Origin of the sequence: Actinoplanes cyaneus (genome assembly GCF_016862095.1) — a bacterium.
Classification (GTDB): domain Bacteria; phylum Actinomycetota; class Actinomycetes; order Mycobacteriales; family Micromonosporaceae; genus Actinoplanes; species Actinoplanes cyaneus.
Genome location: NZ_BOMH01000080.1, coordinates 1 through 53,834, shown reverse-complemented (window position 1 = coordinate 53,834; position 53,834 = coordinate 1). Strand labels below are relative to the sequence as shown.

38 protein-coding genes and 3 pseudogenes are annotated in these 53,834 nt (G+C 71.2%); 30 read left to right on the top strand and 11 right to left on the bottom strand.

What is annotated here, in order from left to right; translation table 11 throughout:
- Together Acy02nite_RS47835 and Acy02nite_RS42595 are read left to right on the top strand one after the other, a co-directional pair.
- A partial coding sequence (locus Acy02nite_RS47835; protein ID WP_438820875.1) for a tetratricopeptide repeat protein occupies positions 1-1,543 on the top strand: 1,543 nt, incomplete at its 5' end.
- On the top strand, positions 1,540-2,538 hold the full coding sequence (locus Acy02nite_RS42595; protein WP_203754902.1) for an HAD-IIA family hydrolase: 999 nt from the start codon (positions 1,540-1,542) through the stop codon (positions 2,536-2,538). The genes Acy02nite_RS47835 and Acy02nite_RS42595, both read left to right, overlap by 4 nt.
- Before the next feature lie 415 nt (positions 2,539-2,953).
- On the opposite strand, the gene Acy02nite_RS42590 is transcribed toward Acy02nite_RS42595, so the two are convergent.
- From Acy02nite_RS42590 to Acy02nite_RS42580, 3 genes are all read right to left on the bottom strand, one after another.
- Positions 2,954-3,184: a hypothetical protein gene (locus tag Acy02nite_RS42590; RefSeq protein WP_203754900.1), complete on the bottom strand. Its 231-nt coding sequence runs from the start codon at positions 3,182-3,184 to the stop codon at positions 2,954-2,956.
- A gap of 185 nt (positions 3,185-3,369) precedes the next feature.
- A complete protein-coding gene (locus tag Acy02nite_RS42585; protein WP_203754898.1) occupies positions 3,370-3,903 on the bottom strand; it encodes a GNAT family N-acetyltransferase in 534 nt (177 codons plus the stop codon).
- 121 nt (positions 3,904-4,024) lie between these two features.
- Complete coding sequence (locus Acy02nite_RS42580) at positions 4,025-4,360, bottom strand: alkyl sulfatase C-terminal domain-containing protein (protein WP_203754896.1); 336 nt, start codon at positions 4,358-4,360, stop codon at positions 4,025-4,027.
- Between the two features lie 95 nt (positions 4,361-4,455).
- On the opposite strand from Acy02nite_RS42580, the pseudogene Acy02nite_RS47580 reads away from it, so the two are divergent.
- From Acy02nite_RS47580 to Acy02nite_RS42515, 13 genes and pseudogenes are all read left to right on the top strand, one after another.
- Positions 4,456-4,998: pseudogene (locus Acy02nite_RS47580) on the top strand (phasin family protein); the annotation flags it as partial.
- A 607-nt stretch (positions 4,999-5,605) separates the two neighbouring features.
- Entirely contained in the window at positions 5,606-5,944 is a 339-nt protein-coding gene (locus tag Acy02nite_RS42570) for a hypothetical protein (RefSeq protein WP_239175778.1), read from the top strand.
- Positions 5,945-5,970: 26 nt separating this feature from the next.
- Positions 5,971-6,834: pseudogene (locus Acy02nite_RS42565) on the top strand (TlyA family RNA methyltransferase); the annotation flags it as partial.
- Between the two features lie 224 nt (positions 6,835-7,058).
- Positions 7,059-7,946 carry an NAD kinase gene (locus Acy02nite_RS42560; protein WP_203754892.1) on the top strand — a complete coding sequence of 296 codons (888 nt, stop codon included), beginning with the start codon at positions 7,059-7,061 and terminating at the stop codon, positions 7,944-7,946.
- Between the two features lie 85 nt (positions 7,947-8,031).
- The gene (recN, locus tag Acy02nite_RS42555; RefSeq protein WP_203754890.1) at positions 8,032-9,789 is read left to right on the top strand and encodes a DNA repair protein RecN; all 1,758 of its coding nucleotides are present in this window, start codon (positions 8,032-8,034) and stop codon (positions 9,787-9,789) included.
- Positions 9,790-9,862: 73 nt separating this feature from the next.
- Positions 9,863-11,041: a putative cytokinetic ring protein SteA gene (gene steA, locus Acy02nite_RS42550; RefSeq protein WP_203754888.1), complete on the top strand. Its 1,179-nt coding sequence runs from the start codon at positions 9,863-9,865 to the stop codon at positions 11,039-11,041.
- A gap of 7 nt (positions 11,042-11,048) precedes the next feature.
- Entirely contained in the window at positions 11,049-11,978 is a 930-nt protein-coding gene (locus tag Acy02nite_RS42545; protein WP_203754886.1) for a copper transporter, read from the top strand.
- Positions 11,979-11,994: 16 nt separating this feature from the next.
- Entirely contained in the window at positions 11,995-12,822 is an 828-nt protein-coding gene (locus tag Acy02nite_RS42540) for a hypothetical protein (RefSeq protein WP_203754883.1), read from the top strand.
- A 332-nt stretch (positions 12,823-13,154) separates the two neighbouring features.
- Entirely contained in the window at positions 13,155-14,759 is a 1,605-nt protein-coding gene (murJ, locus tag Acy02nite_RS42535; protein ID WP_203754915.1) for a murein biosynthesis integral membrane protein MurJ, read from the top strand.
- Between the two features lie 110 nt (positions 14,760-14,869).
- Positions 14,870-15,976: a glycosyltransferase family 4 protein gene (locus Acy02nite_RS42530; RefSeq protein WP_203754880.1), complete on the top strand. Its 1,107-nt coding sequence runs from the start codon at positions 14,870-14,872 to the stop codon at positions 15,974-15,976.
- A 64-nt stretch (positions 15,977-16,040) separates the two neighbouring features.
- Complete coding sequence (locus tag Acy02nite_RS42525) at positions 16,041-18,386, top strand: hypothetical protein (protein ID WP_438820874.1); 2,346 nt, start codon at positions 16,041-16,043, stop codon at positions 18,384-18,386.
- 163 nt (positions 18,387-18,549) lie between these two features.
- Entirely contained in the window at positions 18,550-20,238 is a 1,689-nt protein-coding gene (gene pyrG, locus Acy02nite_RS42520) for a CTP synthase (protein ID WP_203754877.1), read from the top strand.
- Positions 20,238-20,786 (top strand): NUDIX domain-containing protein, encoded by a 549-nt coding sequence (locus Acy02nite_RS42515; RefSeq protein WP_203754874.1) that lies wholly within the window; start codon positions 20,238-20,240, stop codon positions 20,784-20,786. The genes pyrG and Acy02nite_RS42515 overlap by 1 nt, the downstream gene beginning before the upstream one ends.
- A 6-nt stretch (positions 20,787-20,792) precedes the next feature.
- On the opposite strand, the gene Acy02nite_RS42510 is transcribed toward Acy02nite_RS42515, so the two are convergent.
- Positions 20,793-22,181: an alpha/beta hydrolase gene (locus Acy02nite_RS42510; RefSeq protein WP_203754871.1), complete on the bottom strand. Its 1,389-nt coding sequence runs from the start codon at positions 22,179-22,181 to the stop codon at positions 20,793-20,795.
- Positions 22,182-22,465: 284 nt separating this feature from the next.
- On the opposite strand from Acy02nite_RS42510, the gene Acy02nite_RS42505 reads away from it, so the two are divergent.
- From Acy02nite_RS42505 to Acy02nite_RS42495, 3 genes are all read left to right on the top strand, one after another.
- Positions 22,466-23,668 carry an MFS transporter gene (locus Acy02nite_RS42505; RefSeq protein WP_203754869.1) on the top strand — a complete coding sequence of 401 codons (1,203 nt, stop codon included), beginning with the start codon at positions 22,466-22,468 and terminating at the stop codon, positions 23,666-23,668.
- A gap of 71 nt (positions 23,669-23,739) precedes the next feature.
- Entirely contained in the window at positions 23,740-24,156 is a 417-nt protein-coding gene (locus tag Acy02nite_RS42500) for a VOC family protein (protein WP_203754867.1), read from the top strand.
- Positions 24,157-24,234: 78 nt separating this feature from the next.
- Entirely contained in the window at positions 24,235-24,870 is a 636-nt protein-coding gene (locus tag Acy02nite_RS42495; RefSeq protein WP_203754865.1) for a maleylpyruvate isomerase family mycothiol-dependent enzyme, read from the top strand.
- Between the two features lie 14 nt (positions 24,871-24,884).
- Here Acy02nite_RS42495 and Acy02nite_RS42490 read toward each other — a convergent pair whose 3' ends face one another.
- Complete coding sequence (locus Acy02nite_RS42490; protein WP_203754863.1) at positions 24,885-26,090, bottom strand: barstar family protein; 1,206 nt, start codon at positions 26,088-26,090, stop codon at positions 24,885-24,887.
- Positions 26,091-26,216: 126 nt separating this feature from the next.
- Here Acy02nite_RS42490 and ald point away from each other — a divergent pair, with 126 nt between their 5' ends.
- The 6 genes from ald (at position 26,217) to Acy02nite_RS42460 (ending at position 32,789) form a co-directional block, all read left to right on the top strand.
- On the top strand, positions 26,217-27,332 hold the full coding sequence (gene ald / locus Acy02nite_RS42485; RefSeq protein WP_203754861.1) for an alanine dehydrogenase: 1,116 nt from the start codon (positions 26,217-26,219) through the stop codon (positions 27,330-27,332).
- The gene (gene xerD / locus Acy02nite_RS42480; protein ID WP_203754913.1) at positions 27,329-28,243 is read left to right on the top strand and encodes a site-specific tyrosine recombinase XerD; all 915 of its coding nucleotides are present in this window, start codon (positions 27,329-27,331) and stop codon (positions 28,241-28,243) included. Before ald ends, xerD begins: the two co-directional genes overlap by 4 nt.
- 100 nt (positions 28,244-28,343) lie before the next feature.
- Entirely contained in the window at positions 28,344-29,276 is a 933-nt protein-coding gene (locus tag Acy02nite_RS42475; protein WP_203754910.1) for a ParA family protein, read from the top strand.
- Between the two features lies 1 nt (position 29,277).
- Positions 29,278-29,952: a hypothetical protein gene (locus tag Acy02nite_RS42470; protein ID WP_203754859.1), complete on the top strand. Its 675-nt coding sequence runs from the start codon at positions 29,278-29,280 to the stop codon at positions 29,950-29,952.
- Positions 29,953-30,860: 908 nt separating this feature from the next.
- The gene (locus Acy02nite_RS42465; protein WP_203754857.1) at positions 30,861-31,811 is read left to right on the top strand and encodes a hypothetical protein; all 951 of its coding nucleotides are present in this window, start codon (positions 30,861-30,863) and stop codon (positions 31,809-31,811) included.
- 24 nt (positions 31,812-31,835) lie between these two features.
- Entirely contained in the window at positions 31,836-32,789 is a 954-nt protein-coding gene (locus tag Acy02nite_RS42460; RefSeq protein WP_203754854.1) for an adhesin, read from the top strand.
- Here Acy02nite_RS42460 and Acy02nite_RS42455 read toward each other — a convergent pair.
- The gene (locus Acy02nite_RS42455) at positions 32,782-33,720 is read right to left on the bottom strand and encodes a hypothetical protein (RefSeq protein WP_203754851.1); all 939 of its coding nucleotides are present in this window, start codon (positions 33,718-33,720) and stop codon (positions 32,782-32,784) included. The two genes, Acy02nite_RS42460 and Acy02nite_RS42455, sit on opposite strands and share 8 nt — an antisense overlap.
- A complete protein-coding gene (locus Acy02nite_RS42450; protein WP_203754848.1) occupies positions 33,713-34,447 on the bottom strand; it encodes a hypothetical protein in 735 nt (244 codons plus the stop codon). Before Acy02nite_RS42450 ends, Acy02nite_RS42455 begins: the two co-directional genes overlap by 8 nt.
- 249 nt (positions 34,448-34,696) lie before the next feature.
- On the opposite strand from Acy02nite_RS42450, the gene Acy02nite_RS42445 reads away from it, so the two are divergent.
- Genes Acy02nite_RS42445 through Acy02nite_RS42435 form a run of 3 tightly spaced genes read left to right on the top strand, consistent with a single transcriptional unit; the run spans position 34,697 to position 37,546 of the window.
- Entirely contained in the window at positions 34,697-35,770 is a 1,074-nt protein-coding gene (locus tag Acy02nite_RS42445; protein ID WP_203754844.1) for a segregation and condensation protein A, read from the top strand.
- Entirely contained in the window at positions 35,767-36,813 is a 1,047-nt protein-coding gene (gene scpB, locus Acy02nite_RS42440) for an SMC-Scp complex subunit ScpB (RefSeq protein ID WP_239175774.1), read from the top strand. The genes Acy02nite_RS42445 and scpB overlap by 4 nt, the downstream gene beginning before the upstream one ends.
- Positions 36,782-37,546 (top strand): pseudouridine synthase, encoded by a 765-nt coding sequence (locus tag Acy02nite_RS42435; protein ID WP_203754842.1) that lies wholly within the window; start codon positions 36,782-36,784, stop codon positions 37,544-37,546. Before scpB ends, Acy02nite_RS42435 begins: the two co-directional genes overlap by 32 nt.
- A 38-nt stretch (positions 37,547-37,584) precedes the next feature.
- Here the strand turns inward: Acy02nite_RS42435 and Acy02nite_RS42430 are convergent, their stop codons facing one another.
- On the bottom strand, positions 37,585-38,283 hold the full coding sequence (locus Acy02nite_RS42430) for a permease-like cell division protein FtsX (RefSeq protein WP_203754841.1): 699 nt from the start codon (positions 38,281-38,283) through the stop codon (positions 37,585-37,587).
- A 382-nt stretch (positions 38,284-38,665) separates the two neighbouring features.
- Between Acy02nite_RS42430 and Acy02nite_RS42425 the strand changes: the two genes are divergently transcribed.
- Complete coding sequence (locus Acy02nite_RS42425; protein ID WP_203754840.1) at positions 38,666-39,598, top strand: aminoglycoside phosphotransferase family protein; 933 nt, start codon at positions 38,666-38,668, stop codon at positions 39,596-39,598.
- Here Acy02nite_RS42425 and Acy02nite_RS42420 read toward each other — a convergent pair.
- Together Acy02nite_RS42420 and Acy02nite_RS42415 are read right to left on the bottom strand one after the other, a co-directional pair.
- Positions 39,564-40,358, bottom strand: a complete 795-nt coding sequence (locus tag Acy02nite_RS42420) for an alpha/beta fold hydrolase (protein ID WP_203754839.1) — start codon at positions 40,356-40,358, stop codon at positions 39,564-39,566. The genes Acy02nite_RS42425 and Acy02nite_RS42420 overlap by 35 nt on opposite strands.
- A gap of 70 nt (positions 40,359-40,428) precedes the next feature.
- Positions 40,429-41,040: a hypothetical protein gene (locus tag Acy02nite_RS42415; protein WP_203754838.1), complete on the bottom strand. Its 612-nt coding sequence runs from the start codon at positions 41,038-41,040 to the stop codon at positions 40,429-40,431.
- A gap of 112 nt (positions 41,041-41,152) precedes the next feature.
- On the opposite strand from Acy02nite_RS42415, the gene Acy02nite_RS42410 reads away from it, so the two are divergent.
- Together Acy02nite_RS42410 and Acy02nite_RS42405 are read left to right on the top strand one after the other, a co-directional pair.
- Positions 41,153-52,744 (top strand): LamG-like jellyroll fold domain-containing protein, encoded by an 11,592-nt coding sequence (locus Acy02nite_RS42410; protein ID WP_203754837.1) that lies wholly within the window; start codon positions 41,153-41,155, stop codon positions 52,742-52,744.
- Between the two features lie 18 nt (positions 52,745-52,762).
- A complete protein-coding gene (locus Acy02nite_RS42405; protein ID WP_203754835.1) occupies positions 52,763-53,287 on the top strand; it encodes a hypothetical protein in 525 nt (174 codons plus the stop codon).
- A 74-nt stretch (positions 53,288-53,361) separates the two neighbouring features.
- Here Acy02nite_RS42405 and Acy02nite_RS42400 read toward each other — a convergent pair.
- Positions 53,362-53,834 (bottom strand): annotated as a pseudogene (locus Acy02nite_RS42400) (phosphoesterase); the annotation flags it as partial.

Sequence of the window (53,834 nt, the reverse complement as noted above, 5' to 3'; positions counted from 1 at the left end):
CCGGGGCGGCTTCCGCGGCGGGGACCGTGACCGTGGCGGTGACCGTCCGGGCTACCAGGGTGGCGGCGACCGGGGCGGCTTCCGCGGCGGCGACCGTGACCGGACCGGTGGCACCCGGGAGAGCTTCCAGGGCGGCGGCGGATACCGCGGCGACCGCCCGCAGGGTGACCGTCCGCAGGGCGGCGGCTTCCGTGGCGGTGACCGTGACCGTCCGGGCTACCAGGGTGGCGGCGACCGGGGCGGGTTCCGTGGCGGTGACCGTCCCCAGGGTGGCGGCTTCCGTGGCGGTGACCGTGACCGCGGCGGCTACCAGGGCGGCGGCGACCGTCCGGGCTACCAGGGTGGTGGCGATCGCGGCGGGTTCCGTGGTGGCGACCGTCCGCAGGGTGGTGGCTTCCGGGGTGACCGGGACGGCGGGGACCGTGGCGGTTACCGGGGTGACCGGGACCGTGGCGGCAACCAGGCTGACCGGCCGGAGAACATCGAGGACGGCCAGGCCGCGTTCCAGGTTCCGGACATCCCCGCGGACATCGTCGCGACCGACCTCGACCAGGAGGTCCGCGCCGAGCTGGTCGCGCTGTCCCGCGACGTCGCCGACACTGTCGCGCGTCACCTCGTGGCGGCCGGCACCATCATCGACGAGGACTCCGAGCTGGCCCTGCAGCACGCGATCGCGGCGCGGCGGCTGGCCTCCCGGATCGCGGTCGTGCGTGAGGCTGTCGGCCTGGCGGCGTACGCGGCCGGTGACTGGACCACGGCGATCGCCGAGCTCCGCACGTACCACCGGATGACCGGCAAGCAGACCCACCTCGCGGAGATCGCCGACTGCGAGCGGGCGCTGGGCCGTCCGGAGCGGGCCATCGACCTCTTCCGTGGCGCCGATGTCGCGAAGCTGGAGAAGTCCGGCGCGATCGAGCTGCTGATCGTGGCGGCGGGCGCCCGCGGGGACCTCGGCCAGCACGAGGCGGCCGTGGCGATGCTCCAGGTCAAGGAGCTGACCGCGGAGGACACCACCGAGTGGGCGGCGCGACTGCGTTACGCGTACGCGGATGCCCTGCTCGCGGCCGGCCGTCGCGACGAGGCCCGGGAGTGGTTCGTGCGGGCCGCCGCGATCGACGAGGACCAGCTCACCGATGCGGCGGAGCGGATCCTCGAGCTCGACGGCGTGACCATCGAGGGTGACGACGACGAGGACGACGAGGACCTGGCCGACGAGGCGCGCGACGCCGCCGGCGACCAGGGTCCGGACGAGGACGGCGAGGAGCTCGACGAGGACGACCAGGACTCGGACGACGAGCCCGCGGCGGACTACGACGAGGACGACCTCGACGACCAGGACGACGACGACCAGGACGACGACGACGAGGAGCCGGTCCGCGCGGCCGACACCGACGTCAACTCCGACCCGGTGAAGGCCGAGAAGCACGAGGTCCCGGCCGCGGTCTTCGAGGCGCCGAAGTCGGACGACGCCGAGAAGGACGAGCAGGGCGAGAAGGACGGCGACGAGCTCACCGGCCGGGGCGAGGACCGCCCGCAGGCATGAGTGATCACCTTGCCGGTGGCTACGACCTGGCCATCTTCGACCTGGACGGCGTCGTCTTCCTGATCGACAAGCCGATCCCGGGTGCGGCCGAGGCGGTCGAACGGCTGCGGGCGGACGGGACGTCGATCGCGTACGCGACGAACAACGCGTCCCGTCGTGCCGCGGACGTGGCCACGCTGCTCACCGGCATGGGCGTCAGTGCTGCTCCGGCCGAGGTCCTCACCTCGGCCGGAGCGGCCGCCGCTCTCGTCGCCGAGCAGGTCGAGGCCGGTTCACCGGTGCTGGTGGTCGGTGCCGAGGCGCTGCGCGCGGAGATCCGTGACGCCGGGCTCACCCCGGTCGAGTCGGCGGAGGACGCGCCGGTCGCGGTGGTGCAGGGCTACGGGCCCGAGGTGGGCTGGAAGATCCTGTCCGAGGCGGCGCTCGCGATTCGTGCGGGCGCCACCTGGTACGCCACCAACACCGACCGGACGCTGCCCAGCCCGCGCGGCCCGCTGCCGGGCAACGGCTCGCTGGTCGCCGTGATCCGGACCGCCCTGGACCGGGAACCGGACGTGGTGGTCGGCAAGCCGCAGCCCGCGCTTTTCACCACAGCCGCCTCGCTCGCCGGAGCGGAGCGGCCCCTGACGATCGGCGACCGGCTGGACACCGACATCCAGGGTGCGGTCACCGCCGGCATGGACAGCCTGCTCGTCCTGACCGGGGTCAGCGGCCCGAAGGATCTGCTGTCCGCCCCCGCCGAGTGCCGCCCCGCGTTCGTGGCGGCGGACCTCTCCGGGCTGTTCCGGCCGGCTGATCGCGCCGTGGTGTCGGCGGCCGCAGTGGAGGGTTGGACGGTCACCCGTGACGGTGACCGTGCGGTCCTCGACGGCTCCGGTGACCCGGTCGATGCTTTGCGCCTGCTGTGTGGCGTGACCTGGGACGGCGTCCCACCGGCCAACGTCACCGGCAACTCCGCCGCGGCCACCGAACTCCTCACCACCTGGGGTCTCTGACCCCCGCGACGCATCACAGCCCCGGCCTTCTCGGCCGGGGCTGTTCTGTTTCCGGCGACCGGTCCGAGTGGCGGCGCGGGTTGCGCTTCCGGCTGGTTCTCATGGTCGTTATCCGGCCCGGATAACGACCATGAGAACCAGCCGGCGACGGTGAGGCGCGCTGGGTGCTGGGGCGGGCCGGGCGTCGCGTGGCGCGCACGGGTTCGCCGGCTTCCGGCGGGCGCGCGCGGGGTTTGCGGTTTCCGGCGGGCGTGCACGGGGTTTGCGGCTTCCGGCGGGCGTGCACGGGTTCGATGGTCTCCGGCGGGGCGTGCGGGTTCGCCGGCTTCGGGGCGGGCGCGTGCGGGTTTGTGGTTTCCGGCGGGGCGCGCTTGACGCCGTACGCAGGAAGGGGGTTTGGGGTGATCTTCAGCGGTCAGAAGGGCTGGACCGGGTCGCGGTGGTACTGCTCGTGGCGCGGGCGGTGGCTGCGGCGGGGCAGCGGTGGGGCCTCGGGGTCGATGCGGAAGATGCCGTCGACCATGGCCACCATCGGGGAACTCATGTAATCGAAATCGGGCACGGCGACCCTCTCGGCGCGGTCGTGCACATTCGTCGCGGTGCACGAGCCGTCGATGCAGGGCACGTCGGGGCGGACGTGGATCATGGATGCCTCCCAGTTTCCCGGGGCGGCCGTCGTCCGAGGCGGTCGCTCGTTCGTCTCCTCATCGTCCCACCGCGCACTGGTGGTCGCCAGGAAATCACTGCTGGTGCGATTAGTGTCAATCGCGCGGGGAGAGCCGACTCGGTCGAGGTGCTGGCCGGCGTCGAGGAGCTGGCGGCCAAGGCTGCCTAGCGCAGGCCCACGCAGCCGAGATCCCAGAAGGTGTGCAGGTAGACCAGGGTGCCGGTCATCCACGGCCGGTACGCGGTCAACGGCATGACCTGGAAGGCGGCGTCCGGGATGCGCAGTGACGGCTTGCGGAAACCGAGGGAGTCGCCGGCGACGAAACCGCGCCTCCCGTAGTACGCCGGGTCGCCCTCGAGGAAGAGCAGGGGGACGTCGCGTTTGTCGAGCTCGGCCACGCCGTACTCGATGAGGGCCTTGCCGACGCCCTGGCGCTGATGTTCCGGCACGACCGCGAGCGGGCTCAGGACCTGGACCGGGAGCAGGCGCTCGGGGGCGTCGACGAGGCTGCGGGTGAACATCACGTGACCGATGAGCTCACCGCCGGGCTCCTCCGCAACATACGCCGAGAAGTGGGGATCGTCCCGGCGCAAGGCGGTGACCAGGTCGGCGACGACGCGGCCCGCGGCGCCGAAAGCGCGCTCGACCAGGAGATCGACGGCAGGATGGTCGGCGGGGGTCTCGGCCCTGATCTGCATCCTGCGACGCTACGCATGCCCGGGCGCGGCGGGCCACTCGATTACCGTCAGCGGGACGGGGTGACCGATCCTGATCTCACGTTGAACGATCCGGGGCCGCGGGTCGTATCAACCGGCGTGATCAGAGGAGCTTGCGGAGCTTGAGCAGGTCGAACGGGTTCGCCTTGACGGAGATCTCCCGGCCGGCGATGGCGCGGGTGATGTCCAGCCGGCCGGCGATCAGCGCCAGCAGGTTGTCGCTGGTGGTGGTCAGGACGATCTTCGCCTTCGGATCGTCGCCGTCGGCGATGTCGGTGAGCAGGCCGCCGGCGATCCGGCCGTGGAAGGCCGTCTCCAGGTCGGTCACCCGGCACGCGAGCGTGCGATCCAGATCGAGCCGGCCGCGCGCCTCGGCGTTCGCCTCGAGCTTCGCAGCTAGGTCGTGCAACGCTTTGCGGCACTCGTCCACCGTGGCCAACGCCGTCCCCCTTCGCGACACCAGCACCGTACCCCAGGAACTTGTCGGGGGCTGCCGGTAGCGTGGCACCCGACGCGACGAGAGGAGGAGGGATCATGCCGGATGCATGGCGCGCATATCTGGACCTGGCGCTCGGGCTGACCGAGGCGCCCCGGAAGAGGGCGCAGAAGGTCGCCGGTGAGTTGCTCGAGCGGGGCGGTGCCACCGCGGCACAGGTGCAGGGGCTGGTCGATGACCTGCTCTCGGCGGGCATCGCGAACCGCGAGGCGCTGACCAACATCGTTCGGTACGAGGTGGACCGCGCGCTCGGCCGGGTCGGCCTGGCCACCGCCGACGAGGTGTCCGAGCTGACGAGCCGGGTGCACGCCCTGGAGAAGGAGCTGCGGGAGGCGCAGGCGCGCGCGACCGCGGTGGAGAGTGGTGTGCGGCCCGCAGGGCCCGCCGCTGATCCTGCTCCCTCGGTGGCGCCGGTGAAGAAGGCCGTGGCCAAGAAGGCGGTCGCCAAGAAGGCGGTGAAGGCCACGCCCAACGCGATGCCGTCCGCCGGGACGGCGCGGGGTGGGGCGCCGGCCAACGCGGCCTCGCCCGGTGCGCCGGCTGAGGGGGCTCCGGCGGGTGAGGTCGCCCCTGGTGGGCCGGTCAAGAAGGCTCCGGCTGCCAAGCGGGTGGCGCGGAGATCCACATCGGGCAGTGCGGCTCCGGTCGAGGCAGCCGCGGCGACCGTGCGGGAGCAGCCGAAGAAGGCGTCGCTCGGCCGGGCCGCGAAGAAGGTCGCCGGCGCGCCCGTGAAGAAGGCCGCTGAGGCGCCTGCGAAGAAGGCCGCGGTGAATCGGGCGCCGGCCAAGCGTTCGCCTCGGAAGAGTGCGACTGAGCCGGCCTCGTCGAGCTTGACGCCGCCGGGCACTGCGGTGTCTCCGGTCAGCGCGGTGAAGGAGGCGGCGGCCGCGACCGCGTTGCCGTTCATCGCGCCGAGTGAGAGCGCGGCCGCAGGGCCGGTGAGCGACGCGCCACGCAAAGCTGCCGGGCCCGCCAAGGGGGAGACGCCCGCCAAGGCCGGCGCGCCCGGGAAGGCGGCGCCTCGGAAGGGCGCGCCGGCCAAGCGTGCGGCTGCGGGCTCCGAGCCGGGTCGCACCACACCGGCCGGGCGGTCCCCGCGGAAGGCGGCGCAGGTGCCCGCACAGGGCAGGAAGTCGCAGACGGTGGCGGAGAGCACCGCGCGGACCGAGAAGCCGGAGGCGTGATCCCGTGACGTTCCCGAATGCCGTGCCGGGCGGGCCGCGTCCCGGTCCGCCGCAGGGTGGCTTCCGGCCCGGTCCGCCTCCGGGTGGGCCACGCCCCGGGCCGCCGGCCGGCGGGTTCCGGCCCGGCCCGCCCGCGAGCGGATCTCCGGCCGCGGAGTTCACTCCGGCGGAGCATTACCGCACCGGCGAGGACGGGATGGTGGAGGAGACCGGTCACCCGGCCGTGGACGCGGTGCTAAGTTCGCTCGCCAACGCCGCACGGCTGGCGCCGGGCGAGCAGATCGCCGGGTACGAAGCCGCGCACCAGGTGCTCCAGGAGACTCTGGCCAGCATCGATCGCTGAAACGACGTACCGGAAAAAGGAATTCGATGGCCCGCCGTGCGCGTCTCGACGCCGAGCTCGTCCGCCGCAAACTCGCTCGTTCCCGGGAACAGGCCGCCCAGCTCGTGGCGGCCGGCCGGGTCCAGGTCCGGGGGACCGTGGCCCACAAGGTGGCGGCCATGGTCGACCCTGCCGACCCGGTGCTGGTCACCGGTGAGGACCCGCAGACGGAGTATGTGTCGCGGGGTGGCCACAAGCTGGCCGGCGCGCTGGCCGCGTTCGGCGCGAAGGGGCTGACCGTCGCGGGGCGGCGCTGCCTGGACGCGGGCGCGTCCACGGGCGGGTTCACCGACGTGCTGCTGCGCGCGGGCGCCGGCCGGGTGGTCGCCGTGGATGTCGGGTATGGGCAGCTGGCCTGGCCGATCCGCACGAACGAGCGGGTCGACGTGCACGAGCGCACCAACGTGCGCACGCTGACGCCCGAGACGATCGGTGGCCCGGTCGATCTGGTGGTGGCGGATCTGTCGTTCATCTCGCTGCGTCTGGTGCTGCCCGCGCTGACCGCCTGCACCGCGCCCGAGGGTGATCTGGCGCTGATGGTCAAGCCGCAGTTCGAGGTGGGCAAGGAGCGGGTCGGCACGGGTGGCGTGGTCCGCGACTGGCGGCTGCGCGCGGAGGCGGTGCTGGACGTGGCGGCGGCCGCTGCCGAGCTGGGGCTGGGCGTGGTCGACGTGACCGCGAGCCCGCTGCCCGGCCCGAGCGGCAACGTGGAGTTCTTCGTCTGGTTCCGGCGGGGCGCGCCGGCCGCGGATCGGGCGCGGGTGGAGTCGGTGGTCGAGGCCGGCCCGGCCGGTGCGGGGCTGCCCGCCGAGCTTCTGGCGGCGGCCGCGGCGGCGGCCGAGCCCGCCGGCGAGGAGCAGTACGACGGCCCCGAACCCGCGGCGGCGGCCGAGCGCGCCGCTGAGCGGAAGCGCGACGATCCGGGGGCCGCGGCGGCGGCTGAGCGCGCCGGTGAGCGGAAGCACGACGGCCCGGGGACCGCGGCGGCGGCCGGGTCCGCGGGTGAGCACGAGCACGAACGTCCGGAGCCCGCGGCGGTGCGGGCAGACCAGCCGACGGCCCTTCAGGAGGACACATGACTCGCTCGGCTCTGCTGGTGACGCACACCGGGCGCAGGCAGAGTGCGCAGCACGCCCGCACTGTCGCGCATGATCTGCTCGCCGCCGGCTTCGAGGTCCGGATCATCGCCGACGAGGTGGCCGACCTGGACCTGCCCGACGGGGTGCGCCCGGTCGACGACCAGGAGGCGGCCGAGGACATCGAGATCGTGCTGGCGCTCGGCGGTGACGGCACGTTCCTGCGCGCGGCGGAGCTGGCCCGGCCGGTGAAGGCGCCGCTGCTCGGGATCAACCTGGGCAAGGTCGGCTTCCTCGCCGAGGCCGAGATCGACCACATCGACGAGGCGGTCCGGGAGATCGTCTCCGGTGACTACACCGTGGACGAGCGGCTCACCCTGGACGTCCGCGCGGAGTATGACGGCCGCCTGATCGCCGAGTCGTGGGCGCTCAACGAGGTGACCGTGGAGAAGGGCCAGCGGGCCCAGATGCTCGAGCTGATGGTCGACGTGGACGGCCGGCCGCTGTCCCGCTACGGCTGCGACGGTGTGGTGTGCGCCACACCGACAGGGTCGACGGCGTACGCGTTCTCGGCCGGTGGCCCGGTGGTCTGGCCCGAGGTGGAGGCGCTGCTGCTGGTGCCGATCAGCGCGCACGCGTTGTTCAGCAAGCCGCTGGTGACCGCGCCGACGTCCACGTTCAAACTGACCGTCGACCCGTACACGTCGTTCGCCGTGCTCTGCTGTGACGGTCGCCGCACCTGGGACCTGCCGCCGGGCTCGATGGTGACCGTGGAGCGGGGTCAACTGCCGGTCCGGCTGGTCCGGCTGGCCCCGCGGCCGTTCACCGACACCCTGGTGGCGAAGTTCGAGCTGCCGGTGGTCGGCTGGCGGGGGAACAGGCGCTGACCGGTGCCCTCCGCGGGGGCGATTGACGCTGATCAGAAACCCCCGCGGTAGGCATTTGTCGGAGGGGCCAACTACCCTCTGCCGTGTGCTGGAGGAACTGCGCATCACCGGGCTCGGCGTCATCGACGACACGACCTTGCGGCTGTCCGCGGGGATGAACGTGATCACCGGTGAGACCGGCGCCGGCAAGACGATGGTCGTGACCGGTCTCGGACTGCTGTTCGGCGGCCGGGCCGACGCCGGCCGGGTCCGTGCCGACCCGGGTCGTGCGGTGGTCGAGGGCCGGCTGAAACTGGCGGGCACGCTCGGCGACGCGGTCCGCACCCGGATCACCGACGCCGGCGGCGAGACCGACGACGACGGCTCGCTGCTGCTGAGCCGCACGGTGACCGCCGAGGGCCGGTCCCGGGCGCACGTCGGCGGCCGCAGCATGCCGGTCTCCACCCTGAGCGAGCTGGGCGAGCAGGTGCTGGCCGTGCACGGTCAGTCCGACCAGCTGCGCCTGCTGCGCCCGAGCGAGCAGCGTTCCGCGCTGGACCGGTTCGCCGGTCCCGAGCACGAGAAGCTGCTGGACAGCTATCGCGAGGCGTTCGCCCGCTGGCGCCGGGTCGTCGAGGACCTGGCCGACCGGCGGCGCAACGCCCGCCAGCGCTCGCAGGAGGCGGACCTGCTCAAGCTCGGCCTCGACGAGATCACCCGGGTCGACCCGCAGCCGAACGAGGACGACGACCTGCGCAACGAGGTGCAGCGGCTGGAGCACGCCGAGGGCCTGCGGGTCGCCGCGGCTCTGGCGGCCCAGGCGCTGGCCGCCGGGGTGGAGGTCGCCGACGACGCGCCGGACGCGACGACGCTGCTCGGCACCGCCCGCCGCACGCTGGAGGGCCAGTCCGGCGTCGACAGCAAGCTGGGCGACCTGGCGCTGCGCCTGGAGGAGGCGGCGACCCTGGTCAGCGACGTCGCCTCGGAGTTGTCCAGCTATCTCGGCGAGCTGGACGCGGATCCGGCCCGGCTGGAGGCTATCTACGAGCGGCGGGCCGCGCTGCGCGCGCTGACCCGGAAGTATGCCGACGACATCGACGGCGTGATCGCCTGGGCGGAGAACGCGAAGACCCGCCTGACCGAGCTGGACTCGTCCGACGAGCTGCTGGACGAGCTGGACAAGGAGCGTCAGCGCCTGGCCGCCACGGTCGGCGAGCTGGCGGGCCGGCTGACCGCGGCGCGGCGCGAGGCGGCGGTCCGGTTCTCCGAGGCGGTCAGCGTCGAGCTGGCCGGGCTGGCGATGCCGCACGCGCGGGTCGAGGTGGCGGTGCTGACCCATGCCCCGTCGCGGGACGAGCCGGCCGTGACCGTCGACGGCGAGGAGTTGGGCGCCGGGCCGGACGGGGCGGACGAGGTGGAGCTGCGCCTGCTGGCCCACCCGGGCGCGCCGTCGCTGCCGCTGCAGAAGGGCGCTTCCGGTGGTGAGCTGTCCCGGGTGATGCTCGCCATCGAGGTGGTGTTCGCCGGGGCCGGCGGCCCGCCGACGCTCGTCTTCGACGAGGTGGACTCCGGTGTGGGTGGCACCGCGGCGGTCGAGATCGGGCGGCGGCTGGCGCGTCTCGCCCGTACGCATCAGGTGCTTGTCGTGACGCACCTGCCGCAGGTCGCGGCTTTCGCCGATCGTCACCTGGTGGTGGCGAAGGACACCGGCGGGGCGATCACGACGAGCGGGGTGCGGATCGTGGAGGAGACCGAGCGCGCGCGGGAGCTGTCCCGGATGCTCGCGGGCCTGCCCGATTCGGACCTGGGTATCGCCCATGCGGAGGAATTGCTGGCCGTGGCGGGGCGGGAGAAACGTGGATGATAAGTCCGGTTTGTTCATGAGTTAGAGCATGTCTAACGGGGGCCGCGTGAAGCGGCGTGTCAGGATGGCCGGGATGCGACTTCCCACCTTGCGCCGTGTGCGCACCACCGAAGCGGGCCCGGTCTCCGGCGTGGCCCGGCTCGACCGGCGCACCAAACGGCTGACCGGCCGTCTGCGGCCGGGTGAGATCGCCGTGATCGATCACGTCGACCTGGACCGGGTCGCCGCCGATTCGCTGGTGGCCTCCGGCGTGATCGCGGTGCTCAACGCCAAGCCGTCGATCTCGGGGCGCTATCCGAACCTCGGCCCGGAGGTGCTCATCCAGGGCGGCGTGGTGCTCGTCGACAACCTCGGCGAGGAGCTCTTCGGCGGCCTGCGCGAGGGCCAGGTCGTCAGCATCGAGGGCGACAAGGTGCTGCTCGACGGCACGCCGGTCGCCACCGGGGTCCGGCAGGACGCGGAGACTGTCGCGAAGGCCATGGCCGACGCGCGCGACGGCCTGTCCGTCCAGCTCGAGGCGTTCGCCGCGAACACCATGGACTATCTGAAGCAGGAGCGTGACCTGCTCCTGGACGGCGTCGGTGTGCCGGAGGTGCAGACCCGCATCGGCGGGCGGCACGTGCTCATCGTGGTCCGGGGTTACGACTACAAGGAGGATCTGGATGTCCTCCGGCCGTACATCCGGGAGTACAAACCGGTCCTGATCGGGGTCGACGGCGGCGCGGACGCGCTGGTGGAGAACGGCTACACCCCCGACATGATCATCGGGGACATGGACTCGGTCACCGACGACGTGCTGCGCTGCGGCGCCGAGGTGGTCGTGCACGCCTATCCGGACGGGCGCGCCCCCGGCCTCGAGCGGGTCAGCAACCTGGGCGTCGACGCGCTCACCTTCCCGGCCGCGGCCACCAGCGAGGATCTCGCGATGCTGCTCGCCGACGAGAAGGGCGCGTCCCTGATCGTCGCGGTCGGCACCCACGCGAACCTCGTCGAGTTCCTGGACAAGGGGCGCGGTGGCATGGCCTCCACGTTCCTGACCCGGCTCAAGGTCGGTGGCAAGCTGGTCGACGCGAAGGGCGTCAGCCGGCTCTACCGGCAGAACATCTCCGGCTCGGCGCTGCTGCTGCTGGTCCTCTCGGCGGTGGCCGCCATGGCGGCGGCCGTGGCAGTCTCCACGGTGGGGAAGGCGTATCTCACCGTGGTGTCCGAGTGGTGGGACAATCTCGTCTTTACGCTGGGCAATCTTTTCTGAGGGCGTCGTGATCAACTTCCGGTACCACGTGGTGTCGCTCACCGCGGTCTTCCTCGCGCTCGCGATCGGCCTGGTGGTCGGCACCGCGGCGCTCAACGGCCCGGTCTCGGAGAACCTCCGCGCCCAGCTCACCGCGCTGAACAAGGACAACAACGCCAAGCGCGACCAGGTCAACCAGTACAAGGACGAGCTCAACCGCAACCAGGACTTCGCCAACGAGACCGCTCCGTACGTGCTGACCGGCAAGCTCGCCACCCGCAAGATCGCGGTGGTGGCGCTGCCCGGCGGGGCCGACTCGGCGGAGGGCGTGGCGAAGATGCTCACCGTGGCCGGCGCGACGATCACCGCCCGGATCACGATGGAGGACAAGTTCGTCGACCCGAACAACGCGAACGAGCTGCTCGACCTCGCCGATCAGTCCTCGCAGCCGACGATCCCGGCGGCCCTGCTGCCGTCCAACAGCGACGGGGTGGAGACCGCGAGCGCCCTGCTCGGGCTCACCCTGCTGCAGGGTTCGGCCGTGATCAACCCGGACGACGTGACCGCTGTGCTGGCCACGCTCTCCAAGCCGGGCTACATCTCGGTGGCCGACAAGTCGGTCGGTGGCGCCGAGATGATCGTGCTGGTCGCCGGCCCGCCGCCGACCGACAAGGACGCCACGAAGAAGACGCAGAACGCGGTCACCGTGGCCAACCAGCTGCACCGCAACCGCCCGCTGGTGGTGGCCGGCACCAGCGTCGGCGACAACAACCTGGTCGCCGAGATCCGCAGCGATCCGACCCTGGTCAAGGAGATCTCCACGGTGGACAACGCGAGCACCGTGCAGGGCCAGGTGGCGACCGCGATGGCAACCCACGAGCGGCTGCTGCAGAACAAGATCGGGCAGTACGGACTGGCCGCCGGCGCCACCTCGCTGGTGCCGTCCGCGGCGCCGTAAGGCAGACTCTGCTGCCATGGCATTTCTGCGTTCGCTCGGGACCGGCGCCCTGGTCGCGCGTGCTGTGCTCGGCTGGGTGAGCCGCGATCCGAACGCGGCGGCCCTGCGCCGGACCAACTTCCACGGGCGGGCCGTCACGCTCGCCGGTGGTCCCGCGCTCGCCGCCGGTGCCACGATCGGCGCGGCCACGGGCGCGGCGACCGGCCGGCTCGCGGCCGCCGCGGTGACGGCCGGCGCGGTCAGCGGCGCGGTCGGCCTCTACGACGACATCGTCGGCAACCGTCCCGATCAGAAGACCGCGAAGGGGTTCGCCGGTCACCTCGGCGCGCTCCGCGAGGGCCGGGTGACCAGCGGCCTCGTCAAGATCGGCGGGGTGGGCGCGGCCGGGCTGGTGGCTTCGGCGCTGATCGGCAGCCGCCGCACCGGCGTCGTCGGCCGCGGCGTCGACGTGCTCCTCGGCGCGGGCGTCGTGGCCGGTGCCGCGAACCTGCTCAACCTGCTCGACCTGCGTCCCGGCCGCGCGCTGAAGGCCGGTCTCGTCCTCGGGGCGCCGCTGCTGGCGGGCCGGAACGCGTCGATGACCGCGGGCACGCTCGGTGCGAGCGCCGCGCTGCTCCCGGCCGACCTCGGCGAGGAGATCATGCTCGGTGACTCCGGGGCGAATGCGCTCGGGGCGCTGCTCGGGGTGGCGTACACCGCGCGGACCGGCACTTCCGGCCGGCTGACCGCGCTGGCCGTGATCGCCGGGCTCACCGCGGTGAGCGAGAAGATCAGTTTCACCAAGGTCATCCAGGACACGCCGTGGCTGCGCCGGCTCGACGAGATCGGCCGCCGTCCGGCGTGAGCTCCGCGAAGGACTCCGGCGCCGCTTCCGCGTCGCCGTCCGGCCCGGAGGTGCCCCCGACGGCCGGGGCGGGTGTCGTTTCCGGTCAGAGCACGGGCCCGAAGACCGAAAGTGATCAAAATCGGGCTGTGGGCGGTGCCGGTGGGCGGTCGGCCGCCGGGTCCGCTTCCGGTGCGGTTTCCGACATTTGCCGTACGGAGAAATCGGGCGATTCCGCGTCGCCGGGCCGGTCGGAAACGGGCAGCGTGGCCGCGGGAGTGCCGACCAGTGGCGCCGCGAACGCGGGCAGCGTGGCCGCGGGCGAGCAGGAGTCGGGCAGCGCCGCGGGAGTGGTGGAGGCGCGCGGGGTCGGCGGTGGTGCGGGCGGGGCGGCGGCCAGGATCGCGGGCGCGGCGGCGCTGATCACGGTTCTGACGATCGTCGCCCGGATCGCCGGCTTCGGCCGCACCGTGGTCTTCTACTACACCGTCGGCGAGGGCGGCCACGGCAACCTCCCCGACCTGTACTTCGCCGCCAACACCGTCCCGAACATCATCTTCGAGCTGGTCGCCGGTGGAGCCCTGGCCAGCCTGGTGGTCCCGCTGCTGGCGGGCGCGGTGGCCGACGGCGACCGGCAGCGGGTCAGCCGGATCACCTCGTCGCTGATCACCTGGATGCTCGCGCTCACCGTCCCGCTGGCAGTGGCCATCGCCCTGGCCGCGGGCCCGATCACCGGGCTGCTGGACGGCGTGACGCCCGAGCATCAGCAGATCGCCGCCCGGATGTTGCGGGTCTTCGCGCCGCAGCTGCCGCTCTACGGCGTCGGCATCGTGCTGACCGGCGTGCTGCAGGCCCACCACCGGTTCGCCTGGCCGGTGATCGCGCCGCTGCTGTCCAGCCTGACGGTGATGACGGCGTACCTCACCTACGCCGGGATCGACGGCGCGCGCACCGACTTCGCCGGCCTCACCGGCGCCGGGGAGCTGACGCTGAGCGCCGGCACCACGCTCGGCGTCGTCGTGCTGACCCTCTGCCTGCTGATTCCGCTGCGCCCGCTGCGGTTGCGGCTGCGGCCGGGGTTCCGGTTCCCGGGTGACGAGGGCCGCCAGGCGGTCCGGCTCGGCTGGGCGGGCGCGGTCACGGTCGGCGCGCAGCAGGTGGTGGCGGCGCTGGTGGTCACGCTCGGCGCGCAGCAGCTGGCCCGGTACACCGGGGCGCAGACCGTCTTCCTGCTGCCCTGGGCGGTGCTCGCGGTGCCGCTGGCGACGGCGGTCTACCCACGGCTCGCGGACGCGGTGGTCCGGCGGGACGAGCGGGCGTACGCCGGGGCCCTGTCCGGCACGGCCCGCTCGATCGTGCTGCTCGCCGGGCTGGGCATGGCCGCGCTCGGTGGGCTGGCCGTCCCCGCGACCTACCTGATGAACGCCGGGGGAGCGGCGCCGGCCGTCGTCGGTTTCGCGCCCGGCCTGCTCGGCTATGCGCTGTTCGCGCTGCTCTCCCGGGCGCTCTACGCCCGTGGCGGGACGGTCGCGGCCGCGGTCGCCGCGGGGGTGGGCTGGTTGTGCGCCGGGATCGCGGTCGTGATCGTCACGGCGGTCAGCGACGGTGGCACGCAGCTGGCCGGGCTCGGCCTGGCGAATGCGCTGGGCATGACGGTGACCGGGGTGCTGCTGGTGCTGGCGGTGCGCCGGCACGCGGGCCCGGAGTCGCTGGCCGGTCTGGGCCGGGCGAGTCTCGCCGCGACCGTCGCGGCCGGGGTCGCGGGCCTGGCCGGCTGGGCCGTGGTGACCGGGCTGAGGTCGGCGTTCTGGCCGGAGCCGGGAATCCTGGGCAGCCTGGTGGAGGGGGTGCTCGGCGGGATCGTGGTCGCGGCGGTCTTCGCCGCTGTCGCGTTCGTGCTGGACCGGCGCGATCTGTTCCCGCTGGTCACCACGCTGACCCGGCGGCTGCGCCGGTGAGACGGCCGGGCCGCGGTCGCCCCCGTTGTCTGCCGGGCCGGGGGACGTGTGAGGGTTAACCGGGAGGCGACGGGGACGCGAACACCCGTCCGGGAAGGGGTACGACGGTCGTGAGCAGCGACGACGGGTGGCGCGGTTCGGTCGTGCTGGTGCTCGGCTCCGCCACCGGCGGCACCGGCGGGCACGTCCTCTCGCTGGCCCGCGGCCTGGTCGCGGCCGGCTGCAAGGTCGTGGTCTGTGGCCCGGCCGCCAACGACGAGCACTACGGCTTCAGCACGGCCGGGGTGGAGTATGCGCCGGTCGAGATTCCGGCCGACCCCGGCCCGCAGGACTCGGGGGCGGTCCGGGCGTTGCGCCGGGCGATCGCCGGGCGGGACGCCGACGTGATCCACGCGCACGGGCTGCGGGCGGCGTTCGTGGCGGCACTGGCCCGCACGGGCGTGCCGCTCGTGGTGACCTGGCACAACGCCGTACTGGCGAAGGGTCTTCGTGGTCAGGCGGGCGCGCTGGTCGAGCGGATCGTCGTGCGCAACGCCGCGCTCACCCTCGGCGCCTCGGAGGATCTCGTGGAGCGCGCGATCGCGGTCGGCGCGCGCAACGCCCGGCTCGGCCCGGTCGCCGCGCCCACGATGCGGCCGCCGAAACGGACCCGGCAGGCGGTGCGCGCCGAGTTCCGGGTGAAGCCGACCACGCCGCTGATCCTGTCGGTCGGGCGGCTGCACCCACAGAAGAACTACGACATGCTGGTCGACGCCGCCGCCCGCTGGCGTGAGCTGGACCCGGCCCCGGTGATCGTGGTCGCCGGTGCCGGCCCGAGCTACATGTCGCTGGCACAGCGGGCGTCACGCACGCACGCTCCCTTCCACCTGCTCGGGCACCGCGGCGACGTGCCGGATCTGCTGCTCGGCGCGGACCTGGCGGTGGTCACCAGCGACTGGGAGGCGCGGCAGCTGTTCGCGCAGGAGGCGCTGCGGGCCGGGGTGCCGCTGGTCACGACGGCGGTCGGCGGGCTGCCGGGGCTGGTGGGGGACGCGGCTGTGCTGATTCCGCCGCGGGACCTGGATGCGCTGGATCATGCCGTACGGGAAATCCTGTCTGATTCTGATCTCCGAGCGGACCTTGCCGCCCGCGGCCCCGCGCAAGCCGCCGGCTGGCCGGGGGAGACCGACGTGGTGAACGCCGTCCGTGCCGCCTATGCCGAGGTCAGCGCCTCATGAGCGAGAGATCGTCCGGCTCGGTGACCTACTCGTGGCGATGCCGGAGCGCAGCGGAGGTGGCGGCGTGAGCGGCCGGCTCGACCGCATCCGGCGGGTCCGCCCACCGGGCACGCCACGCGGGCGCCGCGCCGCTGTCTGGGTGCCGTCCGTGCTCGTCGTCCTGATCGCGATCGCCAGCCTGATCGGGCTCACGATCCGCCCGGAGGGGCAGGACCGGCGCGGCGCCGCCGACTACGTGGTGGTCGCCGCGGCGGCCGGGCTGCGCTGGGACGATCTCGACGCGCGGCGCACGCCGGCGTTGTGGCAGGAGGCGACGAAGGGCTCGACCGGCTGGCTGTCGGTGCGCTCGGCGCACGAGGTGACCTGCCCGGCGGACGGCTGGCTGACGCTCGGCGCCGGCAACTACGCGGCGTGGGACACCCGGGCGGTGACCGGGAAGTGCCCGGTGGTCTCGCCGGCGGTGACCCGGCCGGACGCGATCGGCGCGAGCGTGACCGACCAGAACACGGTGGTGCGCACGAACCAGGAACGGCTGCCCTACGGCACCACTCCGGGCGCGCTGGCCGAGTCGGTCCGCTGCACGGTGGCGGTCGGCCCGAACGCCGCGGTCGCCGCCGCCCGCCCGTTCGGCCGCGTCGACCAGTACGCCGAGACGCTCCCCGCCGACCCGGGGGAACTTCTCTCCGAGTGCGTGCTGAGCATCGTCGACCTGGGCACGATCACCGGCACGGGCGCCGAGCGCGAGGCCGCTGTCGCCGCCGCCGACGCGGTCCTGGCCCGCGTGCTGGCGGCCCGCCCGGAGCGGTCGACGATGCTGATCGCCGGGGTCGCGGACACCGACACCACCTCCCGCCTGCACGTGGCGATCGCCGAGGGCGAGGGCTGGGACGGCGGCTGGCTGACCTCGGCCGGCACCGGCCGCGAAGGCTATCTGCAACTGGTCGACCTGGCGCCGACGGTGCTGGCGGTGCTCGGCAAGGCGGCGCCGGAGAAGCTTTTCGCCGGGTACGCCGCGACCGTCTCGACCGGCCGCACAGCCGACCCGGCCGCGGCCATGCAGGGGCGCAACGACGCCGACCGGCGCGCGATCGCCCAGCACGGGGTCGCGTCGATCTTCTTCACGGTCCTCGCCGGCGTGCAGGTGCTGCTCTTCGCCGCGCTCGTGCCGGTGCTGATGCGCGCCCGCCGGCACGCCGGCCCGGTCGCTCCGCCGCTGCCCCCGCGCCGGCTCGTGGCGGTGCTGGAGGCGGCCCTGATCGCGGCGGCCCTGGCGATCCCGGCGGCGCTGGTCGCCGACGTGGCGCCGTGGTGGAGCGCCGACCATCCGGCCTGGATGTTCGGCGCCGCGACGTTCGTGCTGATGCTGCTCGGCACCGCCGCCGTGCGCCTCGGCCCGCGCTACCGGATGACGCTCTGGCCGATGGGCGCGACCGCGACCCTGAGCGGCATCGTGATCGGCGTGGACCTGCTGACCGGCGCGCGGCTGCAGCTCAACGGTGTGGCGGGTTACTCGGCCACGCACGGGGTGCGGTACGCCGGCCTGGGCAGCGTCGGCCTGGGCGTCTTCGTCGCCGCGCTGCTGCTCGGCGCGGGCTGCCTCGCCCAGTGGGTCGGCAAGACGTGGCGGCCCGTGGTGATGGTGCTCTTCGGCGGTCTCGGCGTGGTCATGGTCGGCAGCCCCTACCTGGGGGCGGACCCGGTCGGCGCGATAGCGGTGACCGCCGGGGTGTGCGTGGCCGCGGCGATGAGCTCCGGCGGCTGGCTCACCTTCGCGCGGGTCGCCTGGGCGGCGGTCGGCGCGATCGCGGTGACCGTCAGCTTCGCCGCGTTCGACCTGCACCGGTCCGCCCTCGAGCAGGGCACGCTGGGCCGGTTCCTGACCGCGCTGGCCAGCGGTACGGCGGGCCCGGCGATGCAGCGGGCCGTCGCGGCGAACGGGCAGGCGCTGGTGGACAGCCCGCTCAGCCTGCTGGCCCTGGCCGGGGCGCTGATGCTGGCGTTCGGCCAGTTCTCCCCGTGGGGTGGCCTGAGCCGGGTGTACGGCCTGCATCCGGCGCTGCGCGCGGCGGTCGCCGGCACGGTGGTGGCGTCGCTCACCGCCGGGATCTTCGGCGGGACCGCGCTCGGGGTGGCCGGCGCGGCCGCCGCGACCGCCGTTCCGGTCGCCGTGCTGACCGCGCTGCGGGTGCTGCTGCACGCCGCGGACCGCACCCTGCCGCCGGGGGAGACCGAGGGCCCGGGCGGCCCGTTGCTGCGCAAGGACGACGGCGGCCCGTTGCCGGGCGAGACCGATGGTGGCTCGGCGCCGAGTGAGGCCGATGGCGGCTTGTCGGCGGGTGAGGGCCGCGGCGATTCCTTGTCCCGTGACGTCGGTGAGGATCAACGGACAGTGACCGAGTCGCCCGGCTGAGTCGGCACGCGGCGCAAAACCGATGCCAAATCGTAGGAACACGCACGCCGAGCAGCCCGAACGTGGCGGGCCTGGGAATCAGTGTTACGGTGAACTCCCGTGGATGGGGCGATGAAGCCCCGGTCTGCACTCTTCACCTGACAGGCGACCACGGGAGCGGGCTTTGGCCTCAACAGTGCGTGACACTCGGCACATCTTCGTCACCGGGGGCGTCGCCTCCTCGCTGGGCAAGGGCCTCACCGCCTCCAGTCTCGGCAACCTGCTCACCGCCCGCGGTCTCCGCGTCGTGATGCAGAAGCTCGACCCCTACCTGAACGTCGATCCCGGAACGATGAACCCGTTCCAGCACGGTGAGGTCTTCGTCACCGAGGACGGCGCCGAGACCGACCTGGACGTCGGGCATTACGAGCGCTTCCTGGACCGTGACCTCTCCGGCAAGGCGAACGTCACGACCGGCCAGGTCTACTCGGCCGTCATCGCCCGCGAGCGGCGCGGGGAGTACCTGGGCGACACCGTTCAGGTGATCCCGCACATCACGAACGAGATCAAGAGCCGGATCTTCGCGATGGCCGACCCGGACGAGAACGGCCTGGTCCCCGACGTGGTGATCACCGAGGTCGGCGGCACGGTCGGCGACATGGAGTCGCTGCCGTTCCTGGAGGCGATCCGTCAGGTCCGGCACGAGGTCGGCCGGGACCGGGTCTTCTACCTGCACGTGTCGCTGGTGCCCTACCTCGCCCCGTCCGGTGAGCTCAAGACCAAGCCGACCCAGCACTCGGTGGCCGCGCTGCGCAACATCGGCATCCAGCCGGATGCGCTGATCTGCCGCAGCGACCGGGAGATCCCCGAGAAGATGAAGGAGAAGCTGGCGCTCTACTGCGACGTCGACGTCGAGGCGGTCATCGGCTGCCCGGACGCGCCGAGCATCTACGACATCCCGAAGGTGCTGCACGACGGGGGCCTGGACGCGTACGTCGTACGCAGGCTGGGTCTGTCCTTCCGGGACGTGAACTGGAAGACCTGGAACGACCTGCTGGAGCGCGTGCACCACCCGAAGCGCACGATCACCATCGCGCTCGTCGGCAAGTACGTGGATCTGCCCGACGCCTACCTGTCGGTGACCGAGGCGATCCGCGCGGCCGGTTTCGGCAACACCGTGAAGATCAAGATCCGGTGGGTGCCGAGCGACAGCTGCGAGACCCCGGCCGGCGCGGCGACCGCGCTCAAGGGCGTCGACGGCATCGTGATCCCGGGCGGCTTCGGCGTGCGCGGCATCGAGGGCAAGGTCAACACCTCGCGGTTCGCGCGGGAGAACGGCATCCCGATCCTCGGCCTTTGCCTCGGCCTGCAGTGCATGACCATCGACGCGGCCCGCAACCTCGCCGGTCTCGCGGGCGCCAACTCGCTGGAGTTCGACGAGACCGCGGCGTACCCGGTGATCTCCACGATGGCCGACCAGGAGGACATCGTGGCCGGCAAGGGCGACATGGGCGGCACCATGCGGCTCGGCGCCTACCCGGCCACGCTCAAGGAGGGCTCGATCGTCGCCGAGGTCTACGGCGCGACCGAGATCTCCGAGCGGCACCGGCACCGCTACGAGGTGAACAACGACTACCGCGACAAGCTGTCGCAGTCCGGCCTGGTCTTCTCCGGCACCTCGCCGGACGGGCGGCTCGTCGAGTTCATCGAGCTGGACCGCGCGACGCACCCGTACTTCGTGGCCACCCAGGCGCACCCGGAGCTGAAGAGCCGGCCGACGCGGCCGCACCCGCTCTTCGACGGGCTGATCAAGGCCGCCGTGGTCTACAACGCCGCGGACGAGCTGCCGGTCGAGCCGGTCGAGGCCTCTTGATGGGCTTCGAGCACGAGGTCGTCGGGACCACCGAGCGTTACCGCGGGGCGATCTTCGACGTGGTCACCGACGAGGTGACCATGTCCGACGGCGGGACCGCCAAGCGCGACGTCGTCCGCAACAAGGGCGCGGTCGTCGTGGTCGCGCTCGACGACGACGACCGGGTGGTGCTGATCAAGCAGTACCGGCACGCGCTCGGCAAGCGGATCTGGGAGCTGCCCGCCGGGCTGCGCGACGTCGACGGCGAGGACCCGGCGGTGGCCGCGGCCCGTGAGCTCGCCGAGGAGGTCGACCTCACCGCCGGCCGGATGGAGAGGCTCGTCGAGCTGCACACGTCGCCCGGGTTCAGCACCGAGCACGTGCTGGTCTATCTGGCACGTGAGCTGGCGCCGGTGCCGGACGCGGAGCGCTTCGACCGGCACGACGAGGAGGCCGACCTGGAGGTCGTCCGGGTCAGCCTCGACGACGCGATCGCGATGATCTTCCGCGGGGAGATCACCAATGCGGCAGCGGTGGCCGGGCTGCTCGCTGCGGCGCGGGCTCGCTGATCGTTTTCAGTCCGCCGCCGGGCAGGACGCGCCCGGCGGCGGCACCGTCAGATCGATCAGATAGCGGTCGATCACGGCCTCCGTGCAGTCGCTCGCCTGATACTTCCCGTGGCCCGAGCCCAGGTAGGTGACCAGCCGTCCGCTGCTCCCCAGCTCGGCCGCCACGTGCCGGGCCCAGGCGTAGGGCGTCCGCGGGTCGTGCACCGCGTTGAACACCAGCAGCGGCGTCGAGGTGTGCACCCGGAGGCGGTGCGGAGGGTTCGCGACCGGCTGTGACCAGCCCAGACAGGTCCGGACCGCGAGCAGCCCCGCTCCGTAGCGGACATCCGGCGCCGCCTTCCCGGCGATGTCCACCAGCTGCCGGTACGACCGGAAGTCGCGCACGTCCGCCGGGAAGTCCGCGCAGAACACCCCGGCAGCCACGTCCAGCGGCGGAACCTTCGGCGGGATCCCGTCGGCCAGATCCTTGATCGTCCCGGCCAGCGCGGGCCACCGGGGAGTCAGCGCCATCGGCAGCGCGGCGACCTCGAAAGAGGTCAACGGTGCGTATCCGCCCTGGTCCGCGTTTTCCAGGATGGAGCGCCAGGTGGCCCGGACGTCGGTGCCGTGCAGCACGCACTCGGCCGTGGTGACCCGGTCGCACCAGGCCACGAACTCGTCGAACGCGTCCTGCGCGCCGGCCGCCTCCGAGCGAACGAAAGCGGTCAGCGGCAGGTCGTGGTCGAAGACGCTCTCCAGCACGATCGCGCGCACCCGGCCGGGGAACTGCTCCGCGTACATCTGACCCAGCAGCGTCCCGTAGGAGCTGCCGTGGAACGTCAGCCGCCGCTCGCCGAGCGCCTGCCGCAGCGCGTCCAGATCCTTCGCGAGCGTCACCGAGTCGGCGTTCCCGAAGACCTTGCTGGTCGCGGCGCACTGCGCCCAGTAGGCGCGATTCGTGGCCACGGCGTCGTCGAAGTCGGCCTGGTCGCGCAGGACGAAGGACGGGGCATCCGGCCGCGGCGCGCACGTGGGTGCGGCCGTCCGGCGGACGGTACGGGGATCGAAGCTCACGATGTCGAACCGCGCCATTTGCTCGTCGCTGAACCGGTCGCCCTTGCGGACCCGTTCCACTCCCGAGTCGCTCGGCCCGCCCGGCCCGAAGACGAGCGCGCCCACCTTGTGGTCCTGATCCGTGGCGAACCGTTTCGCGACCGCCATCCCGAACGTCGGCCCGTGCGGGTCCGCCCAGTCCACGGGCAGTGTCAGGGTCGCGCAGACCACCACCCGCCGGTCCGGTGGATAGCGCGGGACGTCGTCGGCGCAGTCACCCCAGTCCAGGCCCGGCGGCCGGTGGGCGAGCCCCGCCGGGGTGACGGTCAGGGCAAGCGCGGTGATCAGGGCGGCCAGCTGCACGGCGACTCCTCGGATCCAGTGACGCGGACCGATTCATCGTTCGCCCGGGACGTCCACCGGCCAATCGGGATCGTCCCCTAATGTCCCCCCGGAGATCGCCAGCCGCGCCCGTGGCACCGACCGGCAATACACCATTCCCGGCGAGCGGGTGGTCCCGCTGCTCGTGATCCTCGCCGCTGCGGCATAGTCATTGATCGATCGTCCGATTGATGGTCCGATAGTCCACGATGATCGGTTTGCGGGGAGCCATCGGAAAAGTCCTCCCACCGGCCGGACTGCCCCGCATGCTCGCGGTGCAGAACGCCCTGTGGGGTGTCGGCGTCGGCACCTTCCTGGCCGGCAGCGTCGTGTTCTACAGCGTGTACGTCGGCCTGAGCCCGGTCCGGATCGGCATCGGCCTGTCAGTGGCCGGTGCCGTGGCGGTGGTCGGCTCGATGCCGCTCGGCCACCTGGCCGACGTGCTGGGCGGCCGGCGGGCCTGGGCGCTCGGGTCGGCGGCGCGGGCCGCGGCGTTCGCGGCCTACCCGCTGGCGCACAGCTTCTGGCCGTTCCTGCTGCTGATGGTGATCCAGACCGCGACGGACACGCTCTCCAGCAGCGGCCGGGTGGTCTACACCGCGGCCGCGATCACGCCGGAGAACCGGGTCCGGGTGATGGCGTTCAGCCGGGCCTACCTCAACGTGGGCTGGACGGTCGGGGCCGGGCTCGGCGCCGGCGCGCTGGCCCTCGACTCCCGGCTCGGGCTGCTGCTCCTGGTCTTCACCGCAAGCGGGGTGTCGGCGGTCAACGCGATCTGCGTGACCCGGATGCCGGCCGTCGCGCCGGCCCTCGCGCCCGACGATCCGCGGCCCAGCCCGTGGACGGTGCTGCGGGACGTGCCGTACGCCGCGGGTTCGGCCGTCTACGGCTTCCTCTGGCTGCACACCATCCTCTGGAACGATGTGCTCCCGCTCTGGGTGATCACCCGTACGGACGTGCCGAAACCGGTGCTCGGCGGGCTGGTCGCGCTGAACACCGTGCTGGCCGTGGCCTTCCAGGTCCGGGCCACCCGGGGTGCCGGCACCATGCCGGGCGTCATCCGGCTGACCCGGGTGGCGGCGCTGTGCGCGGCCGTCGCCTGCCCGATCGCGGCGGCCACCGGGACGACCCACGGCTGGCCGACCGCGGCGCTGCTGTTTCTCGCCGTGCTGCTGTTCACCGCCACCGAGCTGGGGATCTCCGCCGGGCAGTGGCACATCCAGGTGGAGATTCCGCCGGCCGCGCAGCGCGGGGTCTACACCGGGCTGGACCGCTCGATGCAGGGGGTGACCCGGATGGCCGGGCCGGCCGGGCTCACCCTGCTGGTCATCGGCAGCGGCGGATGGGGCTGGTGGGTGATCGGCGCCGCGTTCGTGGTGTGCGCGCTGGCCGTACGCCCGGTGATGGCCTGGATCGAGCGCACCCCGCGCACCGCCGACCGTCTCGCCGGCCGCCTGGGCGGTGTTTGATCCTCCGGCCGGTCGTCTGTTTCCGCCGGACCGGGGTAGTAGGTTCGGCGCGCCTGACGACAGGAGGAGACATGAGCTTTCCGAGACTGCAGTCGATCGTGCTGGACACGCCGGACGCACGCCGGCTGGCCGAGTTCTACCGTCACCTGCTCGGGCTGGAATACCGGCCCGGCGACGAGCCCCCGGCGCCGGGGGAGGACGACGTGAAGGGGCGGGACTGGCTGGTGCTCGTCGGGGCCGGTGGCGTGCGGCTGGCGTTCCAGCAGGAGCCGGGGCTGAAGCCGACCACCTGGCCGGACGGGACGGTCCCGCAGCAGTTGCACCTGGACACCGTCGTCGGCTCGATCGAGGAGCTGAACCGGCAGCACGAGCGGGCGCTGAGCCTCGGCGCGACGCTGCGCTTCGACCGCAGCGACGACCCGGAGGAGCCGCTGCGCGTCTACGCCGACCCGGCCGGCCACACGCTGTGCATCTTCGTCGGGGAGTAGGTGTCGATCGATGGGCGCAGCTCGATTGTGAGAGATCATTTGCGTAGCGGGACGGTTCCACACGGTAACTTGTCCATCGTGGACCTTGTGTCGATGATCGCCGATGAGCGAATCCGTATGGCGGAGCTGATCGAGACGTTGAAGCCGAGCCAGCTCTACACGATGAGCCTGTGCGAGGGCTGGACGGTGCACGAGGTCGCCGCGCACCTGTGCGCGCCGTGGATCTTCGGGGCGCGCCGGATCGTTCCGGCGATCGTCCGGCACGGCTTCCGGGTGCACCGCGCGAATGCCGAGCTGGTCCGTGACCTGGCCGTGGACCTGTCGGCGGAGGAGATCGCCCAGCAGTTGCGGCTGAACGCGGACTTCATCTTCCCTCCGCGCATCGTCGTGCCGCTCGGGCAGCTCACCGATCTGCAGGTGCACGGGCAGGACATCTGCCGCCCGCTGGGGCTGACCCGCGATCTGGTCCCGGAACGGATGCTGCCGTCGCTGGAGTTCCTGCTCAGCCCGAAGGCCCGTGGCTCGTTCGTGCCGCGTGGCCGGCTCGACGGGTTGCGATTCATCGCCGAGGACCTGGACTGGGTGGGCGGCCAGGGGTTGCTCACCGTCCGGGGCCGCGGGGAGGCGCTACTGCTGGCGCTGACCGGCCGGCCCGTCGTGCTGGACGAGCTGACCGGCAGCGGGGTCGCCGCGCTGCGCGCCCGGATCACTTGAACGGCACCCGCCGATCAGCGGAGCTCGACGTCGACCCCGTCCTCGGCGAGCCAGGCGAGCAGGTGGTCCATCGTCACGGCCGGGCAGAAGTCGCGCCGGTCGTAACCGGGCACCAGATGCTTGCGGGCCACCGCCGAGTCGTGCCAGACCAGCCGGAAGCCGGGCGCCGCGCCCCAGTCGCCGAGCAGGCAGTCGTGCAGCGCGCCGGCGTTCCAGCCGAAGTAGCCGCCCGGGCCGTTGATCGCCTCGCCGATCGCGCAGTAGAACCCGTCCTCGTCGGTGACATGTCGCCCGTCCAGGTGATATGTCCGCCCGGAGGGCCGGTCCGGCCCCGGCCGGTGGTGCGCGAGCGCCGCGCCGGCCCACTCGTGCCGCAGCGCCGCCGGGTACGCCGCCCACAGTCCCGTCGCGGTCGGCCGCCCCGCCCGCCAGTGTTCCCAGATCTCCCGGGCGCCGCTCGGACGTCCGCCTTTGATCGCATCCCCGTACGCGCTTTCGAACGTCACGTCGAGCAGGCCGTCCCCGAGCACCGACGGCCGCACCGCGGACACCTCGGCGCCCAGTCCACTGTCCAGCATGTGGGTCGCGGTCCCGTCGTCGGCCACGCTGTAGATCGACGCGATGATCATCCGCCGGTGCCGTGCCGAGCCCCGCTGCAGCGCGTCGATCGCCCGCGACAGCCGCGGCTCGGGCCGGCAGCCGATCAGGGTGGCGGGCCGTGGCAGCCGTTCCGGCCTGGGGCGGAACACCCCGGTCACGTCCTGGCAGGTGCCGAACGTCTCCTCGCCCTCGCCGGTGATCCCGGTCAGCACGTACCCGTCGGCCTCGGGCGCACGGTCCGGCCCGCGCCGGCGTTTGCGGTGCTCGGGGTCGATCCGGAGCCGGCCCTCCAGGGTGACGTCGAAGACGCCGAAGCCGGTCGGGCGCACGTCGACCACGCTCAGGTCGAGGAGTTCCTCGGTGCACTCCCAGCACTCGCGGGGGTGCTTGGAGTCGGGCCGGTGGATCGTCTCCAGACCGATATTGCCCACCCAGGTGGCGCCGAAGCCGTCGCAGGCCGCGCGTAGTGCACCGGCCGGGGCGCAGCCCAGCAGCGTGTACCGCTCGACCGGCAGCTCACCCGGGTCGGCGAAGAGGCCGTCGATGTCGGCGCACGCCGCCACCACCGCGTCGCCGTCGTCGATGTTCTGGTCGACGAGAAGCCAGGGAAAGCCGGTCACCGGGCGACCGTACCGGTTCCCTGCCGTACGACGGACATGGGGATCAGTGCGTATGAACCGGGGTAGTCTGCGGCGGATAAGGACATATCGCGCAACGCAACGTCGCGGTGACGCAGGGAGAGTGCTGTGCAGGTCGGGGTACCCAGCGAGGTCAAGAACAACGAGTTCCGGGTGGCGATCACCCCGGCCGGGGTCTTCGAGTTCGCCCGCGCCGGGCACCAGGTGTTCGTGCAGAGCGCCGCCGGCATGGGCTCGTCGATCACCGACACGGACTTCCGCGACGCCGGCGCGACGATCCTGCCGGACGCCGACGCGGTCTGGGCCGAGGCCGAGCTGATCCTCAAGGTCAAGGAGCCGGTCGCCAGCGAGTACCACCGGATGCGCGAGGGCCAGGTGCTCTTCACCTACCTGCACCTGGCCGCCTCCAAGGAGTGCACCGACGCGCTGATCGACAAGCGGGTCACCGGGATCGCCTACGAGACGGTCGAGCTGCCGGACCGCTCGCTGCCGCTGCTCGCCCCGATGTCCGAGGTGGCCGGACGCCTCGCGCCGCAGGTCGGGGCGTACCACCTGATGCGCCAGGGCGGCGGGCGCGGGGTGCTGATGGGCGGCGTCCCCGGCGTCTACGCGGCGAAGGTCGTCGTCATCGGGGCCGGCGTCTCCGGGATGAACGCGGCCGCGATCGCGCTCGGCATGCAGGGCGAGGTGAAACTGCTCGACCGCAACATCGCCCGGCTGCGTGCCGCCGACGCCGACTACCGCGGCCACCTGCAGACGATCGCCTCCAACGCGTACGAGATCGAGAAGGCCGTGCTCGACGCGGACCTGGTCGTCGGAGCGGTGCTGGTGCCGGGTGCGAAAGCGCCGACCCTGATCTCCAACGACCTCGTCGAGCGGATGAAGCCGGGCAGCGTGCTCGTCGACATCTCGATCGACCAGGGCGGCTGCTTCGAGGCGTCCCGGCCGACCACGCACGACGACCCGACCTACCGGGTGCACGGCTCGATGTTCTACTGCGTCGCGAACATGCCCGGCGCCGTGCCGCACACCAGTACCTACGCGCTCACCAACGTGACTCTCCCGTACGCTCTGGAACTGGCCAACCGGGGCTGGCGTGCCGCGCTGCGCAACGACCCGGCGCTGGCCGCGGGCCTGAACACGCACGCCGGGCACGTGGTCTACGGGCCGGTGGCCGAGGCGCACGGCATGCCGGTGACCCCGCTGACGGAGGTGCTCAGCTGACACTCGATCGGGCGATAACGGCTTACCTCGACCATCTCGGCGTGGAGCGTGGCCTGTCCCGCAACACGCTCGCGTCGTACCGGCGTGATCTCGACCGCTACGCCGGGCAGCTCGCCGCGGCGGGGATCACCGAGCTCGCCGACGTGCGCCCGGCCGACGTCACCCGGCACCTGGCCGCGTTGCGCGAGAGCGGTCTGGCCTCCTCGTCCGCGGCGCGCGCGATCAGCGCGGTGCGCGGCCTGCACCGGTTCGCCGTCCGCGAGCGCCTGGTCGCGCACGACGTCTCCGCCGACGTGCACCCGCCGGCCCCGCCGAAGCGGCTGCCCAAGGCCCTCGACGTGAGTCAGGTCGAGCGGCTGCTCGCGACGCCGGCCACGGACTCGCCGCTGGGCCTGCGCGACCGGGCGCTGCTGGAGTTCCTCTACGGCACCGGGGCGCGGATCTCCGAGGCGGTCGGCGCCGACATCGACGACCTGGACCTCGGTGAGGACAGCGGGGCGGTGCTGCGCGGCAAGGGCGGGCGCACCCGGCTCGTCCCGGTCGGCGGTTACGCCAAAGCCGCGCTGCAGGCCTATCTGGTACGGGCGCGACCGTCACTCTCCGAGAACGGGCGCGGCACCCCGGCGATCTTCCTCAACGCCCGTGGCGGCCGGCTCTCCCGGCAGAGCGCCTGGACCGTCCTGCACCGCTGCGCGATCGCGGCGGGTCTCCCGGTGGACGGTCCGTACGCGGTCAGTCCACACACGCTGCGTCACTCCTACGCCACGCATCTGCTCGACGGCGGCGCCGACGTGCGGGTCGTGCAGGAACTGCTGGGACACGCCTCGGTCACCACGACACAGGTGTATACGCTGGTGACCGTCGAGCGCCTGCGGGAGGTCTACGCGACTTCTCATCCGCGCGCTCGTTAGAAGCTACGCATCCATAGGTGCGACACGCCGAACGGCTGACCCCGGAGGGACGGCACGTGTGGCGTACAGTCGGGCTTCGAGTCGGGAGGGGGCGATGGCGATGGCAGGGAACGGCGACCGTGCGGAAGCCTGGACCACAGCGCTCCGCGATCAGCAGAATTCCCTGGATCTGGGCGCTGACCTCGGTCCCGCCGACCCCACGGCGTACACGATGCGCCGTCCGATCCCCGAGCCCATGCCGACCGATCGGCACGGCCCGGCGCGGATCATCGCTCTGGCGAACCAGAAGGGTGGCGTCGGCAAGACGACCACCACCATCAACCTGGGCGCCGCGCTCGCGGAATACGGTCGGAAGGTTCTGCTCGTCGACTTCGACCCGCAGGGCGCCTGTTCGGTCGGCCTCGGGGTCAACCCGCACAACCTCGACCTGAGCATCTACAACCTGCTCATGCAGGACGACGTCGCCACCGAGGACGTCATCATCAAGACCAATGTGGCAGGGCTGCACTTGCTGCCGGCCAACATCGACCTCTCCGCCGCCGAGATCCAGCTGGTCAACGAGGTCGCGCGGGAGATGGCGCTGGCCCGGGCGCTGCGCTCGGTCCGCAAGGAATACGACTTCATCCTGATCGACTGCCAGCCCTCGCTGGGCCTGCTGGCGATCAACGCGCTGACCATCGCGCACGGCGTGCTCATCCCGCTGGAGTGCGAGTTCTTCTCGCTGCGCGGTGTGGCCCTGCTCCTCGACACCATCGACAAGGTGCGCGAGCGGCTCAACTTCGACCTCGAGCTCGAGGGCATCCTCGCCACCATGTACGACTCCCGCACCACGCACTGCCGCCAGGTGCTGCAGCGCGTCGTGGAGGCGTTCGGCGACAAGGTGTACCAGACGGTGATCACGAAGACGGTGAAGTTCCCGGAGTCGACCGTGGCCGGCGCTCCGATCACTACGCTGGATCCGGCGTCCTCGGGCGCCCGCAACTACCGTCAGCTCGCTCGTGAGGTCATCGCCGCCAAGGCAGAACGAGGATAGGTTGCTCTTCGCGCTCGGGACGCCGGTCGCGTTCGTCGCGCTGGTCGTCTCCTTCCTGTGCGGCGTCATGCTCCGGGCCGTCGCCATCCGGTTCACCGCGCGTACCGTCGGGCTGGCCGACCGCGGCGACCGCCTCGCCCCGAGCTTCCGCCACGACCTCGACCCGTTCGGCGCGGTCGGCGCGGCCCTCGGCGGCATGGGCTGGGGCAAGATGCTCACCGTCGACGACGTCCCCCGCTGGCGCGGCCGTGGCCGGGCCGCCGCAGTCTTCGCCGCCGGCCCGGTCGCCTGCATCCTCGCCGGCGAGCTCCTGGTCGCCGCGTTCGCCCTGACCGAGTCCGACGCCGGCCTCTTCCGGTTCCTGACCGTGGCCGAGATCCTGCACGGCATCGCCGGCCTGCCCTACGGCCAGCAGGCCCTCCTGTCGTTCGGCGTCGGGTTGCTGGCGTTCGGCCTGCTCGCGCTGATCCCGATGCCGCCGCTGGACGGTTTCGGCATCCTCTACAACGCGCTGCGCAAACCCGGCCCGGGCATGCAGTGGACGCGTCTGTGGTTCGAGGACAAGAACATCGGCGTCCTGTTGCTGCTGGTCTTCAGCCTGTTCCCGACCGGTTACCCGCTGATCCTGCACCTGCTCGACATCCTCGGCATGTTCTTCCTGCGCGTCTGGGGATAGCCGCGGGCGCACACCGAAGATCACCATCAAGTTCAAGATCTTCATGTCCCATCTCCGCTGTGGTCCTTCTGCGCTGCTCCCGCGGGGACCCTTCCGGGCTTCGCAAGGCCGTGGCCGGCCAGAACGCGAAACCCTCCAGGGCGGCCTCCATGGGTGGGCACGGTCAGAGCACAAGATCCGCCCAACACCTCACGCCGGCGCGGGCGCCCGCCCGTGACCCGTCCGCGAGGCCGCTGCCGGTCGGGCTCGCCGCGCGGCGCAACGTTCCGGCTGGTGCTCATGGTCGTTATTCGTGCCTCATAACGACCATGAGCACCAGCCGGAGGCCTGCCACCTGGGCTGCTGCTCGAGCCGGGGTGGGGCTGGTGCTCACGGTGGTCGTTCGTCCCGAACAACCACCGTGAGCACCAGCCGGGGGCGCGCCTCGCGTCGCTTCCTGACTCGAGGCGGGCCTGTTCGCGAGCCCTTGCTCGGGGTGGGCGGGATACGAATGGCTGACCGGTGTGGAACCGGCTGACCGATAAGGGCGATTCGGGTAGCGTTCCGGTGACTTGGGGTGACCGGGGGATGCGGCCATGGAGAAGACCCTCTGCTACTGCTGCGGAGGTGACGTGCCGGGCGACCAGCAGTGGTGTGGCTGGTGCGCCGCGCCCGTGGTCGCCGCTCCGGTCCCGGTTGCTTCGGTCTCACCTTTTCGGGCGTCCGCCGCGCACGTCGCCGCGATGCCTGCCGCGCCAGCTGCTGCTGCGCCACTTCCCGCCGCGCCACTTCCCGTCGGGCCATCTCCTGCAGTGTCACCTTCTGCCGGGCCGCTTCCTGCCGAGCCATCTCCTGCCGGGCCCTGGGCGGGGCCGACTCTGACGTTGGGGGCCGGGCCGGGCCGCCGTGGAGGTTCGGCACTGCCGATCGTGGCCGCGGCCGGCGTCGTGCTGGTGATGACCGGGGTGGTCGTCGCGGTCACGGCCGGCCGGGAGGACAGCCCGCGGGCGGCCGCCGAGCACTACTTCGAGGCGCTCGCCGACGGTGACGCCGAGCGGGCCCTGACCTATGTGGCCTCCGCCGAACAGATCGACGTCAGCCAGTACCCGCTGCTCGGCAACCAGGCGCTGAGCGAGGACCGGTACCGGCCGGGCGACGCCGACGTCGGCGAGGACATGGCGGCCGGCGGGCAGTTCGGGACCGAGGCGCGGTCGGTCCGGGTCGTCTACCGGGCCGGTGGCCAGTCCGTCGCGCAGGAGTTCGTGGCGGTGAACGAGAACGGCGCGTGGCGGCTGCGCCTGCCGTTCGTGCTGCTCGGCATCGACGGCGGCCGCGGCCGCGAGGTCACCGTGAACGGGGTCGGTCTGGGCTCGGCGGGCCGGGCCACCGCGGCGTTCCCCGGCGCGTTCGAGGCGGTCGCGACCGGGAACACCCTGCTCGCGGAGAGCAGGGCGAGCGGTGTCGCGCAGCGCCACGGCATCGTCGACTACGTCGCGTCGCTGCAGTTCGGCGTGCCGGAGCTGGCCCCCGGCGCCCGGGAGAGCATCAGGAGCCAGGCGCGCACCGCACTGGACAGGTGCGCCTCGAGCACCGGCGCCCAGCCGGCCGGTTGCCCGTTCGCGCTGAACGTCCCCGGCACCGACATCGGCGTGACCTGGTCGGTGACGACGTATCCGCAGGTCGACGTCCGTACCGACAGCATCGTGTGGTTCAGCGGCGCCGCCCTGCAACTCGTCGACGACGGGACCGGGAAGGTGCACTGGAGCGCCACCTACACCGACGCCGGCGGGACGCGGAAGTCGCAGAGCGGCGACTCCACGTTCCGGATCAACGGCAACGCGCAGGCCACCCCGACCGGCATCCAGGTCTCCCTGGTGTGACGCGCACGAGGAAAGCGAGTAATCATGAGCATGCCCGCACTGGGCCCGGGCAACGGTGACATCGCGTACCGGATGCAGGGTTTGCGGCATCAGCCGGTGGAACTCGGTCTGGACGAGTCGGTGCCGGTCTGGACGCTGGCCCGGCTGGGGCTGTCCGCTGCCGTTCCGGCGCTGGTCGTCTGGGCCGTCTCCGGGTTCCTGGCGCTCTTCGTCCACGCGGTCTCCGAGCCGAGCATGTTCGACCAGAGCACCCCGGGCGACGACGTGTTCGCGATCGGCTCCCTGCTGAGCTTCATCGTCTTCGGGATGGTGCTGCTGTCCGCGCGGGTCGACGAGTCGATCGCCGAGTGGCGGACGCTGATCGAGGAACGCTGGCAGAGCGCCGATTCGGCGTACGCCGCGATCTACGGCACGCTGCGTCGCCGGGGGATCCCGGTGGAGGCCGACGCCGTACGCGTGCGCAGTGATCTGCTGCCTCCGGAGGCGATCAACAACCGTCTGCTGATCAGTGACCGGAACCACCAGATCTTCATTTCCGTCTTCCCGTACGGGAGCAGCCTCTATCTGGGGTGGACCATGTCGCGCGGTCGCCGCGGCGTGACCCTGCTCGGGCAGTTCCTGCGTGACCTGGCCGGCGGCATGTCGGGGCGCACCGGCTCGATCGACCGCATGCTGCGCGCCGAGCGGGTCCGCGCGCTGCGTGAGGCCGTGCACGCCGCGGTCCGTGAGGGCGCGGACGTGGCGGCGCAGGGTGTGCTGGTGCCACCCGGCCAGGTCTTCGGCGCCGAGGTCCCGGTGCGTGACCTGCGCGCCCAGGCGGTGCCCTCCTACGCCGCGCCGCAAGCCCCGGCGCAGCACTTCGTGGCACCCGAGTCCTACGCCCCGCCGCAGCAGCCCGAACCCCCGGCCGAGCAGCACAGGCCTCGCCCGCACCCGCACCCGGCGCCGTCCGAGGGGGCCGATCCGCCGATCAGTTAGGCGCGTCGTTCTCGACCTGGAACTGGACCCGCACCGTGTCATCGATCGGCACCACCAGCGTCGTGTTGCTGGCCGACCACACCTCGGGGATCAGGAACATCCGGTCCTTGCCCGTCACCAGCAGGCGCAACCGGCGGTAGCGGTAGTGGAAGTCCTGGCCCTCGGCGACCGGCAGCCGGGTCTCCTCGACGATGGTGCTGCGCAGGTAGAGCCGCTCCTTGGTGTCCAGGATGACGCGGGGCAGGTGGTCCGGGCGGGCGGCGACGTCCCGGGCCAGGCCCCGGCCGGACCACTGGGCGACCGTCGCGGTCGCCCAGAAGGTGGCGGCCACCAGGACCACCGCCAGCAGGAAGCGGGCGCCCCGGCGCAGTCGCGGCGCGGGGTCGGCCGCCGCTGGTTCGCCGGGGTCGCGTCCCGCGGGCTCCGCTGCCGGCGGCAGCAGGTCGGCCAGGCGCCAGGTGTACCAGATCAGGCCGGCGCCGCAGATCAGCAGCACCGGGACGAGAAGACCGAAGAATTCCCCCAGACCGATCCGCGGGTACGCGAACAGCAGCGCCACGGCGGCGGCCAGTACCACGGCGCCGGCACTCTCGGCGACTCGCAGCAGCCGCCGGACCCGCCGCTCCCGGTTCGCGCGCGACGCCACCGCGATCCGGCGGCGCAGGACCAGGTGCAGCAGCAGGCCGCCGGCCCCGGCCAGGGCGAGGGTGAGCAACGGGACGAGCAGCGGCTGCGGGCTGCGCATGACGTAGTCCTGGGTGCCCAGCCCCACCACGTCGACGTCGACACCGAAGTACTCGTACTGGGCGTGCGCGGAGACGTATCCGAAGTAGAACAGCACGGCGCTGACCAGGCTGACCGGAGCGATCACCTCGGCCCAGGCGACGAGCCGGCGGGGGAGCGGCCCGAGCTCCCCCGCGACATCAGTCATCCGCGCTCGCGTCGGTGCTCGGCGACGGCGACGGCGACAGTGACGGCGAGCGGGACTCCTTCGGACCCGGCTCGGCAGGAAGGTACAGCGTGACGAACTGGTCGTCGGAGTTGCCACCCGCGTCGTCGTACCAGGACTTGCAACTGGCCTCGGCCCCGGCGGCGCAGTACACCTCGCCGCGGAACTTCAGCCGGGTCCCCACGTCACCGGTGGGATCCGACCTGCGCGGAGTCACCGAGACCGAGCAGGTGCCGTTCTCGGGGCTGAACGTGTAGCCGTCACAGGCCGGCCGGCCCTCGCAGGTGCCGCCGTTCACGTCGATCCGGCCGTCGGGGGTGGTCCAGACCTCGACGATCTTGACGCTGACGCCCTCCCGGGGGCTGGTGAGCATGTTGATCCCGACGCAGAACTCCTCGTCCACCTTCTCGGTGTACGTCTGGTCGGCGCCGACCGGAGCGTTGGCGAGCTTCGCCCAGGGGCGGTCGGTCTCGGGCGCGGGTTTCTCCGGGCCCTGACCCTCGGACTTCGGGTCACCGCCGGTGCCGTTCTCCTGCTGCGGCTCCCCGCCGGGGCCGCCGGAAGCGTCCCCGGTCCCGGTGTCCGGGCCGCCGGTGGAGCTGGAGGTCTGGGACGACCCGTCCGAGGTGGTGTCGTCCTTCGTGCCGCCGCAACCGGACGTGCCACCGAGCAGGAGAACAAGGATTATCAGAACTCGTCGGATCGGCATGATGCCTCCGAACCGCGAGACCGCGACGACCCGCGGCCCCGCTAGCGGGAAGACGCGGTCAGCGTCGCCATCGACACTAGGCGTGATCCGCGGGCCCGGACATGGGGTGAACGGGCCGCCCCGAGGGCTTGATCAGCCATCGGATACACATTTTCGGGTCGAGACGCCGCGGCGAAATCGTGGCGCCGAGCAACCGTCCATGATCTGTGACGTTGGTAGGGCGTGAGCCCGGAGCATGTTGTCACAGGGATGGTCTACGGTCGGCACGTGCTTGAAGAGCCTGCCCAGCCGGTGTCCGCGGACGAGCTTCCGCCGGATCCTGAGCTCACCGCATCCGACGATGCGGCGGTCGTCGCGGCCGCGGAGGCCGATTCCGGGAAGTTCACGGTCAAGCTGCACAACTTCGAGGGCCCGTTCGACCTCCTGCTGCAGCTGATCGGCAAGCACAAGCTGGATGTCACCGAGGTCGCCCTGCACGTGGTGACCGACGAGTTCATCGCCTACATCCGGGCCATGGGCGACGACTGGGATCTCGACGAGACCAGTGAGTTCCTGCTGGTCGCGGCCACCCTGCTGGACCTCAAGGCGGCCCGCCTGCTGCCCTCGGCCGAGGTGGAGGACGAGGAGGACCTGGCGCTGCTCGAGGCCCGTGACCTGCTCTTCGCCCGGCTCCTGCAGTACAAGGCGTTCAAGGAGGCCGCCGCCCACATCCACGAGCTGGAAGGCATCGGCGCGCGGCGCTGGCCGAGGATGGTGACGCTCGAGGAGCGCTACGCGGCGGCGCTGCCCGAGCTGGTCCTCGGCATCGGGCCGCAGCGGCTGTTCAAGCTGGCGCTCAAGCAGTTCACGCCGAAACCCGGGCCGCCGCAGGTCTCGATTGCGCACATCCACCAGGTCCGGGTCAGCGTCCGGGAGCACGCCGAGCTGCTGCGCGACCGGTTGCGCCGGGCCGGCGTGGCCACGTTCAGCCTGCTGGTGGCCGACTGTGACAGCACTCTCGAGGTGGTTGCCCGGTTCCTCGCGCTGCTCGAGCTGTACCGGCAGAATCTCATCGATTTCGAGCAGCCGGTGTCGCTGGACGAGCTGACCGTTCGCTGGATCGGTGGCGACGAGGAGGAGGCCGAGCTCAGCGTCGACGACTACGAGGGCAGTCCCGAGAAGATCACCGGCAAACCGGACCGTCCGGGGGGTGCCGGGTCGGATGATGGCGGGGAGACGACCACCGTTTCGGACGAAACGCCCGCGAACGAGCTTGACTCGCCCGCCCCGGTTGACGATCTTGACGAGGGCGACGAGGCGGCCCTGGAGGAGAAACAGCAGTGAGCGACGAGAGTCAGGAGTCCCTGGCCGCGCAGATGGGCGCGTGGGTGCCGCCGTGGGAGCGCAAGCGCCACGAGCCGGACCGTGATTTCCAGGACGAGGCGGTCGACGCCCCGCAGGAGCTGCCCGGCGAGCCCGAGCCGGAGCCGACCGAGGTCGAGGTCGAGCCCGAGCCGGAGGTGCCGCTGCCGGACGCCGTCGAGGAAGCCGCCGACCCGGAGCCCGAGATCGCCCCTGTGCCCGGCGCTGCCCCCGACGTTGCCCCTGTGCCCGGCGCTGCGCCCGAGGCCGACGAGCCTGTGGACGAGCCGGCGCCGGTCGACGAGCCCGCCCGCTCCGACGCCGAGCTCACCGGTTACCTGGCCGGCTTCGAGGACGCGTCCGCGCACCTCGCGGGTGAACCTGTCGTCGACGTCACGCCCGTGCCCGCCGTCGTCCCGGCCCAGCCGACCGGCCCGCGCGAAGGGGCGGGCGACGACCGTACCGAGGAAAGGGTCCTGGATGACGCCGAGTTGTCCGCGGCCCTGGAAGCGATCCTGCTCGTCGTCGACGAACCGACGAACGAGCTGAAGCTCGCCGAGGTGCTGGAGCAGCCCGTCGAGCGCGTCGCGCGGATGCTCGACGACATCTCGGCGCGCTACACGGCGGCCGGGCACGGCTTCGACCTGCGGCGCGCGGCCGGTGGCTGGCGGCTCTACACCCGTCCGGAGTATGCGGCGTACGTCGAGAGGTTCGTCCTCGACGGTCAGTCCGTGCGCCTCACCCAGGCCGCGCTGGAGACACTCGCCGTGGTCGCGTACAAGCAGCCGGTGACCAGGTCGCGCATCTCGGCCATCCGCGGTGTGAACTGTGACGGCGTCATGCGTACGCTGGTCACTCGCGGCCTGATCGAGGAAGTCGGCACCGAGCCGGAAACCGGGGCATACCTGTACCGGACCACCGCTCTGTTCCTGGAGAAGCTCGGCCTGAACTCGGTCGATCAGCTGCCGCCGCTAGCCCCATTCCTGCCCGACGATGTGGAAGAAGTGCTCGATGCCTCAGGCTGACACCGCCGAACGCCTCCAGAAAGTCCTGGCCGCGGCCGGTGTTGGATCCCGGCGCGCCTGCGAAGATCTGATCTTCCGGCGGCGCGTCACGGTCAACGGACGGGTCGCCAAGCTCGGCGACAAGGTGGACGCGGCCACCGCGGAGATCTACGTCGACGGGCAGCGGGTGATCACCAACACCAAGCTCGTCTATGTCGCGCTCAACAAGCCCCGCGGCGTGGTCTCCAGCCTCGACGACGAGAAGGGTCGCTCCGAGCTGGCGAACTTCCTTCAGGACAACTTCGAGCAGCGGCTGTTCCACGTGGGCCGCCTCGACGCCGAGTCCGAGGGGCTGCTGCTGCTCACCAACGACGGCGCCCTGGCGCACAAGCTGATGCACCCGTCGTACGAGATCGCCAAGACCTACCTGGCCGAGGTGGTCGGCCCGCTGCCGCGCACGGTCGGCCGGCGGCTGCAGGGCGGTGTCGAGCTGGAGGACGGCCCGGCGAAGGTGGACTCGTTCCGCCTGGTCGACGCGATCGGCAAGACCGCGCAGGTGGAGATCACCCTGCACGAGGGCCGCAAGCACATCGTCCGCCGGATGATGGACGAGGTCGGCCACCCGGTCACCCGCCTGATCCGGACGGCGGTCGGCCCGATCCGCCTCGGTGACCTGCGCCCCGGCGGCTTCCGCCACCTGTCGAACGCCGAGGTCGCCGCCCTGTTCAAGGCCGTCGGCGACGAGCAGGACTGATCAGTTCCGGCGGGCCCGGTCGCGGGCCCGCCGGTCAGTCAGCACAGGACGTCGGCGCCCGGGTCGGTCTCGCTGCCGTAGGGCTTGACGACCGACATCTTCGTGATGGCCGCGTTGCCGCCGAGCGGTTTGAGCGCCGTGCAGTCGAAGCCGCGCTGGACGGCGGTGAGCCGGAACGACTCCGGCATGTTCTCCTCCTTGAGGCCGGCGAGCGCGTCCGGTTTCGACGCGTAGGCCTTCTGCGCCTCGGCGAACGCCTCGGCCTTGCCGACCAGCCGGACCGCGCTGTGGCCCGGCAGCGTCTCCAGCACCTTCTGGATCTCGTCCTTCTGCTGCTGGCTGGTCCCGTCCTTGAGGATGACCACCATCGTGTACTTCTCCTCCGGCACCTGGCGCCAGCCGGCGAGGTACAGCCCGCCGAACGCGGCGGCCGCGCCGACCAGCAACGCCACCAGCGCGGTCACCACCGGCGCGCCGCGGCGTCGCCCGGTGGCCGTGGGCGCGTCCGTCGCTGCTTTCTCGGCCGCGATCCGCTCCTTCGCCGTCGGCCCAGCGGTCTGCTGCTCACGGCTCGCCTCCGCGGCCCCGGCCCGCTGCTCGCGGTGCGACTCTGCGGCGCTGGGCCGCTGCTCGCGGTGCGACTCTGCGGCGCTGGGCCGCTGCTCGCCGACGGGCCCCGGCGACTCGGGCTGCTGCTTCTCGGCCGGCTCCGGCGTCTCCGGGGAAATGTCACTCACGATCGCGGAACCTTACCGGTCCGTGGCTACTCGTGGGTATCTCCACGCCCACGAACTTCCCCGGCTGGTGCTCATGGTCGTTATCCGGGACGGATAACGACCATGAGCACCAGCTGATCGGGGGCGAGCCGCGGCACCCGCTGGAGTGGGCGGGTCTCGCGCGTGGCCGCTGTGGCCCACTGCAGGCGCGGCGGGGCGCGGCCCGGGCTGGTGCTCATGGTCGTCATTCGTGCCTCATGACGACCATGAGCACCAGCCGGAAGGCCGGGCCGCGCGCACGCCGGCCCCGGTCGGGCCTCGCGTCCCCGGCCCCGGTCGGGCCTTGCGTCCTCGCTGCGGCCGAGTGGTGCTTCACGAGGTGGGGGTGACTAGGGTTCGGTGGGTGCTGGTTGTTCCGGAGGGGCTGCGGGCCTCGCACGTGCGCTACTTCGGCGAGGCGACAGCGGCGTGGATGGACGCACTGCCCGGGCTGGCCGCGCGCTGCGTCGACGCGTGGGGGCTGCGACCCGACGGCGAGGTGTGGCACGGCACCGTTGCGCTGGTCGTCCCGGTGCGGCGTGCGGACGGGACCCCGGCCGTGCTCAAACTCCAGCCGGTCGACAGGGAGACCGTGGGCGAGCCGGTCGCGCTGCGCGCGTGGGGCGGGCGAGGGGCCGTACGCCTGCTGGAGCACGACGCGGAGTCCGGGTCGATGCTGCTGGAGCGGCTCGACGCCGCTCGCGGGCTCGGCGGGGTCGCGGACGTGCGGGCTGCCTTGCGTACCCTCAGCGGGGTCTTGGCCCAACTGCATGCCGTCGCCGCGCCGCCGGGCCTGCGCCACCTCGCCGACATCGCGTCTGGCCTGCTGGAACGTGCGCCGCGAGCGATTCCGCGCCTGCCCGACCCGGCCGACCGCGAGCTGGCGCGCACGTGCGTGGCGGCGCTGCGCGAGGTGCTGCCCGAGCCCGGCGACCGGTTGCTGCACTGGGATCTGCACTACGACAACGTGCTCGGTGCTCCCGACGGTGCCGGCTGGGTCGCGATCGACCCGAAACCGCTGGTCGGCGACCCGGGGTTCGAGCTGCTCGCGGCCCTGCACAACCGCTGGCCGGAGACGGACGTGCTGCCGCACTTCGACCTGATGACCGAGGTGCTCGGGCTGGACCGGGGGCGCGCGGCCCGCTGGACCCTCGCCCGGGTCCTGCAGAACCTGGTCTGGGCCGCGGAGGAGGGCACAGCGAGCTGGTCCGCCCATCCTGACCGGCTGATCGCCGAGGCGCTGCTGAGCCGGGAGCTTCCGGTCACTGGTCGAGGAAGGTGTGCAGGGCGGCGTTGAAGGCGGCCGGTTGTTCCAGGTTCGGCAGGTGGCCGGCGCCGTCGATCACCGCGAGCATCGACCCCGGGACGAGGCGGTTCATCAGCTCGGCGTCGGCGACCGGCGTGAACTCGTCGTCGCGGCCGACCACGATCAGCGTCGGCACCGCGACCGTGGTCAGCAACTTCTGGTAGTCGGGACGTTCGGCCCGGCCACGCAACGCGGCCGCCGCACCGGCCGGGGACGTGCGGATCATCATGTCGTGGACGTGCTCGGCGACCCGCGGCATCGCTGTCACGTTGTACGCGGCCATCATCTTCGGCAGGTTCTCGTCGGCGTAACCGGTCATCCCGCCGGCGAGCAACTGGTCCGCGACCCGGTTGCGGTGCGCGTGCCCCGCCGGGGTCTCGCCTTGCGGGAACGTGTCGGCGAGCACGAGCCCGGCGATCCGCTCGGCGAAGAGCCGGTAGCACTCCATCACGATCTGCCCGCCCATCGACAGGCCGCCGAGCACCACCTCGTCGAGCTCGAGGTGGTCGATCAGCGCGAACGTGTCCCGCGCGAACGTCTCCAGAGTGGTCAGCCCTGGGACCACGGTGGACTCTCCGTAACCGCGGAGGTCGGCGGCGATGACCCGATATCCCTCGGCGGTCAGCGCGGAGATCTGGGGCCACCACATCGAACGGTTGAACGGGTGGCCGTGCACGAGCACGAAGGCCGGCCCGGCGCCGTAGTCGTCGTAGCTGACCGTGATGCCGTTGACGGCTGCCGTGCGAGTCATGATCACACCGTAGGAAAGCTCCCAGCCCTTGGGAAGATCCAATACGGCCGGCGTGGCACCGAACCCGCGGTCAGGAGGAATTCCGGGCCAATTCCTGCAGTTCCGTCGAAACGGCATCCGGCGCGCCGGCGGCATCGACCACCTGAACGTTTCCGGCCGCTGTCCCGCCGCCGACGCTGATGAACGTGACCTGCGGGTTCGCCGAGGCCACATGGTCCACGGCGGCGGTCTGCGGGCCGCCCACGGCGACGATCACGCCGCATTTGACGGCGGTGAGGGAATTGACGAAACCCTTGGCGTTGTCGACCGTCTGCGGTCCGCTCACCGGAAGATTCTGCACACGGACCAGTGTGGTCTCCGAGATCTGCTGCATCGACGACCAGATCGCGTTCGCGGGCTCTGCTCCGATGCCCTCCTCGCCCGTCAGGAGGCAGGCCGTGGCGTCCCGGTACTCCCGCTCGCGAGGCTCCGGGTCCGGCCACAGGGCCCACGTGGTGATCCCGGCGACGATGACGAGAAGCGCCCCGCCGGCGATCAAACGCCCTCGAACGGTGTCGATGCCGAACTGTGACTTTCGCACCTGTGAATCCCCCGTGACCTTGTCTTTTTGGACCGCCACGGAGGGTATGCAGATGAACGCGCTGAGAACAAGATCTTGTGGATATCGATAGTCATCCCGCATGCTTCGCCGAATCTTGAAGGAAGCTGAGAGCGGGGACCTCTACATGAGACGGCGAATAGCTGTCGTAGCTGCGCTGGCCTTGGGCCTGTCGGTGGGCGTACCACCGGATGTCGTGCCCGAGGAGACCGACGGATGGCCGATCTCCGGCCTGGTGGACGTCTTCCGGCAGATCCCCGCGCTGGCCGCGGTGACCACCGGCATTCCGAAGCAGCCGCGCGGCCAGGCCATCGGCGACGTCGACCACTACGTGCCGGCCGACGAGACCCGCGCGAACGGTGGCGCCGGCACGGCGCCCGGCCGTGGCAAGGGCATCAAGGACGCGGCGCAGCCGGACCGTCCGGCACAGAAGGCGACCACCACCGGCAAGGGGCAGGGCAACGCCGACAGCTTCGACCGGAGCACCAGCAAGCGGCTGCCCAAGCGCTCCACCGCCCGATACGACGAGTACCAGAACGAGGACGGGTCGTACACCCGGGTCTTCTTCGACTCGCGGATCAACTACAAGGCGGCCGACGGCTCGTACCAGCCGATCGACACCAAGCTGACCCCGAGCGGCGGCCGCCTCGACAGCGGCGCCAACTCGATCGACGTGTCCCTGGACGCGACCGGCGCGGACGCCACCCCGGCGACCCCGGTCGACGACCCGCTGGCGACGGTGACCACGGCGTCGGGCCACTCGATGGCGTATGACCTGGCCGGCGCGGCTGCGGTCCCGGCCGTCGTGGACGGCTCGACCGCCACCTACTCCGACATCCTGCCCGGCACCGACCTGGAGCTGCGGACCACTAACGACGGTCTCAAGGAGACCATCGTTCTGGACTCGCCGGCGGCCGGGAACGAGTGGGTGTTCCCGCTCAAGCTCAAGGGCCTGACCCCGAAGGCGCAGAAGGACGGCTCGCTCGACCTGCTCGCCGCCGACGGCAGCGTCGCGATGCGGGTGCCGCACGGCTACATGCAGGACTCGAAGGTCGACCCGCACTCCGGCTCCCCGGCCGAGTCCGGCGCGGTCACCTACGAGCTGATCACCGTCGACGGCGCCCCGGCGCTCAAGGTGACCGCCGACCAGGCGTGGCTCGACGACCCGGCCCGGCAGTACCCGGTGAAGATCGACCCGACCATCGAGACGACCGACACCGGCGACATCTTCGTCGACAACAGCACGTCCACGGTGACCCACAACGGCGACAACCTGCCGGTCGGCACCTGGGACGGTGGCGACACCATCTCGCGCTCGTTCATGCACTTCGACCAGTTCGACGACGACGGCCTGGTCGGCACGCAGATCAAGTCGGCCAAGCTGTTCATGTTCCACACCTGGTCGTACAACTGCGGCGACCACGAGCCGATCGAGATCCGGCGCAACACCAAGACGTGGACGGTCGCCGGCATCGAGGACGCCAAGGGCGTGCTCTCCTCCGGCCCGACCTACTCCTCGCCGATCGCCAACTGGGTGATCAGCGACAACAGCCCGGCCTGCAGCAACACCGGCGGTGACCGGGGCAAGGGCGCGATGCGGTCGGTGTCGCTGCCGACGCAGACGTTCAACGGCTGGTCGACCGGCTCGCTGCCGAACTTCGGCCTGGCGCTGACCGCGTCGGAGACCGACTCGAAGGCGTTCAAGCGGTTCACGTCGGCCAACTACGGCGACTACGCGACCGACCCGCGCATCGAGGTCACCTACGACTTCAACACCGACCCGCAGGTCAACGAGCAGTACCCGGCGTACGGGGCGACCACGGCGACGCTGACGCCGGAGCTGATCGCCGACGCGCACGACCCGGACAACTGGCCGAAGACGCTGGAGTACAACTTCGTCGTCTACGACAAGGACAACAAGGTCCAGCTGGCCACCTCGGACTGGCAGGCCAAGAAGTCCTGGACGGTCCCGGCCGGCACGTTCACCTGGAACGAGTCGTACTACTGGACGGTGCAGGTCCGCGACGGCCTCACCGACAACCACGAGTCGCTCGTCAAGAACCTGATCACCACCCCGGTCCCGCAACCGTCGATCACCTCGGTGCTGTCGCAGAACCCCGGGCAGGGTTTCGACCCGGCGATCGGCAACTACACCACCTCGGTCCGCGACGCGATGGTCAACACCGTCGGCCCGCCGCTGGAGGTCACCCGCTCGTACAACAGCAGTGACCCGCGCGACGGCCAGGCGTTCGGCGCCGGCTGGTCCAGCATCGCCGACGTCAAGGCGACCGAGAAGCCGGTGACGATCAACGGCTCGCAGCGGATCAACACGGTCGTGGTGACCTACCCGACCGGGCGCGAGCTGGCCTTCGGCCGCAACAACGACGGCTCCTACCTGTCACCGGCCGGTCTGGCCTCGACGTTCCGGGAGATCCCGGCCGAGGAGGGCGGCGGCTACCGGCTGACCGAGAAGGACGGGACCACCTACGAGTTCAAGCGGCTCGAGGAGGGGTCACCGCAGTTCCCGGTCGCGTCGATCACCGACGTCTCCGGGCGCAGCCAGACCTTCACGTACGAGAACGGCCTGCTCGCCAAGATCACCGCGGCCTCCGGTCGCACGCTGAGCCTGTACTGGACCGAGACCGCGCCGAAGAAGGTGGCCTACGTCGCCACCGACCCGGCCGAGCCGGGCAACTGGGACTCGGTCAACACCTGGAAGTACGAGTACACCGGCAACTCGCTGACCAAGGTGTGCCCGCCCAACAACTGGGGCGAGTGCAACACCTACCAGTACAACGCCTCCGGCTCGCTGTTCTCGACCGCGATGGTCAACGCCCGCCCGCACTCGTACTGGCGGCTCAACGAGAGCACCGGCACCACCGCGACCAGCTCGATGCTGGAGAACGGCGGCGCCGACGTCGGCACGTACAGCGGCGTGACGCTGGGCCAGCCCGGCCCGGTGGCCGGCTCGACCTCCACGTCGGCCGGCTTCAACGGCACGTCGTCGCAGGTGCAGATCCCGGCGAACCTGGCCGCGGACGGCGCCAACCAGGCGATCAGCATGTGGTTCAAGGCGCCCGCCGGTGGCGGCGACGGCGTGCTGTACGGCCAGTCGATGGAGGCGGCCGCGTCGACCGCGGCGACCACCAAGACGGCGTACAACCCGACGCTCTACCTCGGCTCGGACGGCCAGCTGATGGGTGGCTTCGCCAAGGCCCCGAAGCTGGGCGCCTCGCTGGGCACCCTGACCGCTGTCGGTCAGGGCCAGTGCCTCACCGTGCCCGGCAACGTGTCGACCAACAAGACCCGGCTGGCCCTCGCGGCCTGTGCCGGCACCGCCAACCAGGTCTTCACCTGGACCACCAGCCGGCAGCTGCAGGTCACCACGGGCGGCGTCGTCAAGTGCGTGGACACCGAGGACCAGGAGGCGGTCAACGGCACCGACCTGGTCATCAACACCTGCGCCTCGACGGCCGGCAGCCAGCGCTGGGACGTGCAGGCCGACGGCCAGATCATCAGCGACTTCTCCGGGCTGTGCCTGGACTCGGTCGGTGACGGCTCGCAGGCCGGCGCACTGATGCAGATCTGGGCGTGTGGCAAGACGCGCCCGGTCGACCAGCTGTTCCTGACCCGGATCCACACCCCGATGGCGGCGACCACCACTGTCGGCGGCGTGACCTCGCCGGTCAAGGTGAACGACAACGCCTGGCACCACGTGATGCTGTCCTCGTCCGGCAACCGGCAGGACCTGTACCTGGACGGCAAGCCGGTCGCCTCCGAGACCGGGGTGACCGTGCAGGACACCGCCCCGGCCTCCTCGTTCATCGGCAAGGGCTTCCTCGGCGGTGGCTGGCCCAACCAGTCGCACGCCAACGCGAACAGCAACCTCGGCACCCGGGACTACTTCACCGGCCAGATCGCCGAGGTGGCGCAGTTCGACACCTCGGTCGACGGGCAGCTCGCCGCCGACCTGTACGACTCGCGGTCCGCGGTGAGCCTGCTGACCAAGATCGTCCGGCCCTCCGGCAACGCCACCGCCGAGATCTCCTACGACCCGGCCTCCAGCCGGGTGAGCAAGGTCGTCGACGGCAACGGCGAGTCGTGGGTCCCGGAGCCCCCGGCGATCGTCGGCACGACGAAGGTCTACGAGAGCGGCGTCCTCGGCGGCGCGCCGACCAACTACTGGCGGATGGCCGAGTCCGGGGTCACCGACGCGGTGAACCAGGTCAACGGCGGGACCGCGACGTACAACACGGTCACGCTCGGCTCGGTCGACGGCCCGTTCGGCGCCGGCCAGGGCAAGGCGGCAGTGTTCAACGGCACCAGCTCGTCCGTCACCCTTCCCAAGGGCATCGCGCCGACCGGCCCCAGCTCGGTCTCGATGTGGTTCAACACGACCACGACCAAGGACGTGCTGCTCGGCATGAAGTCGAGCAGCACCGCCCGGTACGACACCCCGACGATCTGGATCACCCCGGACGGCAAGCTGCGCGCGATGTCGCCGTCGCTGACCCCGACCGGCCCGCTCAACTCGGTCGGTGTCGCCGGCAAGTGCGTCGACGTGACCAGCAGCGGGACGGCCGACGGCACGGTCGTGCAGAGCTTCGACTGCAACAACACCAACGCGCAGAACTGGACGCTGGTCCCCGGCGCGGCGCTCAACGGCAACCTGAGCACGGTCCGGGCGTTCGGCAAGTGCCTGACGCCGCTGAACAACGCGAAGACCAGCGGCACGAAGGTCGTGCTCTCCACCTGTAACGCCAACGCCTCGCAGAACTGGGAGCCGTCCAGCGGCCGGCTGCTCAACCCGAACTCGGGATTGTGCCTGGACCTGCCCGGCTCGACGAAGACCAACGGCACCGACCTGCAGCTGTACGCCTGCAACACCAGCACCGCGCAGACCTGGATCCCGTCACTGACCAGCAAGACCGCGGTCAACGACGGCAAGTGGCACCACGTGGTCCTGGCCACCGACGGTCTCTCCCAGGCGCTGTACGTCGACGGCGCGAAGACGCAGTCGTCGACCGGCACCACGCCGATGGCCCCGTCCCAGCTGACCGGCTCCGACCCGACGGTCTACACCCTCGGCGCCGGTTACGTCGACGGCTCGACCGCCGGCCAGAACTGGTTCTACCTGGACTCCAACACCACGCCGTACTACAAGGGCAGCCTGGCCGAGGTCGCGTTCTACGCCTCCGACGTCGACGCCACCCAGGCGCAGTACCAGTTCAAGGCGCGCGACGCGGTCAAGAGCGCACCGTCCGGGCAGATCAACTACGTGGTCACCGGGCCCAAGGACTACGAGGGCAAGGTCACCAAGACCACCACCGTCAACGACCTGCAGTACGCCCGCAAGGTCGCCGAGATCGACGCGCTGGGCAAGGAGACCCGGTACGGCTACAGCGGCAAGGGCAACCTGCGCACGGTCACCGACCCCAACGGCAACATGACCATCAACGAGTACGACGTACGCGGCAACGTCGTCTCGGTCACCACCTGCCAGGACCGGTCGGAGAACAACTGCTCGACCTCGTACTCGCTGTACTTCCCGGACGCGACGACGCAGAACCCGGACCCCAAGAACCGCCGCAACGACAAGCTCGTCGAACTGCGCGGAGCCGGTTCGTCGTCGGCGTCCGACAACAAGTACCTGACCAAGTACGAGTACGACGACCAGGGCAACCGGGTCAGCGAGACCGACCCACTGGGTCGCCGGACGACGATCACCTACACCGACGGCACCACGCGCGGCGGTTTCCAGGGCGGGACCGCTCCGGCGGGTCTGCCGTGGCGGGTGGTCAAGCCCGGCGGCGGTATGCAGACGATCCTGTACCACCCGAACGGTGACGTCGCCGAGACGACCGATCCGGCCGGCGCGACCACGCGGTACGAGTACGACGGCCTCGGCCGTACGCTCAAGGAGATCGACGTCGTCAAGGGCGTCGCCGGTTCCACGGTCTCCTACATCCACGACCGCCTGGACCGGGTCGTCACGGTGACCGACTCGGTGGTGACCAACGCCGTCACCGGAGCCAAGCACACGCCGGTCACCACGATGTCGTACAACGTCGACGGTCTGATGACCACCGAGACGGTGTCCGACGCCACCGGCGGTGACGCGTCCCGGACGGTCGCCTACGACTACGACGACCACGGGCGGCGCATCGCCGAGTGGGACCAGCTGGGCAACGCGGTCGAGCTCGGGTACGACTCGTTCGGCCAGGTCAACCGGCAGACGCACGCCGACGGCTCGACCGTGATGACCAACTACGACGCGGTCGGCAACGAGGTGTCGACGGTCGTCAAGGGCTTCACCGGCGACCCGGACGCTCCCACGTCGGCGCGTGACCTCAAGGTGCGGCAGCTCGCGTACGACCCGGCGGGCCGGCTGGCCTCCGAGACCGACGCGATGGGCTTCGTCAACCAGTACACGTACACCGACAACAACCTGCTGACGTCGGTGACCCGCACGGACGGCAAACAGGCGTTCGTGCTGGAGAAGAACTCGTACGACGTGGCCGGGAACCTGGTCACGCAGGTCACCAACAACGGGCGTACGAAGACGACCCGGACCTATGACGCCGCGGGCCGCAACCTGACCGCGTCCGTCGAGGTGAACGAGGACGGCGAGCCGACCACCAACCGGATCAGCACGTACACGTACTCGGCCGAGGACGAGTTGCTGAACACCACGCTCAGCGACGGTTCGACGGTCCTAGGCATGGGCGGGAGCACGTACGACCGGCTCGGCCGGATCCGTCAGCAGACCGGTTACCTGTCCACCGGGGTCACCCCGGCCCTGCGGTGGAAGCTGGACGAGACGTCCGGGACCACGGCCGCCGACGCGGCGGGCAACGGCACCGGCACCCTGGCCGGCGCGGTGACCCGGTCGGCCGAGCGCGGCGGCGCGGCCTCGTTCGCCGGTGGTGCGAATGGCACGATCAGTGGTCCGGCGCCGGTCGACACGCTGCAGCCGTACACGCTCAGTGCGTGGGCGAAGCTGACCGGCAAGGACGCCGATCGGTATGTGGCGTCGCTGAGCGGTGACATCGGCAGCTCGGCGCTGAAGGTCTACTACGAGAAGGCGACCGACTCGTGGCGCCTGGCCATGGCGGTGCGTGACGCCAACGGCGAGACGAGCTGGCCGAGCAGCGCCAGCACGTACACGAGCGGGTCGGCGACCACCGACTGGACGCATCTGGCGGTCACGGTCACGCCGAACGCGGCGGCCGGTGGGGACAACACCGCCCAGCTGTACGTCAACGGTGTGGTCAAGGCGTCGCTGACGACCACCAAGCAGTTCAACAACCAGGCGACCGGTCTGCTGGTCGGCGGTCAGACGGACACGTCCGGGATCTTCGCCGGTCAGATCGACGACGTGCAGGCGTACCAGAAGGCGTTGTCCGCGGCCGAGGTCGGCCAGTTGCAGGCGGGCACGCTGCCGGCGGCCGGGGCGCAGGTCAGCCGGACGTCGTACAACCTGGACAGTGACGGCACGGTGACCTCGGCGACCGACGCGAGTGGCGCGGTCACCACGATCACCAACGACGAGGTCGGCCGTCCGGTCGTCACGGTCAGCCCGGAGACCGCCACGGTCGTCGGGGAGGCCGCGGAGGTCCGGCAGCGGGCGATCGCGCGGATCGGGTACAACACGTTCGGTGACACGACCCAGCAGATGGACCCGTACGGGCGGGTCGTGACCAACCGGTACGACGCGCTGGGCCAGATGGTCGAGCAGGAGTCCCCGGCGTACACGGCGCCCGGCACGACCACGGCGATCCGGGCCAAGACCAAGGTCGAGTACAACCACGTCGGCCAGGTCGTCACCAGCACCGACCCCCTTGGGGCGGTCACCAAGTACACCTACGACCAGCTGGGCCGTACGACCAAGGTGGTCACGCCGGACGACGGGGTGACCCGGTACTCCTACGACGACAACGGTGAGCTGCTCTCGCACACCGACCCGAACGGGGCGCAGGCCTTGTCGACGGTCGACTACCTGGGTCGCACGCTGACCGCGACCGAGGCGGTGCGGCAGGCCGGCACCGGGTTCACGACCAACTACACCTATGACGCCAGCAGTCCGTGGCCGACGAGCGTGAAGTCGGCCGGCGGGGTGGTCACCAGCCTGAAGTACAACAGCCTGGGTGAGCAGACCGTGGTGACCGACGCCGCGGGCAACGCCACGAAGACGCGGTACGACGGCGCCGGGCGACCGGTGAAGTCGATCGCGCCGGACGGCAGCTACGCGACCGTCATGTACGACCTGCTCGGCCGGACCGTCAGCTCCGAGGAGCACGCGGCCGGCACCGGGGAGCTGCTGCGCACCCGCAGCCAGCGGTTCGACATCGCCGGCAACACCCTCGCGGCGAGCAACGCGTACAACCCGGCGGTCACGCCGAACACCGATGCGGCCGGCAGCCGCCACGACACCACGTTCGAGTACAACGAGCTCGGGCAGCTGGTGCTGCAGCGGGAGCCGATCAACGGGTCGGACGCGATCGTGTCGAAGTTCGGCTACGACGTGGCCGGGCAGCAGACCCGGTTCATCGACGGCCGCGAGAACCGGTTCATCACCACGTACAACGCGTGGGGTCTGCCGGAGTCGCAGATCGAGCCGGCCACGACGCGCACGCCCGGCCTCAATGACCGGACGTTCACGATGTCGTACGACGCGGCCGGCCGGCCGGTCCGCCTGGACTCCCCGGGCGGGGTGTCCACGACGTCGGAGTACGACGTCATGGGCCGGCTCAAGAAGAGCGCCGGGTCGGGGGCGCAGGCCGCGACCGCGGACCGGACCTTCTCGTACGACAAGACGGGTCGTGTCACGTCGTTCACCGGCTCGGCCGGTGAGAACAGTGTCGAGTACGACGACCGTGGCCTGGTCACGAAGATCACCGGGGTCTCGGGCAACTCGTCGTACGCCTACAACCCCGACGGCGGGCTGACCAGCCGGACGGATGGGGCGGGCACGACGACCTACGGGTACGACACGCTGGGGCGTCCGTCGAAGGTGGACAACAGCACGGCCGGCGTGCACATGGTCTACGGCTACGACTCACTGTCGCGGGTCAAGGACATCCAGTACGGCGGCAACACCCGCACGTTCACCTACAACAAGTACAAGCAACTGGAGACCGACGAGGTCAAGACGTCGGCCGGGGCGTCCGTGGGCAAGATCGCCTACGGGTTCGACCTCGACGACAACATGACCCGCAAGACGACCACCGGCTTCAACGGGTCGGGGACCAACACCTACAAGTACGACTGGGTCAACCGCCTGATCGGCTACGACAACGGTGTGACCCCGGTCGTCTACGCCTACGACAAGTCCGGCAACCGGGTCCAGGCCGGGACGAAGACGTTCGAGTACGACCAGCGCAACCAGTTGACGCGGGAGATCTCCACCGGCACCAGCTACGAGTACTCGCCGCGGGGCACGCTGACGTCGACGGTCACCAACGGCATCGAGACCAAGACCACGACGGACGCGTTCAACCAGGTCATCACCCAGGGCACCAAGACCGGGGGAACGACCACCTACTCGTACGACGGTGTGGGCCGGGTGATCCTGCCCAACCTGACCTACACGGGTCTCGGCAACGACGTGGCCTCCGACGGCAGCACCGGGTACGTCCGGGATGTCGCCGACGACCTGGTCGGTGTCGTGTCCGGCACCACCCAGCGCTACGCCTGGACCGACGTCCACAGTGATGTGGTCGGCGAGTTCGGGGCGGCCGGCGCCACGCTGTCCGGGTCGGTCACCTACGACCCGTGGGGCAAGGTCGTCGCCTCCGGTGGCATGGTCGGCAAGCTGGGCTTCCAGCAGGAGTGGACCGACCAGGGCACTGGCAAGGTCAACATGCACTCGCGCTGGTACGACCCGGAGACCGGCGCGTTCGACACCCGCGACACCGCGAACAACAACCCGAGCCCGGACTCGGGGGCGGCCAACCGGTTCGCGTACGCCGAGGGCAACCCGCTGACCAACACCGACCCCTCCGGTGAGGGCGTGGGCGGCAAGTGCGGGCAGTACGACTACGCCTGCGAGGTGAAGAAGTACCAGGCCGCGCTGCAGGTCTACAACCTGGCGATGCAGGCCCGCGATCGTGACATGAAGGCCGTCGGCGCGCAGATCGTCGCGCAGGAGGCCGAGTACGTCCGGGCCTTGCGGGAGAGCAACACCAGCCTGCTCGACATCCTGCTGCAGGTCGGTGTCGGGATGCTGCTCGACATGATCGGCTACAACTCGGTGGTCGGTTGTCTGGGCGGCAGCGTCATGGACTGTGTCGACCTGGCGTTGAGCGCGCTCGGCCCGATCAAGGCGTTGAAGATCGGCCGGTCGTTGTACAAGGCCGCGGACCGGGCATTCTCCGGCTACCGGCTGTGGAAACGCATCGTCGAAGGCGCCCGCACGGTCATGCGCCGGGCCCAGGATCTGGTCAACGCGGCGCGCAAGAAGCTCGGCGACCTGATGAACAAGGTGCCGAAGAAGCCGAAACCGCCGAAGAAGAAGCCGAAGCCGCCGGCGAAGAAGAAGCCCAAGCCGAAGCCGAAACCGGAGAAGAAGCCGGCGCCGTCGAAGCCTGCGAAGAAACCGAAGCCGGAGAAGGCTCCGAAGAAGCAGGACAAGCCGAACAAGAGCAAGCCCCAGAAGACGAAGTCGAAGTCCGCGAACAAGTCCGAGCCCAGCAAGAGCAAGAAGAAGCAGACGTCGTCCCGCCAGGAAGACGATGACGACAACGATCAGGACGACGGCGACAACGAGACCGGCGGTGAGTCCTGCCGGATCGCGCAGCCCGAGGAGAAGCACAGCTTCGACCCGTCGACGCTGGTGCTGATGGCCGATGGCACGACACGGCCGATCTCCGAGGTCAACATCGGTGACTCGGTCCTGACCAAGGACCCGGCCACGGGCGAAGTCAGCTCGCGGGAGGTCACTGCGCTGCACTCCAACCGAGACCTGGACCTGACCGACGTGACGGTCTCGGCGAAGCCCGCCGACGGCGTCACGGGGACCGAGACCCAGGTCGAGGGCAAGGGCGGCCGTAGTACCCGCGGCCCGACCGAGTCGACGACCCTCAAGACGACGGCGCACCATCCCTTCTGGGACGCGACCACCGAGAAGTGGGTCGACGCCGCAGAACTGGTGCCCGGCAAGTCGACCCTGGTCGGCCCGGACGGCGAGACGCAGTACGTCACGGGTGTCCGGAACTTCGCCGGCGCGGCGGTCATGCGCGACCTCACGGTCGCGGATATCCACACGTACTACGTCGTTACCGGCGGCACGCCGGTGCTCGTCCACAACAACAACAACCCGCATGGGGCCCGGTTCATCTGCGAATCGAACGGCGACATCACCGACACCAGGCCGACGCACGGCACTCGTGGTCCGGTCGCCATCGATTTGAAGTTCGATCCGCCCCTCATCCGCAGTGGTGCTCCCAGTGGCCCCTGGAACATGGATGATCGGGTGTCCGAGGCGCAGGGCATGTTGTCCGATGCCGCTCACAAAGCGACAGGCGAGGCGAAGAGCAAGACGTGGGTGGCTGGGATCAACAGGACCACCGGAGAGATCGCGGTAACCTGTTCCGGCCGAGGAAACTGTGCGGAGCCGAACGTTCTTGCCAAGACCGGATGGCGCGAAGGCAATGTCACCTTCACCCGAGCGCTGGCCTTGCAGAAGATCGGGAACGGTAAGGGCAAGGCCTGGCAGGACAAGGAGGTCTGCCCCGTCTGTAATGGAATGTTCGGCGAGGGCGGATTCGTCGACGGTGTTCTTCACTGAGCGGAGAGGATGAGTCTGATGGCGGTGAACCGGCTGGTTCTCGCGGAATTGAAAAGGCACGACTGGAGCCGGCTCCAGTGCGGCTGCGGCGGCACCGCTGAGCACGTTCCCTCTCTGCTGCTCGGGATCGTGGAGGCGACCGAGGACACCGCGTCCGAAGTTCCGACACTCGAGGGGCACATCGAGGTCGAGGGCAATCTCTTCGAGTCCGCGGTGCCCGCCGTCGGAGTGATCCTGGCGGCGCTCGCCGGTGATCTCGCCGTGGACTCGCGGTTGGAGTTCCTCCTGACACTGACACGTCTGGCAGGCGGTGACTCACACCATTTGGAGGTGGCTCGCGGGCGGCCCTCGCTCGGTGGTGAGTGCCGTTCACGAATGAGTGAGGGGATCTGGATTCTTCTCAAGGAGGCATTTGGCAGCGATCGTGATCTGGTGGCCGACATCATGGAACTGATCGATCCTGATGATGGACGACGCGCCTACTACTCGCAGATAGCAGCCAGCACCAAAAAGCCACGACACGACTCCGTGCCGCTGAGCTAGTCGCCTGGCCGTGCCCGGACTCATGGTCCGGGCACGGCGGTCTCCGTCGATGCTGAAGGCTGGGCTCGGTGGAGTCATAGTTTGCGGGCTGGTGCCGCGAACCCGTCGGCGGCGAGCGCGAACGATGCCGAGGGCGTCTGGTGCGCGGCGATGAGCTGGCCGGATGTTCGCTTCAGGATGATGCGGTCGATCTCGGTGTAGGGCTTGCCGGTGCCGGGCAACGCGTCCGCCAGCGTGCGCACCGTCAGCGTCGTCTCCCCGCCCGCCCCGGCGGGCGGCACCACGTCGACGGCGATGAACGCGTACCCGTCGTAGCGGACCTGCGACCACTCCACCGACTCCGGCACCCGCAGCCCGGCCGGCGCGCCTTTGCCCTTCTTCGGCTTGTTCTTCTCCTTCGCCCAGAAGTAGCTGTTGGCCACGGTCGCGGAGGTGTTCTCCTTGCCGCTCGGCTTGTGGCCGCGAAACCGCTGACCTTCAGGCAGCTTCTGCTCGCCTTTCGGCGTGACGCCGGTCGGCGCCGGAGCCAGGGTGCCGGGCGCCGGCC

Excerpts from the sequence above, each read along its gene's own strand:
- Acy02nite_RS42595 (WP_203754902.1), top strand. The coding sequence starts at position 1,540 with ATGAGTGATCACCTTGCCGGTGGCTACGACCTGGCCATCTTCGACCTG.
- Acy02nite_RS42590 (WP_203754900.1), bottom strand. The coding sequence starts at position 3,184 with ATGATCCACGTCCGCCCCGACGTGCCCTGCATCGACGGCTCGTGCACC.
- Acy02nite_RS42585 (WP_203754898.1), bottom strand. The coding sequence starts at position 3,903 with ATGCAGATCAGGGCCGAGACCCCCGCCGACCATCCTGCCGTCGATCTC.
- Acy02nite_RS42560 (WP_203754892.1), top strand. The coding sequence starts at position 7,059 with ATGACTCGCTCGGCTCTGCTGGTGACGCACACCGGGCGCAGGCAGAGT.
- steA (WP_203754888.1), top strand. The coding sequence starts at position 9,863 with ATGCGACTTCCCACCTTGCGCCGTGTGCGCACCACCGAAGCGGGCCCG.
- Acy02nite_RS42540 (WP_203754883.1), top strand. The coding sequence starts at position 11,995 with ATGGCATTTCTGCGTTCGCTCGGGACCGGCGCCCTGGTCGCGCGTGCT.
- Acy02nite_RS42515 (WP_203754874.1), top strand. The coding sequence starts at position 20,238 with ATGGGCTTCGAGCACGAGGTCGTCGGGACCACCGAGCGTTACCGCGGG.
- Acy02nite_RS42505 (WP_203754869.1), top strand. The coding sequence starts at position 22,466 with ATGCTCGCGGTGCAGAACGCCCTGTGGGGTGTCGGCGTCGGCACCTTC.
- Acy02nite_RS42500 (WP_203754867.1), top strand. The coding sequence starts at position 23,740 with ATGAGCTTTCCGAGACTGCAGTCGATCGTGCTGGACACGCCGGACGCA.
- Acy02nite_RS42475 (WP_203754910.1), top strand. The coding sequence starts at position 28,344 with ATGGCAGGGAACGGCGACCGTGCGGAAGCCTGGACCACAGCGCTCCGC.
- Acy02nite_RS42460 (WP_203754854.1), top strand. The coding sequence starts at position 31,836 with ATGAGCATGCCCGCACTGGGCCCGGGCAACGGTGACATCGCGTACCGG.
- Acy02nite_RS42455 (WP_203754851.1), bottom strand. The coding sequence starts at position 33,720 with ATGACTGATGTCGCGGGGGAGCTCGGGCCGCTCCCCCGCCGGCTCGTC.
- Acy02nite_RS42450 (WP_203754848.1), bottom strand. The coding sequence starts at position 34,447 with ATGCCGATCCGACGAGTTCTGATAATCCTTGTTCTCCTGCTCGGTGGC.
- Acy02nite_RS42445 (WP_203754844.1), top strand. The coding sequence starts at position 34,697 with ATGGTCTACGGTCGGCACGTGCTTGAAGAGCCTGCCCAGCCGGTGTCC.
- Acy02nite_RS42435 (WP_203754842.1), top strand. The coding sequence starts at position 36,782 with ATGTGGAAGAAGTGCTCGATGCCTCAGGCTGACACCGCCGAACGCCTC.
- Acy02nite_RS42420 (WP_203754839.1), bottom strand. The coding sequence starts at position 40,358 with ATGACTCGCACGGCAGCCGTCAACGGCATCACGGTCAGCTACGACGAC.
- Acy02nite_RS42415 (WP_203754838.1), bottom strand. The coding sequence starts at position 41,040 with ATGCGGGATGACTATCGATATCCACAAGATCTTGTTCTCAGCGCGTTC.
- Acy02nite_RS42405 (WP_203754835.1), top strand. The coding sequence starts at position 52,763 with ATGGCGGTGAACCGGCTGGTTCTCGCGGAATTGAAAAGGCACGACTGG.